This window comes from Pseudomonas fragariae (ex Marin et al. 2024), from assembly GCF_059621105.1.
Genome location: NZ_CM184369.1, coordinates 745,875 through 787,500 on the forward strand (window position 1 = coordinate 745,875; position 41,626 = coordinate 787,500).

Below are 41,626 nucleotides of genomic sequence, written 5' to 3' on the forward strand. Positions count from 1 at the left end.
AAGAGCGTCTCGACGCGATTCAGGAATTGCTCGATGAAATGCAGGGCGATCTGCAGGCCTGAGCCCGGATTGCGCTGTTCATTGCGCAGGGTAGCAGAGCGTCTGGAACGCCATGCCGACGCAGAGCATCGGCACGTCTGTCGCGGTTAGCGCGGTGGATACTGCTCCAGAATTTTCGCCACCGTAGTGCGCATGGCCTGATCGCGTTCGGACGGGCTGCCGGCGTTGTCATTGAGGATGCGCTCTGTGCTGCCACGCCAGACCAGCTTGCCGTCCTTGCCGTCGAACATATCGATCTGCACGGTGCCGACCTTGTAGTCGACGCTGCGGGTTTCGGTGTTCATCGGCCCGTTCCAGTAGCCATAACCGCCCCAGGGGCTCCAGCCCCCGCCATAGTTGGTGCTGACCGTCTGCTGACGGTTTTCGACGATCAGCCAGGCCTGCACTTTCAAATCCGGCCGGGCGCCGGCTGCGGCCATGCGTAATCCACGCTGGTCCAGTTGCTCGCCGATCGACTGGCGAAGGCGCTGCTCGGTCAGGTCGCTCTTGAGCCGTGGATCATTGTCGGGCTGATACTGAACGGCGGGCTCTTTCCAGGTCCAGCTGCGATAGCCGCCGAAATCCCGCTGGGCATCGAAGTCGCGATTGATCGAGTTGCTCTGACAGGCCGTCAGCAACACGGCACAGGTCAACAGAACGATACGGCGAAACATGGCAGTTCTCCGAAAGGGTTACGAAGGCGGGTAGGCCGCCAGAGCCTGTTGCACGGCCTGCCGCAATGCACTGCTGCGGTCGGCCAGATTGTTGCTGGCGCGCGCATCGGCACTGGCGCTCCATACCGGCTGGCCGCTGCGCGCGTCGATCAGGTTGATCTGCACCACCATGACCTTTTCCTGATAGGTGCGCACCACCGGCACACTGGCGTAGCCGCCATAACCGGGCCGGTAGCCATCGTAGCGGCCATAGCCCATGCCGCCCCCGTAGTAGGGATCGTAATCTTCCCGCACCTGGCGCAGCCGGGTTTCCTGCCGGGTCGTGGCAGCGACGTACAGGTCTGCCGGTTGATTGCCGCGAGCCGGTCGCAAGCCACGCTGGTCCAGGCCGTTGCTCACGGCTTCGACCACCTGCGCCGAATCCACCCATGCGGTACCGGGCGGCAGCTGACCGTTGAGCCAGCCCCAGGAGCGATAACGCCCATAGTCACGCGGCGGCGCAGGGTAGGCGCTCATGTCCAGCGTTCTTGCCGCCTGCGCGGGGGCGGGAGGCATGGGCAGAGAGCTGGCGACATACGGGTTGTCGCTCTGGCAGGCGCTGATCCCGAGCAGAGCGGTTCCCAGCAGCACGGCAAACAAGGCAGAACGGTGTTTCATGGTGGGCTCCGCAGTGATGTCAGACCGGACGGCACATCCAGTGAAGGTATCGACCCAGCCCGGCAAAGGCTGGATGACGCCGATGCGCCAGTTCCATTTCCAGCAGATCCGTCAGCTCGGCCCGAGCCTGGAATTCAACCGGCATGTAATCGTGAAATACCCGCACCCCGCTACGCGTTTCGACTTGCCACAGGCCTTCAAGTTGCGCCGCCAGTTCCCGGGGGTCGAGCGGTTGCTGGGGCGTCAGGCTCTGTTTTTCTCCGGCCATGTCATTTTTGCGCATCTTGCGGAAATGGCCCTTCAGCAGGTTGCGATAGACCAAGGCATCGCGGTTGTAAAACGCCAGCGACAGCCAGCCATCGTCCTTGGTCAGCCGGCGCAGCACCGGGAGGATGCTGTGCGGCTCGGCCAGCCATTCCAGCACGGCGTGGCACAGCACCAGATCATAAGTGTCGCTCAGTAACTCGGGCAGCGCCTGCCACGGGGCCTGAATGAAGGTTGCCGTCTGTCCGGCATCGGCGAAGCGCTGGCGTGCGCCTTCGAGCATCGGCTCGGCGGGTTCGGCCAGGGTCACCTGATGACCCTGTTCGGCCAGCCATAACGACATGTGGCCCAGCCCGGCGCCGATATCCAGTACACGAAGCGGTCGCGCGGGCAGGGTCTCGGTCAGGTCGGCCTGCAGTACTGCCAGACGAATGGCACCCTTGGCACCGCCATAGATCTTTTCTGCAAAACGGGTCGCCAGCTGGTCGAAATGCCGATCACTCACTTGGCAAATCTCCGCTCGCTGTCAGCCAGCTTGTTACGCACCACCGCGTCCATGTCCAGGCCCAGTTCGCTGCACAGCAGCAACAGGTAGAGGACAATGTCGCCGACTTCCTGGCCGGCGTGCTCCAACTGGTCGGCAGGCAGCTCGCGGGACTGGTCTTCGCGCAGCCACTGGAATATTTCCACCAGCTCGGCCATCTCCACACTGGCAGCCATAGCCAGGTTTTTCGGGCTGTGAAATTGTTTCCAGTCATTCTGGTCGCGGATGCGGTGCAGGCGTTGGGTCAACTCGTCGAGGTTCATCATGCTCTCCTGAAGACGCATAGCTTCAGGGGGAACGGGTCGCCAGGCAAGTGGGCGTTGAGGTTTGTTCAGCCGTTGATGGGAGCAGGGCTCCCGTCAGAGGTGTTCATCGGGCTGTGCGTCACTCGCTGACAGGCTGCCAGCTACCGACCATATGCACGATGCCTTCCTGGCCTTCGACACGGAACTGGCCCTGCGAGCCGGCGGCACTGGCCGACAGCGTCACGTCGGCAGGCAGGCGTACAGGCTTCTGGAACTGCACGCTGATCTCGACATTCGAGGCCGGCAAATGCTCGCCCAGCGCCGCGAGCGCCCGGGCCTTGAGCCACATGCCGTGGGCGATGGCGCGTGGAAAACCGAACAGCCTGGCGCTGGGGGCGCTGAGGTGGATCGGGTTGTAGTCGCCCGACACCTTGGCGTACTCGCGGCCTATCTGCGCCGTCGCCCGCCAGTGTTGCAGTTCGCTGAGCGGTAGCGGCTCGGCTTCCGGATAGCTTACCGGGCTGTCTTCCAGATGCACGGCGGTGCACAGCAGGGTGCTTTCTTCTTCCCACAACAGCCCCATGCCGTCTTCGGCCTGGGTGACCAGGGTGAACGTCGCCCCCTTGGCATGCGGGCGCAGATCGGTAGCCTGAACGCTGATGTACAACTGGCTCACACCGCCCAGTGGGCGATGCGTGCGGGTGCGATTGGCGAGGTGAATCAGCCCCAGCAGAGGAAACGGAAAGTCCTCGGAGGTCATCAATTGCATTTGCAGCGGAAATGCCAGCACGTGCGGATAGGTCGGAGGCAGCAGGCTGCTCTCTTCGAATCCGCACACTTTGCGGTACGCTTCAAGCTTGTCGGTATCGACCGCAATCCAGCTGCGCAAGCCCAGATCGGGTAGCTGCATCCCGGTGACCTTGCGCCTGAGCGCTGCCTGGATGAACAGGTTGGACAGGGGCTGCAGGGAATTGAGGTAGCGCCAGTGAGCCGTCATCATCCATCTCCTTGAATTCGATGCGGGTGCTTAAGCCCCGATCACGTTTTGACCACATACACGTAGAACCTGACCGCTCACCGCGCCGCTGCCCGGCTGGCTGAACCACGCCACCGCTTCGGCAACGTCCTGTGGCGAGCCGCCCTGACCCAGCGAACTCATGCGCCGCCCGGCTTCACGCAGGGTGAACGGCATGTGCGCGGTCATTTTCGTTTCGATGAAGCCCGGCGCGACGGCGTTGATGCTGATGCCGCGTGACTTGAGCCCGGGGGCCATGGCCCGTGCAAAACCGATCAGACCTGCCTTGCTGGTGGTGTAGTTGGTTTGCCCGCGGTTACCGGCGATACCGCTGATCGAGGCCATGAGCACGATCCGCGCGTTATCCTTCAAGGCTCCCGCGTCGAGCAGTACTTGAGTCAGCACTTGCGGCGCACTGAGGTTGACCGCCAGTACCGAGTCCCAGAAATCTTCCGGCATGTTGACCAGCGTCTTGTCGCGCGTGATGCCGGCGTTGTGCACCAGTATGTCGACGCCGTCGGGCAGGTGTTCGAGCAACTGCGCCGGGGCATCCGCCGCGCAGATATCCAGCGCCAGGGCCTGACCGCCAAGCCGTGAGGCGAGTGCTTCCAGCTCGTTCCTGGTTTGCGGCACATCCAGCAGGATGACCTGCGCGCCGTCACGGGTCAGGGTCTCGGCGATTGACGCGCCGATGCCGCGTGCCGCGCCCGTCACCACTGCCTTGCGCCCGGCCAGCGGGCGGGTCCAGTCCTGCACCTTGCTCGGGCAGGCACTGAGGTGGACGAACTGGCCGGAGATGAACGCAGCCTTGGGCGTGAGGAAGAAGCGCAGGGCGCCCTCCAGTTGATCCTGCGCGTCGTCATCCACCTGCAGCAACTTGACCGTTGCGCCATTGCGCACTTCCTTGGCCAGCGAGCGGCTGAAGCCTTCGATGGCCTGTTGAGTGCTGGCCGCCAGCGGATCAGTGAGTGTCTCGGGTGCCTTGCCGAGAATGACCACATGCGCGCAGTGATCGAGATTGCGCAGCAGCGGCTGAAAGAAGTCCCGCAACTGCCTGAGCTGATCGGTGCGCAGGATCTGGCTGGCGTCGAAAACCACTGCCTTAAGGCGCGGACCCTGGTTGGACACCCACGTCGTGGCACCGGGCATGTCGCTGCCGAAACTGTAAAGCGAGTCGGTCAGGCGGCTGGCGAACTGGCGGACCTGATCCCCCAGCGGTCCTGCGCTGATCAGCAAGGTCCCTTCGACGGGGCGCAGACGTCCGGCCTGCCAGCGCTCCAGGTGAGTGGGGGCGGGCAGACCGACGGCCTTCACCAGGCGCCGACCCATGTCGGAGTTGGCGAAATCAATATAGCGATCTGACGGCATGGAACACTCTCCTGAAGTCGGGGTTCAAAGGAATGGACCACGGTGGCATGACGTTTGTTCTTGCGATCGACACGGCTCATTCATTCGCTTGAAGAAAGGGAGTTTTCCATGACGCATCCTCGTCGGGTCGCCATCGTCGGCGGTAACCGCATTCCGTTCGCGCGCTCCAATGGCCCTTATGCCAAGGCCAGCAATCAGGACATGCTCACGGCTGCTCTGGAAGGGCTGATCGAGCGCTTCAATCTGCACGGGCTGCGCATGGGCGAGGTGGTGACGGGCGCGGTGCTCAAGCACTCCAGAGACTTCAACCTGACCCGCGAATGCGTGCTCGGCTCGCGGCTCTCGGCACAGACCCCGGCTTACGACATTCAGCAAGCGTGCGGTACGGGGCTGGAAGCGGCGTTGCTGGTGGCCAACAAGATCGCTCTGGGGCAGATCGAGTGCGGCATTGCCGGTGGCGTGGACACCACGTCCGATGCCCCGATCGGCGTCAACGAGGGGCTGCGCAAGATCCTGCTGCAGGTAAACCGCAGCAAGACGCCCGGTGACAAGCTCAAGGCTCTGATGCAGTTGCGTCCACACCACCTCAAACCGGAGCTGCCGCGTAACGGCGAGCCACGCACGCGCTTGTCGATGGGCCAGCATTGCGAGCTGATGGCGCAGACCTGGGGCATAGAGCGCGGGCCGCAGGATCAACTGGCGCTCGAGAGCCATCTGAAAATGGCCGCGGCCTACGCCGAGGGCTGGCAGGATGATTTGATGACGCCGTATCTGGGGCTGATCCGTGACAACAACCTGCGTCCGGACCTGACGCTTGAAAAGCTCGCCGGCCTCAAGCCCGCGTTCGAGCGCAGCGCCAAGGGCACCTTGTCGGCGGGCAATTCGACACCGCTGACCGATGGCGCATCGGTGGTGTTGCTGGCCAGCGAGGAATGGGCTCGCGAGCGGGGCCTGCCGGTGCTGGCCTACTGGCGTGATGGCGAGGCCGCAGCGGTGGATTTCGTCAACGGTGCAGAAGGGCTGCTGATGGCGCCGGTCTACGCCGTTCCGCGTCTGCTGGCCCGCAATGGCCTGACCCTTCAGGACTTCGATTACTACGAAATCCATGAAGCCTTCGCCGCGCAGGTGCTATGCACCCTCAAGGCCTGGGAAGACGCCGACTACTGCAAAACCCGTCTGGGCCTGGACGCGCCGCTGGGGTCGATTGATCGCAGCAAACTGAACGTCAAGGGCAGCTCGCTGGCTGCCGGCCACCCGTTCGCGGCGACCGGAGGCCGCATCGTCGCCAACCTGGCCAAGCTGCTGGATGCGGCAGGCAGCGGACGTGGATTGATTTCCATCTGTGCTGCAGGCGGCCAGGGCGTGACGGCGATTCTGGAGCGTTAGGCAAATGCTGGGGTCATGGGCATAATCCACAACTGACTTACGCAGAGCATGGGCACTATCGCGGTCTACCTGACGACTATCGTTCCTCACGCTCCGGCGTGGGAATGCATGTCGTGGCGCTCCGTGTCACACCCGTGCGTGGGATGATCAATCAGCATTATTGGCCTGTAACGTTGAGGTAAGGCATGGGGTTCATTATTGGCGTATCGGTACTGCTGATTCTGATCGGCACCGTGTTCTATCTGTTCGACAAAGGCGCGCGCACTCGCTGGCTGAGGCCTTATATCGGGCTGATGCTGATCGGTTTGCTGATCGGCGGGATGGGCTTGCTGGTGGGGCTGGTCTCCGATGAAATAGAGGTTTATTTCCTGCTGGTGGCCAAATGGGTCATCGCGGTGACCGGTATCATGTTCTGCCTGCGACTGATCGTACTGATCGCCAAGCGCTTCATCGCCAGCAATTGAGCGTGCAATCCGCCCATGTGTGACAGGACAACGTGGAAAATCATTTCAAGTTTCTGACCCTGCCCAAGACCTCGGGCGAGGTCGCCAACGTCTTCATTCACGGCTACTCGTCAGGGCATGATCTGGATGACCGACGCCTGTTGGCCAACAGCATCCCCGGCGCCTTGCGCCAGAGTGTGAACATTCTGGCGTTCTGGCCATCCAGCCATTTCACCCAGATGGACAACCGTTCCCGTGGCCTGCTGATGGCGGCTGCCCGTGTGCACCCGCTCGCGGGCGCGGCGGCGCTGGCGGGGGACCGGGTCGTTCACTTTGCGCGTATCCGCAACCGTGCCCGCGACATGGGCAAGGTGCTGTTGGCGCAGCTGGATCGCTACCTGTTCGAACATCATCCCGACGTCAGGCAGGTCAACCTGATCGGCCATTCACTGGGCGGCCGGCTGCTGGTCAGCGCGCTCAAGGAGCTGCAGCAGACACCCGAACACGGGCTGGTGGTGGGCGACGTATTGCTGATGGCCGCTGCCGTACGCATCGATGCTGCCGAGGCCGAGCGGCTCAAGCAGAAAATCAGCGGACGACTGATCAATGCGTACTCCACGGAAGATCATGTGCTGTTGCTGAATCTGGGCGAAAAGAGCCTGGGACGTACGCCGGTCGAGCACTTCGAGAATGTGCGCATGCGGGGTTATCGCCATCACCATTACTGGCAGCGCTTGCAGGAAGTGCTGATTGCCACTCGCTTCAGTGGCTGTGAAGGGCTGGAAACCGGCGTTGCGGTGCTACCGACAATGACTCGCGACCCGGTCCTGCAGGACGTCTGGCTGCACAGCGTTCTGGCCCGTTCGCCGGACTACGTGCTGGAGGCGGCCATCACGCATTTGCGTAGCAGCCGCTGGACGCGCCTCAAGGCCACTGAAGCGGACCGCACTTACGCCTTCGTGCGCGAATTCCAGCTGGTCGCCGGGCACTTTCTGATCAATGCCGCCCGGCGTCGTGGCGTGCCCTATACGCGAGTGCTGGGCATGCTGGCGCGGCAATACGGTCTGGGCGATGCGCTGCACCAGTGCGCGACAGTGGTCGAAGTGGAAGAGCTGCTGCTCAGAACGTTCTTTCGCCATGCGTTCAACAGCGCGCACCCGCTGGTGCAGATGCCGCGTGCCAGTGTCCGCGCGATGAGCTGGGATATCTATGCCGCGCATGTCGATGCACTGGCCGAGCGCCTGACCGTGGCGGCGTTTTTCAAGACCGCGCAGCCCGACGAGGCGCCCGTCGCGGTCAAGGGCTTGCTCGGTGCAATTCGCCAGGCCCCGGTGCAACGCTTGTTGACGCACTTCGGCACTGCGCTGCGACCGGGTTATTCCGCACTGATCCCCACCGTGGCGATCGTCTTCTACGCGCGCGTCACGCTGGATGATGACGCGCTGATGTAAGCCGCAATCACGCGGCGCGAGCTTCTTCCAGGGCGGCGGCCGAAAGCTGCTGGCGATGACGACTGGCGTAGCTCTCGGCGATGATCGAGCACACGATCAGCTGCATCGGGTGGTAGATCATGATCGGCAACAGAATCAGGCCAAGCCCCGGATTGCTGCCGAAAATCAGCGCAGCCATCGGCGCGCCTGCAGCAAGGGACTTCTTGGTGGCGCAGAACACCGCCGCGACCTTGTCGGCATGATCGAACTTGAGCACCCGCGCCGTGCGGGTGGTCATCAACAGGATCACCGCCAGCAGCAGCGCGGTGCCGATGAACGCGGTCAGGATCACGCTGTTGCCCTGGCTTTGCCACATGCCGGAGATCATCGAGTTGCAGAACGCCGCATACACCAGCAGCAGAATCACCAGCTTGTCGATCAGGTTGGTGTATTTCTTGTGACGGGCGAAGAACTTGCCCAGCAGCGGCCGCATTAACTGGCCAAGCACCAGTGGCAGCAGGAGCATGGCGCACAGGTCGAGCAGCGTATCGCCCAGATCGATCCCGCCAGCGCCGGTGCCGACCACCAGGCTGACCAGCCACGGGGTGATGAAAATCCCGATGACACTGGACATGCTGGCATTGAGAATCGCTGCCGGGACATTGCCGCCTGCGCTGCCGGTCAGCGCCACAGAGGAGGAAATGGTCGAGGGCAGGGCGCACAGGTAGAGGAAGCCCAGCATCAGCAGCGCTGGCACCTGCGAGCCCAGCAGCTTGTTGCACGCCAGCCAGATCAGCGGGAACACCACGAAGGTGAAGACCTGGATCATCACGTGCAGGCGCCAGTTGGTCAGGCCTTTCTTGATCTGCTCGCTGGACAGGTTCACGCCATGCAGAAAGAACACTACGAACACGCCGACCTTGATGACGTACTCAGCGTGCATGCTGCCGCCGGTAGCCCCGAAACGCGGGAAGAAGTAGGCGAGTACCGTCGCCAGCACCATGCCCCAGAGGAACCAGTCAGTGGCGACGCGCTTGAAGTGTTTGAGTGATTGCATACGGGGTCCGGAGAACTTTTGTAAACAGAGAGGCGTGCAGGCTACTCTGTTGCTCCATAGCCGTCTTGCGACATAAGGCCATAAGATGCCGAGTAACGGACAGATCAATCAGCGACAGCTCACAGGCGAACGGCAGATACCGGCCTTGTCCGGCCTGCCGCGCCCGCTGTATGCCCGTGCCGAAAGTCTCAGCGCCGGTTCCTGGACGCCGCCCCATCGCCACGACTGGGTGCAGTTTTCCTACGCGATCAGCGGGGTTCTGGGTGTGCATACCGCCGAGGGCAGTTTCTTTGCTCCGCCGCAGTGGGGCGTCTGGGTGCCTGCCGGGCTCGAGCATGAGGTGGTGACCTCGATGCGCGCCGAAATGCGCAGCCTGTACATTCGCACGGCAGATTCGGGGTGGGCACCGCAGCGCTGCAGGGTACTGGAAGTCACGCCACTGGCCCGCGAGCTGATCAAGAGCTTCTGCCTGTTGCCCGTGGATTATCCCGAGCAGGACAGCCATGAGGCGCGGCTGGTGCAGGTGCTGCTGGATCAACTGGCGCAACTGCCCGAAGTGGGTTTTTCACTGCCGTTGCCACGTCATCCGCGTTTGCTGGGGCTGTGCAATGAGTTGATCGAAGAGCCGGAGCGCTTGATCACCCTGCACGACTGGGCCGCCCGCCTCGGGACCTCCGAGAAGACCCTGATGCGCCTGTTTCAGCGCGAAACCGGATTGAGCTTTCGTGGCTGGCGGCAGCGGGCACGGCTGCTGTCTTCGCTGTCTGCACTGGAAGAGGGCGCCAGTGTGACGCAGACCGCGCTGGCCTGCGGTTATGACTCGACGTCAGCGTTCATCGCAGCGTTCAAGGGGTTGTTCGGCCATACCCCCGGTGACTTGTTCAAGTAAGGCGTGGATGCCTTGTGCACTAACGAGTGCATCCAACGCTGTTTTTTCTGCTTTTACATGTTTTGTCCCGGAATATCTTTCACCGGCTGTACGGCACGAAAGGTGCTTTAAACCGGGGGATTGCGTGGTTTTTTCTTAAAAAACCTTTCAATCCACAGGGGGTTACCCCTACTCGCTGGCGGAGGATTGCCGTATAACGGCAACAATCGCGTATCTGGCAACAAAGGACCCACAATAAAAGCTGATGAAAACTCCTAAACGCATTGAACCCCTGATCGAAGACGGTCTGGTCGACGAGGTGCTGCGCCCGCTCATGAGTGGTAAAGAGGCAGCTGTTTATGTGGTGCGTTGCGGCAATGAGCTGCGGTGTGCCAAGGTTTACAAGGAGGCTAACAAACGCAGTTTCCGTCAGGCGGCCGAGTATCAGGAAGGTCGCAAGGTACGCAACAGCCGTCAGGCCCGCGCCATGGCCAAGGGCTCGAAGTTCGGGCGCAAGGAAACCGAAGACGCTTGGCAGAATGCCGAAGTGGCTGCGCTGTTTCGTCTGGCCGGCGCAGGTGTCCGGGTGCCCAAGCCGTACGACTTCCTGGAAGGCGTGCTGCTCATGGAACTGGTAGCTGACGAGTATGGCGATGCAGCGCCGCGTCTGAACGACGTCGTGCTGGAGCCTGATCAGGCGCGCGAGTATCACGCGTTCCTGATCGAGCAGATCGTGCTGATGCTGTGTGCCGGTCTGGTGCACGGTGACCTGTCCGAGTTCAACGTGCTGCTGGCGCCGTCCGGCCCGGTCATCATCGACTTGCCGCAAGCGGTCGATGCCGCGGGTAATAACCACGCGTTCAGCATGCTGGAGCGCGACGTCGGCAACATGGCGCTGTACTTCGGCAGATTCGCGCCGGAGCTCAGAAAGACCAAATACGCCAAGGAGATGTGGTCGTACTACGAGGCAGGCACCTTGTCGCCCGCCACGGTGCTGACCGGTGAATTCGATGAGCCGGAGGACGAAGCCGATGTGGGCGGCGTACTGCGCGAAATCGAAGCCGCCCGCCTCGACGAAGCCCGCCGCCAGGCAGCTCGCGCGGCAGACGACGCGCCACCGAGCAAATCCACCGAAGAGCCACCGCCGCCGTGGATGCAGTAAGGCCCTTTCGCGAGCAAGCTCCCACAGGGAGTGCGTGTGGCAGGCGCTCCGTCGAGTGATGCAGTAAGTAAGACCACTGTGGGAGCGAGCTTGCTCGCGAAGACGATGTATCACGCGCGCTGTTTTCGGAGCCTGTACCGGCCCTTTCGCGAGCAAGCTCGCTCCCACAGGAAGTGCGTGTGGCAGTGATCTGGTCAACTGATTCCGGACACAGTTATAGAAGCTACGCCGCCATTTTTTCCTGATCCACTGGCGTGCGGTATTCGTTGTAGCTGTGCAGCCTGACCTGATTGTAGTGATGGATTACGTAACGAAGCACATCAGGGCGTGCTTCCTCCTCGTTCCGATAGCCCTTTTTCGGTATCCATTCGGACTTCAGGCTGCCGAAAAAGCGTTCCATCGGGGCATTGTCCCAGCAGTTTCCGCGACGGCTCATGCTCTGCTGCATACCGAGCGACTCAAGTTTAGTGCGGAACATCTCGCTACTGTACTGGCAGCCTTGGTCGGAGTGAAACATGACCTTGTGTGGCTTTCCTCGAGCTTCATGAGCCAATGCCAGCGCCTTGCAAGTCAACGTTGAGTCTGGTGTGCTGGAAATCGCCCAACCCACTATCCGCCTGGCGTACAGGTCAAGCACAGCCGCCAGATATACCCAGTGCGTACCAGCCCAGATATACGTTATATCTCCGCACCAGACCTGATTGGGGGCTGATACTTCAAATTGGCGTTCCAGCAAATTCTCGGCGAATCGGGATTGCACGACGCTATGCCGATAAGGCCTCGGTCGACGCTGACAGCTTTGCAAACCCGCCTCGGCCATCAGACGACCAGCCAAAAACCTGCCAACCTGCTCACCCCGGGCTTTCAAGGCCGCTGACAAACTGCGAGCTCCCATTGATCGGCGACTTTGAGTGTGCAATTGAATCGCCTCGACCTTGAGCCGTTCTCTGTCGGGATCAACTCGATCCCGCTGCTTCAGATAGTCGTAATACCGGCTGCGGTTCATTCCAAACACACGGCACAAGTCAGTCACAGTAAAACGCTCACTCAACTTCTCGATCAGAATCACCGATCGAGGGAATCGGACATCAAGAGAGCGGTAGCCTTTTTTAGGATTTCCTTCTCGATTTCAAGCTTGCGAATTTTGGCATGCAGAGCCTGGATCTGTTGTTGTTCAGCGGTCATGGCATTAGCCGTTTCAGGCGTTACTCCCCCGCGCTCCTGCCTTAACTGTTCAACCCAGCGGCGCAGTGCTGTTGCCCCGACACCCATAGCCTCGCAGGCCTGAGCGGTTGAATAATTGGCATCAAGAACAAGGCGGGCAGCCTCAAGTCTGAACTCGGTTGGAAACTGACGTTTTGACATCGGACACCTCATCGTTGAGCGGTAGGGTACCGCTCCTTTGGGTGTGTCCGGAATGATTAGGCCACATCACAGGCGCTCCGCCGATTGCATGCAGTAAGCCCCTTGTGGGAGCGAGCTTGCTCGCGAAGACGATGTATCAGGCGCACTGTTTTCGAAGCCTGTACGGGCCCTTTCGCGAGCAAGCTCGCTCCCACAGGGAGTGCGTGTGGCAGGCGCTCCGTCGAGTGATGCAGTAAGTAAGACCACTGTGGGAGCGAGCTTGCTCGCGAAGACGATGTATCACGCGCGCTGTTTTCGGAGCCTGTACCGGCCCTTTCGCGAGCAAGCTCGCTCCCACAGGAAGTGCGTGTGGCAGGCGCTCCGCCGATTGCATGCAGTAAGCCCCTTGTGGGAGCGAGCTTGCTCGCGAAGACGATGTATCAGGCGCACTGTTTTCGAAGGCTGTACCGGCCCTTTCGCTAGCAAGCTCGCTCCCACGGGAGTGCGTGCAGGCGCTCCATCGAGTGGATGCAGTGAGACCCTTGTGGAAGTGGCTAGCAACACCCGCCCGATGCCAGGTCCTTGAGGATCGGGCAGTCGGGGCGGTCGTCGCCGTGGCAGTGTTCCACCAGTTCCTGAAGCGTGTCGCGCAGGCTCGCCAGTTCGTCGATTTTGCGGTTCAGCTCGGCAATGTGCTGACGGGCCAGTGCCTTGACGTCGGCGCTGGCCCGTTGGCGGTCCTGCCAGAGGGTCAGCAGTCTGCCGACTTCTTCCAGCGAAAACCCCAAGTCCCTTGAGCGCTTGATGAACGCCAGCGTGTGCAGATCGTCCGCGCTGTACAGGCGATAGCCGCTGTCGCTGCGATGGGCCGCTTGCAGCAAACCGATGGACTCGTAATAGCGGATCATCTTCGCGCTCAAGCCACTGTTTTTCGCCGCCTGACCGATATTCATGGTGCGTCCTCCAGGTCGCGGGGTTTCCAGGTTTTCAGCAGCAGCGCATTGCTCACCACGCTGACGCTCGACAGCGCCATCGCCGCGCCCGCCAATACCGGATTGAGATAGCCCAGTGCCGCGAGGGGAATGCCGATCAGGTTGTAGACGAACGCCCAGAACAGGTTCTGGCGGATTTTCGCGTAGGTCCTCCGGCTGATGTCCAGGGCTGCCGGAACCAGTCGCGGGTCGCCGCGCATCAGGGTGATACCCGCTGCATGCATGGCGACATCGGTCCCGCCGCCCATCGCGATACCGACATCCGCTGCCGCCAGCGCCGGAGCATCGTTGATGCCGTCACCGACCATCGCCACCACATGCAGGCTTTTCAGTTGGGTGACGGTGGCTGCCTTGTCGGCAGGCAGCACTTCGGCATGCACATCGTGTATGCCCAATGCCCTGGCAACCACCTGAGCACTGCCCCGGTTATCGCCGGTCAGCAGATGGCTGCTGATGCCCCGCGCATTCAGCGCTTTGATCGCCTGATCGGTTCCAGGCTTGAGCGTGTCACCAAAGGCGAACATACCGATCACTTTCGGCTCCGGAGCCTGCTCGATCAGCCAGGACAGCGTGCGCCCCTCGGCTTCCCAGATGCGTGCGGACTCGGCCAGATCGCCCATCGGCAGGCCGCTGTCCTCCAGCAAGCGTCGATTGCCCAGCGCCAGTTCACGGCCCTCAACGGTGCCGGCGATGCCCCGACCGCTCAGGACGCGGCTGTTTTGCGCGGCATCAGGCTTGAGTTGCCATTCCTGACAGACATCCAGCACCGCTCTGGCCAAGGGGTGTTCACTGCCGCGTTGCAGCGCGCCCGCCAGTTGCAGAAGGTGTTCTTCATTGCCCAGCACCGCGCTCATGTTAGTGATACGCGGCGTGCCCGAAGTCAGCGTGCCGGTCTTGTCGAACACCACTGCATCGACCTCGTGAGCCCGTTCCAGCGCTTCGGCGTCCTTGATCAGAATGCCGTAACGCGCTGCCACGCCGGTCCCGGCCATGATCGCTGTCGGCGTCGCCAGGCCCAGGGAGCAAGGGCAGGCGATCACCAGTACGGCGACGGCATTGATCAGCGCGACTTCCAGCGAGGCACCGACCAGCAGCCAGCCGGCCAGTGTGAACAAGGCAATCACCAGCACGGTGGGCACGAACACCTGGCTGACTTTATCCACCAGCTTCTGGATCGGGGCCTTGCCTGCCTGAGCGTCTTCGACCAGACGAATGATGCGCGCCAGCACCGTTTCCGCGCCCAGCGCGGTGGTCCTGATCAACAATTGGCCTTCGCCATTGATTGCCCCGCCGGTGACCTTGTCGCCCGGTTGCTTGACCACCGGCAGGCTTTCACCGGTGATCAGCGCTTCGTCGGCATGGCTGCGGCCTTCGACCACTTCGCCGTCCACCGGAAAGCGCTCGCCGGGTTTGACCAGCACCCGATCATCGAGCTGCAGCGCGCTGATCGCGACGCCCTGTTCGAGGCCATCGACTACCCGCAGGGCGTGCTCCGGGCGCAGCGCTTCGAGGGCGCGGATGGCACTGGCGGTCTGGCGCTTGGCGCGGCTTTCCAGGTATTTGCCCAACAGCACCAGCGCGATAACCACCGCCGATGCTTCGAAATACAAGTGCGGCGTCGTTCCGGGCGCAGCGTGCAGCCATTGATAGACGCTCAGGCCGTAGCCGGCGCTGGTACCGATCGCGACCAGCAGGTCCATATTGCCGGCACCTGCGCGCACGGCTTTCCAGGCGGCTACGTAAAAACGTGCGCCAAGGATGAACTGCACCGGCGTCGCCAGCGCAAATTGCACCCACGCAGGCAGCATCCAGTGCACGCCCAGCGGTGACAACAACATCGGCAGGATCAACGGCAGCGCCAGCACGATGGCCAGCAGCAAGGCCCAGCGCTCGTGGTGCAGGTGACGGGCTTTCTGGTCGGCTTCGGCGTGACGATCCTGGTTCAGCGTGGCGCTATAACCGGCACGGCTGACGGCGTCGATCAGGGTTTGCGGATCGGTGTGCGCTGCGGTGTCTACGTGGGCGCGTTCATTGGCCAGGTTGACCGTCACGCTGTTGACCCCCGGCACTTTGGCCAGGGCACGCTCGACCCGACCTGCGCAACTGGCGCAGGTCATGCCGCTGATCGGCAGGTCGAAGGTGGTGGTGTCTTGCATGTGAATCACTCCCTGAGGCTGGCTACCTGCAAGGATCAACCTTGCCATACGGGCAAGGTCAAGCGCGAATCAATAGTTGAGGTCGGCTTTCTTGAGGTACATCCCGTTCAGGTCGGCGGCGATGCGGTACTTGAGAATATCCCCCGCACGCAGCTGGATCTTGGTGCTGCGCGGCGCTTCCATGCCGGGCTCACAGCCCACGACATTGCCGCGCAGGGTGCTCAGCCGCACCGAGACTTCACCGGCAGGCAGGTTGAAGGACACCGAGTCTTCCTGATACAGCCTGCCGGCCAGACGGTCCTGGACGTAGATGCCGATCTCGCAGGAAGTCGCGACTTCCAGGCGCTCTCGGGAAATGATCAGGATGCCGTAGTCCTGAGCCGCCTGAGTGGCAGGTGTGATAGCCAGGAAACCGAGAATGCTGAAGAGGCTGACTGCTGACCAGCGCATCGCTGATACTCCTGATGTAAATGTGGCTGACGGTATAGGTGTCGATCACTCAGCTTGGCTCACGATTACGCCGAATGCCAGCCCGGCAGCAATGGCAGAAACTTGACCTTGCCATGATGACAAGGTTGAAGATGCTCGCTGTTCATCACTGAAGGAGTGACAGCATGCAGTTATTCAACGTTCAAGGCATGACCTGCGGGCATTGTGTTCGCGCGGTGACCGAGGCCATCAAACATGACGACCCGAGTGCCGATGTTCAGGTCGAACTGGCCAGCAAGCAGGTCAAGGTGCAAAGCAGCCTGTCGCCCGAGCGGATTGTCAGTTTGATCAGCGAAGAGGGTTATCAGGCACAGCCGGCATGACCCTGCCCCGGGAGATCGATGCGGTCTCCCGGTCTGTAAACATTGAAAAGTTTTGAATTAATTCCCCCGTTCGTCGTTCTCTGCAAGGTAAGCCGGGTAAACTAGCCCGTTGCTCTGCATCTGTGAATGGACACCCGATGAATCTACGAACGATCCTTATCCTTGGCTCATTGAGCGCCTTCGGCCCTCTGGCCATCGACTTCTATCTTCCTGGCTTTCCGGCCATGGCCTCGTATTTCGGGACCGATGAAAAACACGTACAACTGACCCTGGCGGCCTACTTTCTGGGACTCTCCCTGGGGCAACTGGCCTATGGCCCGGTGGCTGACCGGTTCGGTCGGCGCATTCCGCTGCTGGTCGGCGTAACCCTGTTCATGCTTGCCTCGGTCGCCTGCGCCTTTGCGCCGAGTCTTGAATGGCTGATTGCCGCGCGCTTCGTGCAGGCGTTGGGCGGCTGTGCCGGGATGGTCTTGTCACGCGCCATCGTCAGCGACAAGTGCAATGCCGTCGAGTCGGCCAAGGTTTTCTCGCAACTGATGCTGGTCATGGGCCTGGCACCGATTCTGGCCCCGATGCTGGGTGGTGTGCTGGTCAGTACCTTTGGCTGGCAATCGATCTTCGTCAGCCTCGCCCTGTTCAGCGGTGCCTGCCTGGCGGCGGTTGCGCTGGGGTTGCCGGAAAGCATGCCGGCCACCACACCGCGTCAGCCATTGAGCGGCGCGCTGGGCCAGTACCTCAATCTGTTCAAGGACGGTGTGTTCATCGGTCACGCGCTGACCGGCGGCATCGCCATGGCCGGGATGTTCGCCTACGTCGCAGGCTCGCCGTTTGTGTTCATCAAACTGTATGGCGTGCCTGCCGAGCACTACGGCTGGCTGTTCGGGATGAATGCGGCGGGCTTCATTCTGGTGGCGCAGATCAATGCGCGTATCTTGCGCAAGACCGGCCCGGCGTTTTTGCTGTCGCGCACGGTCTGGATTTATCTGGCTGCCGGGCTGGTATTGCTGGCAATCAGCGGGCTGCGCACCGAGGCGCTGTGGCCGCTGCTGGTGCCGCTGTTCATCTGTGTGGCAAGCCTGGGCTGCATCATCCCCAATGCGTCGGCCTGCGCCATGAATGGCCAATGGGCACGCGCGGGCAGTGCCTCGGCGTTGCTGGGTTGTCTGCAATTCAGCGTTGCCGCCGTCGCTGCCAGTCTGGTGGGTTTGCTGCATGACGGCACGGCCACACCGATGGCGCTGGTCATCAGCCTGTGTGGCGTGCTGACCGTGGGCCTCTCGGTGCTGACGCGACGTGCGCAGGCCCGGCGCGACGCATCGCTCCAGACCGCCTGATCGCCAAAGCGAGGGTGTCAGTCGCGCCGGGCGTGACTGACACCCTCGACTTCAGACCGCTCAGAAACCTTCCAGTACGACCTTGCCCTTGGCCTTGCCGCTTTCCAGCAGGGCATGAGCGCGGCGCAGGTTTTCGGCATTGATGGTGCCGAAGTGCTCGCCAAAGGTGGTCTTCAGCGTCCCGGCGTCGATCAGCTCGGCAACCCGGTTGAGCAGGTTGTGCTGCTCGATCATGTCCTCGGTTTCGAACATCGACCGCGTGTACATGAATTCCCAGTGCAGCGACAGGCTCTTGCGCTTGAGCTTCGACACGTCCAGCGACTTGGGATCGTCGATCAGCGCCAGTTTGCCTTGTGGCTTGAGCGCTTCGACGAGCTGATCCAGATGCTGTTCGGTCTGGGTCAGGCTGGCGACATGAGTCACGTGGTTCAGGCCGACGCGTTTGAGTTCTTCGCTCAGCGGCTTGCTGTGATCCAGCACATGGTGCGCGCCCAGTTCGCTGACCCAGCTTTCGGTCTCGGGCCGCGAGGCGGTGCCGATGACCTTCAGCGATGTCAGTTTGCGCGCCAGCTGGGTCAGGATCGAACCCACGCCACCGGCGGCGCCGACGATCAGCAGGCTGTGTGCGCCTTCACCTTTTTGCTGCGGGATCTGCAATCGCTCGAACAGCAGTTCCCAGGCGGTGATGGCTGTCAACGGCAGCGCTGCGGCATGGGCGAAGCTCAGGGTCTTCGGCATGTGGCCGACGATGCGTTCGTCCACCACGTGCAGCTCGCTGTTGGCACCTGGCCGGGTCAGGGAACCGGCATAGAACACTTTGTCGCCCGGTTTGAACAGTGTGACCTGGCTGCCGACGGCTTTCACCACACCCGCCACGTCCCAGCCGAGCACCTTGCCTGCACCGTCTTCAGGCTGGACGTTCTGGCGGATCTTGGTGTCCACCGGGTTTACAGAGATGGCCTTGACCTCGACCAGCAAATCGCGATCGCCAGCCACCGGCTCGGGCAGCTCGATATCCTGCAATGATTTCACGTCGCTGATGGGCAGGGACTGGTAGTACGCAATGGCTTTCATGTCAGGGCCTCTCCAAAGAAAAAGTGATGAAGAGATCATTGGCTATTTCCAGTAAAGATAAAACCCGCTAAAACGGCAGGCTCTTTCAATTTTATTTTGATAATACGAGGGCATGATGCTGCGTTTTGATGACTTGCAGTTATTCGTACGTGCGGCGGATCTGGGCAGCCTTTCTGCCGCAGCGCGGGTCATGGACATGTCTGCGGCGGTTGCCAGCGCGGCGCTCAAGCGTATTGAACGGCAGTTGGGGACGCGCTTGCTGGCCCGTTCGACGCGCAGCCTGCGCCTGACCGCCGAAGGTGAGGGGTTTCTGGAATACGCCCGCGCTGCACTGGGCAGCCTCGAGGAGGGGCGGCGCTTGCTGGCCAGCAGCCAGGACCGTTGCGAGGGCGTGCTGCAACTCTCGGCGCCGTCGGACCTGGGGCGCAACGTGCTGTTGCCGTGGCTCGACGAATTTCAACAGCAGCATCCGCAACTGACCGTGCGTCTGCTGCTGGGTGATCGTATTGCCGATCTGTTCCGCCAGCCTGTCGACGTGGCGCTGCGCTACGGCGAGCCGGAAGATTCCAGCCTGGTCGCACTGCCAGTGTTGCCTGACAACCGCCGGGTATTGTGTGCGGCGCCGAGTTACCTGCAGCGTCATGGCGAGCCGCATCAGGTCGAGCAACTGGCGCAGCATAACTGCTTGCTGTTCATGCTCGGCGATCGCGTTCATGACCGTTGGACGCTGAACGACGGCAAGCGCGAAATCAGTCTGACGGTCAGCGGCAACCGGTTCAGCGACGATGCCGACGTCGTGCGCCGCTGGGCGGTTGCAGGTGAAGGTGTGGCGTACAAATCCTGGCTGGACGTGGCCGCAGATGTGCGGGCCGGGCACCTGAAAGTGTTGATGCCTGACCTGGTCGGGGAGCGGGCGCCGTTGAACCTGTTGTGCGCGCATCGGGCGCAACTCAGTAAGCCTGTCATTCTGTTACTGGAAATGCTCAGGTCACGGTGTAAGCAACATGCTGTAGGTCTGTCGTCCGCAAACTTGTTTTAATCGCCGCGTCCCGGTAGGAAATAGCCTTCGGAAGTGTCGGAAAATATAATTTTCAAAGGCATTTCAATAACGTGAAGTTTCACTGTCGGGACAAAGTTGAAACTGACTGTTGTTGAGTGGATTTGGCATTTTTGTCATAGCCATTACGCTTGTCTTTTTAATCCCCTTTTGAAGTGTCGCTGCAAACCCCTTGTATAGAGGGGTTGCGGCGTAGTCGCGGGTACAACTTGGTGTTGAAGGAGTGCGCCACAGTTGGGCGATTTTTTACGTCGTGGTGTGCCCGCAGTGTGTAGGAGGCGCTTTTCACCCAGCGGGCGCGCGGGGCATAGAGTTTATACTTGTCATTACATATAAGAGCCACGTTGAACTCTACCGAGGCGTGATTGCTTTCACCCAGTCATCACCATAGATGAATGTTTCAACAGGGAGTGAACACATGGAATACGGACCTTGCATCAGCCAGATCGCAACTTTGCTGGCCGACCCCAAGCGCAGCGCAATGATCTGGGCACTGATGGATGGTACTGCTCGCCCTGCCGACGAATTGGCAATCCTGGCGGGACTCTCGACTTCTTCTGCTGGCGCTCATCTGGCGCGGCTGACCAGCGGTGGTCTGTTGAAACAGGAGGTTCGCGGCCGCAAGCGTTTCTTTCGCCTCGCTGCGCCGGAAGTGGGGGCCGCGGTCGAGGCGCTGGCCTGTGCCTCGCTGGCCAGTACTGAACAGATCAATCGTCGCTTTGCCCAGCCTCGGCCGCCCTTGCCGCTGCGCCGTGCAAGAATCTGCTCCGATCATCTGGGTGGCGAAATGGCTGCCGAGCTTTATCAGCGCCTGCTGGAAGCCGGCTGGATAGAACAGCAGGAGAAGCGCGTCGAGGTCACCAGCAAGGGGGTGGCCAGATTTGCCGAACGCGGCATCTACATACCCGCACTGGCGCAACGCAAGCGTGAAACGGTGTGTGTCTGTCCGAAGTGGAACGATCGCAATCCGCATCTGGGCGGCGCGCTGGGGGCGGGGTTGTTGCAGCTGTTCATTCAGATGGGCTGGCTGCGCACCACTGAAGAGTCCAGCACCTTGCAGGTCTCATCCAGTGGGCAGCGGGAAATCAGCAAGATCGCAGCGGCGGCCTGACTGGAGCGGTGGGTGTTGCTCGCTCCACCAACATCGTGCCACCGCTCCGCGTAGGCATGCAGTTCCGGACGCTCCGCGTCCTCTTGCGACGCAGAGCGTCGCGAAAGGCATTGCCACGCGGAGCGTGAGGAACGATGGGGGTAGCCGCTCAATCACTCTCTAGGGCTTGACCAGTCGTGCATCCAGGCTGTTTTGCGCCAGGCGTTTGGCCTGATCTTCGGTCATGCCCAGGTGGGTGTACAGCGCGTGGAAGTTCTCGGTCACGTAGCCACCGAAGTAGGCCGGGTCGTCCGAATTGACGGTGACCTTCACGCCGCGCTCGAGCATGTCGAGGATGTTGTGCTGGGCCATGTCGTCGAACACGCAAAGCTTGGTGTTGGACAGCGGGCAGACGGTCAGCGGGATCTGTTCGTCGATGATGCGCTGCATCAGCCGCTCGTCTTCGATGGCGCGCACACCGTGGTCGATGCGCTGGATCTTCAGCAGGTCCAGTGCTTCCCAGATGTATTCCGGCGGACCTTCTTCTCCGGCGTGGGCCACGGTCAGGAAGCCCTCGTTGCGCGCGCGATCGAACACACGCTGGAACTTGCTTGGCGGGTGACCCATTTCCGAGCTGTCGAGGCCTACGGCGACGAACGCATCACGGAACGGCAGCGCCTGATCGAGGGTTTTTTCGGCCTCTTCCTGGGACAGGTGGCGCAGGAAGCTCAGGATCAGGCCGCTGTCGACGCCCAGCTTCGACTTGCCGTCTTTCAGCGCACCGGTAATCCCGGCCAGTACCACTTCGAACGGGATGCCACGGTCTGTGTGGGTTTGCGGATCGAAGAACGGTTCGGTGTGAATAACGTTCTGTGCCTTGCAGCGCAGCAGGTAGGCCCAGGTCAGGTCGTAGAAGTCCTGCTCGGTGCGCAATACGTCTGCGCCCCGGTAATACAGGTCGAGGAATTCCTGCAGGTTGTTGAAGGCATATGCCTTGCGCAGGGTTTCGACGTCATCCCACGGCAGGGCAATCCTGTTGCGCTCGGCCAGGGCGAACAGCAACTCGGGTTCCAGCGAGCCTTCGAGGTGCAAGTGCAGTTCTGCCTTGGGCAGGGCGTTCAACCAGTCGTACATATTCTTTTCTCATCAGGTGCAGATCCCGGGCATTCTACAGATGCACGTCGCTGCGCAGGGTAAAACCTGACCGAACGTTCAACTTGCCTCCTGTTCGCGGCGATAAGCGTAGGTATCCGCGAAGCGCGACAGCAGAAATTCGGCGCAGGTGGTCACCGGATAGCGGGCCGGATGATCGTCGCTCTGGCAACCGGGCAGGCATTCGATGCGCGTGTCGGGGTGCGGTTCGGCAAAGAACGGCATGGAGTAGCGATCAACCCCGAGCGGGCTGATGACCCGGTGCGGCGTGGACAGATAACGATCGTTGCTCCAACGCGCCATCATGTCGCCCAGATTGACCACGAAGGTACCGTCAAGCGGTGGCGCGTCGATCCATTCGCCACGCACATCACGCACCTGCAAGCCGCCCGCCGTGTCCTGATACAGCAGGGTGATGCAGCCGTAATCGGTATGCGCGCCTGCGCCTTGTTGCTCGGCTGAGGTCGCCGTACCACGCGGGGGGTAATGAATCATGCGCAGCACGCTGACCGGGTCCTTGAAGCGCTGATCGAAGAAATCGCGCTCGATGCCCAGTGCCAGGGTCATGGCGCGCAGCAGGGTTTGCGCCAGCGCCTGCATGTCCAGATAGTGTTGCTCCATCAGGGTTTCCCAGCCGGGAATGTCCGGATGCCGGTTTGGCCCACGCAGCGGTTTACCCGCCAGCACGTCGGGATGACGGGCATCCAGGTGCAGGCCCATGTCGAAGGTTTCCTTGAGGTCGCTCGGCAGGCTGGGGTCCAGTTGTTCGGTGGCGATGGCGCCGTAGCCGCGATGGTGCGTGCTTTGGGTGATGTCGATCAGGAGCTTTTCAGCTGCAGGCCGGCCGAAGAAGTCCTTTGCCGCCGCTTGCACCTGTTCGATGCGTTGCGCGCTGATCGGGTGGCCCTTGATGTAAAAGAAGCCCCACGCCCGACAGGCACTGTCGATTTGCCGGGCGACATCCTGCCAGGCCTGAGTGTCCGTACCGTAGAGCGGGGCGATGTCGATGACGGGAAGCTGGTCCATTAACCGGTCCTGAAAGGGAAGTGTCGATGATCGTGCCTGGCGCGGCAGGCACGATGGTCAGGCAGCTGGCGGGCTGATTACTTCGGCAGCTCGGCCTTGATGCCTTCGACGTAGTAGTTCATCGACGCCAGCTCGGCGTTGGTCGCGACCACGCCGTCAGCAATTTTCACCGTGCCGTTCTGGTCCTTGATCGGGCCGGTGAACGGGTGGAATTCGCCGCTTTCGATGCTGGCGATGATCTTCTGCGCCTCGGCCTTCACGTCAGCAGGCACCACGTCGCTGATCGGCAATTCGACCGTTCCTTCCTTCAGGCCGCCCCAGTAATCCTGTGGTTTCCAGGTGCCCGCGATGGCGCCTTCGGCCGCCTGGATATAGTGCGGGCCCCAGTTGTTGACGATGGAGGTCAGCACTGCTTTTGGTCCGAAGTGAGCCATGTCCGAGGCATAACCGACGGCATACACGCCACGACGCTCGGCGGTCTGGATCGGCGCAGGACTATCAGTGTGCTGGAATACCACGTCCACGCCCTGATCGATCAACGCGTTGGCCGCATCGGCTTCTTTGCCCGGATCGAACCAGGAGTTGACCCACACCACCTTGATCTCGGTGCCCGGGTTGTATTTGTTCAGCGCCAGCTGGATGGCGTCGATGTCGCGCAGTACTTCAGGAATCGGGAACGAGGCGACATAACCGATCTTCTTGGTCTTGGTCATCTTCGCGGCGATGTAACCGCTCACGTAGCGACCTTCATAGGTGCGGGCCAGGTAAGTGCCCATGTTCTTGTCCTGCTTGTAGCCGGTCGCGTGCTCGAACTTCACCTTGGGGAACTGCTTGGCGACTTTCAGGGTGGGGTTCATGTAACCGAACGAGGTACTGAAGATCAGGTCGTAACCGCCCTTGGCCATGTTGCGGATGACCCGCTCGGCGTCTGCACCTTCCGGCACGTTTTCCACGTAGCTGCTGGTGACCTTGTCACCCAGCGCCTTGACCATCGCCTGGCGCCCCTGCTCGTGCTGATAGGTCCAGCCGTGGTCGCCGATAGGGCCGATGTAGACGAAGCCGACTTTCAGCGGATCGGCTGCCGAGGCGAGCAGGCTGGAGCCGATGCCGACAACGGCGGCGACGGCGCACAGCAGTTTTTTCAGGGGACGACGTGGGTTGGTCAGGTGCATCGGGTCTAGCTCCTTGCGGTCTTGTTGGAATGCCTACCCGAGCAATGCAATTAACTGACCAACAGGACAACTTACGATGCTGGCTTGCTTCCCTGCGCAGCGCGCCTATTGTTGTACATAGGTTTCGATGAGCCTGGAATATGTGACTTTCAGGTTTCTGCCCGCAGGGCGTGGGAGCGACCGGGGCCTTCCGCCAGAATCTAAAACAGACTTGTGTGTAACGCGTAGTGCAGCGCGAAGGTGCAGGCGCTGTGGGCTGCGCCGCTAACTGGTGCAGCGCGTGCTGCGCTCGACGATGCACATCGGTGTGCCTGCCACGGGTTCGCGCATGATCTGCACTTGCACATCGAACACCTGGCAGACCAGCTCGGCCGTCAGCACATCGCCCGGTGCGCCGCAGGTCACCAGACGCCCGGCCTGCATGACCGCCAGATGGTCTGCGTAGCGGCAGGCCTGATTGATGTCATGCAGCACGGTAATCACCGTCTTGCCTTCGGCGCTGAGTTCACGCATTAGGTCCAGCAGTTCGACCTGATGGCTGATGTCCAGATAGGTGGTCGGCTCGTCGAGCAGGACGATGGCCGCGTCCTGCGCAAGGATCATCGCCAGCCAGGCGCGTTGTCGTTGCCCGCCGGACAGATCGGACAGCGGGCGCTCGGCCAGTGTGTCCAGCTCCATGCGCTGCAAGGCTTGATCGACACTGTGCTGATCGGCGCCACTCAGACGTCCCCACAGGCTGTTGTGCGGACTGCGGCCGTACGCCACCAGCTGGCGTACGCTGACGCCTTCCGGAATCGGCAGTACTTGCGGCAGAAAAGCCACCTTGCGCGCCAGCTCGTTGGCCGACAGCTTGCCGTAGGCGGTGCCATCCAGGCTGAGACTGCCCGCTTGCGGGGTGAGAATTCGGGCGAAGGCCTTGAGCAGAGTGGATTTGCCGCAACCATTGGGGCCGATCAGCGCAGTGACCTGCGCAGGCGGCGGGCTGAACGACAGGTCTTGCACGATGCGCGTCGCGCCGTAGCCGATGTCGAGTTGCTGCGCCTTCAGAATAGTCATGGGATCAACCTTTGAATCGGGCCAGCAGCCAGAGGAAATACGGAGCGCCGATCACCGCCGTGAGAATCCCGGCCGGAACTTCGCTGGGGGCGATCAGCGTGCGGCCTAGCGTATCGGCCAGCACCAGCAATAACGCACCCAGCACCATCGAGGCGGGCAGCAGGTACTGATGATGACCGCCGACCAGACGGCGGGCCATGTGTGGTGCGACCAGGCCGACGAAGCTCACCGGGCCGATAATGCCCACCCCCAGGCTGGTCAACAGCACGGCACTGCCCATCGCCAGCCAGCGCGTACGCGTGAGGCCGGTGCCCAGGCTCTGCGCGGCCTCATCGCCAAGGCCGATCAGGTTCAGCGGTTTGGCCAGCAGCAGGCTGAGCGGGATCAGCAGCAGAAGCGGCAAAGCCAGCAAAACGTGGTGCCAGTTGCGGCTCCACAAACTGCCGGTCAGCGCCAGCAGGGCGGTGTTGATATCCAGCGGGTTGGACAGGATCAGGAACTCGGTGATGCTCGACAACGTCACTGCAATCGCGACCCCGGACAACGCGAAACGCACGCCGGAAAACTGCACGCCGGTGTTGTACAACGCCAGCAGCAGCGCTCCCGCCGCACCGCCCAGACACGCCACAAACGGCAGCGCCGACACCGGTAACTGCGGCAGGCCGATAATCGCGATGGTCAGCGCCAGCCCGGCGCCCTGAGTGACGCCGAGGATTTCCGGCGAGGCCAGCGGGTTGCGAATCACGCCTTGCACGATGGCGCCAGCCAGGCCGAACGCGCAGCCGGTCATGATCGCGATCAGGCCGCGTGGCAGGCGGTGATTCCAGACTTCGAAGTCCTTGCTGTCGTGGGCGATCAGGTGATCGAGTACGGCACCGGGTGTCAGCCACACGGTGCCAGCGCTGAGGCCCAGCAGCAGGGCGAGTGCCAGCAACGCCACCAACAGCAACAGCCTTGCGCGCGGGTGGTTCATAGCGCACGCCTCGCCAGAAACAGAAAGAACGGCGCGCCGATCAATGCCGTCACCACCCCGGCCGGTGTTTCCACCGGGAAGGCCACGGCGCGGCTGATCAGGTCCGAGGCCAGCACGATGGCCGCGCCCAGGCCGGCGCTGATCGGAATCAGCCAGCGGTAGTCATTGCCCAGCCATTGGCGAGCGATGTTCGGCGCGATCAGGCCGACAAAGCCGATCGGCCCGACTGCGCAGACACTGGCACCGACCAGCAGCAGGCTGACCACGAATACCAGCAGGCGCAACGCGCCGATACGCACGCCCAGCGAACGCGCGGCGTCTTCGCCGAGGTTGATCAGGTTAAGGCGTGGCGCACAGGCCACCGCCAGCACCACGCCTATCAGCGTGCACGGCCAGAGCAATTGCAATTGTGCGGCACCGACATTGGCCAGCGACCCAGCCAGCCAGTTGAGGACACTTTGCGCCTGCGCCTCGACGAGAATTACCGTGAGGCGGGTCAATGCGGCGCACAGGGCGGCTACCGCGACACCTGCCAGCACCAGTCGGCCTTGAGCCGTGGCGGGTGACCAGGCACCGCCAAGACTGAATACGGTGATCCACGCCAGCGCACCGCCAAGGCAGGTCATCAGCAGTGCGCCACCGGGGAAGGGCAGGGCGACCAGACCGGTGGAAAACAGCGCGAGCCCCAATGCGGCGCCTGCGGTAACGCCAAACAATGAAGGAGACGCCAGACGGTTGCGGGTGATGCCCTGCATCAACGCGCCGGCCACGCCCAGGCAGGCACCGACCAATGCCGCGCACAAGGCACGTGGCACGCGCAGTTGCGCGACGATGTAAGCGATATTGCCGCCCTCGCGGCCCTGTGTGATCAGTCCGTTCCAGGCATCCACCTGGCGAATGCTGAACGACGACAGGGCAAACAGCGACACCCAGAACAATCCCAGGCAGGCCGCGATGATCACGCCCGCCATCAGCCAGCGGCGCATTTACGGGTTCAGCACGGCCTTGCCGCCCTTGAGCACGGCAAGCGCATCGTCGGCGATCTGCTCGGAGGCCATGATCCCGCGATTGCGCGCCCAGCTGTCGCCATCCACTTCGGCCACCTGCTTGTTACGCACCGCGCCCAGCACCTGCCACAGCGGCTGCTTGCTCCAGCTGTCGACGATGCTCGGACGGCGGTAATGACCGACCAGCAACCAGCCCGGGTCCAGGGCCAGCAGTTGCTCCAGGCTGACGAATTCGGTTGGCGCGGCGTTTTTGCGTACTTCCGGGACCTTCAGACCAATCGCCTGCAACACGCTGCCGGCGTAAGAGTGTGGGCCATGCACAGAGAAGCTGTCTTCGCGGGCGACGCCGAACAGCACGTTGCTGTTGGCCGGAATCTGCTCGGCGACGGTCTTCAGGTGCTGGCGGTTTTCCGCGATGCGCGCCTGCATCTGTGGCCCTTTGCCCAGCGCGACGCCGATCAGCTCGGCAGACTTCAGGCTGCCCTGATAATCCTCACCGCGTGACGGCAGCATCAGCGTCGGCGCCAGGCTGGCCAGGTCGTTGTACAGCGCCTGATGGCGACCGAGGTCAGCGATGATCAGGTCCGGCTTGAGCCGCGCGATCACTTCTATATTGGGTTGCGAACGCAGACCTACAGACTGCCATTCGCCGACGGCCTTGCGCACCTTGGGCAGCACGCGGTTGGCATCGCCATCGTCCGCCGCGCCAACGGGTGTCACGCCGACCGAGGCCAGCCCGTCGAGAAACGAAAACTCCAGCACCACCACGCGCTTGGGGGTATCAGGCAGGTGGACTTTGTGTTGGCCGTCATCGATGTCGATAGGCGCGGCCTGGGCGACGCTCGCGATCAGGGTCAGCAGGCCGCAAGCCAGCAGATGCGGAAGTCGAAAAGCACGCATGGCAAAGGTCCTTTCTAACAAAGCGGAATCATGAAAAACAGGCGCGCCCTGAAGGCCGCGAAGAAAACGGCGGGCACTATGGTTGAAAACGGCGGGCACTATTTCACATCGCGGCGACGGGATCAAAAGTCATTTACGCGTGAGTGCCGTTCTCATTCGGGCTATTTTATGAAACCTTTTGTCACACACGCTACTCTGACAGCCTTCACTGTTGGCCACCTTCACGTACATCCGCGGCGATGTCGCAAGGTTTGGGGAATAAAAATGGGCGCATTGCTCAAGCAAGAAAAGTTTCTGTTGCTGGCAATCATTGCCATGTTCGTCGCTTATCCACTGGAGCATGTGCTGGTAGGCAATGGTCAGGTCGTTGCGCTGGTGTCGGGGCTGGCGCTGGTCGCTTTCATCATCTGCGCCTCGATGCGCGTTGCGCATCACGCCGAGATGCTCGCGGAAAAGGTCGGAGATCCTTACGGCACGATGATCCTCACGCTCTCGGCGGTAACGGTCGAAGTGGTGATCCTGGCGATCATGATGAGCAACGAGCCGTCGCCGACGCTGGTGCGCGATACGATTTATTCGGCGGTGATGCTCGACATCAACGGCATCCTCGGTCTTGCGGCGCTGATGGGCGGTATCAAGCACGGCGAGCAGTCGTACAACGACGATTCGGCGCGCACCTACAGCGTGATGATCCTCACCGCGATGGGTGTGTCGATGGTCGTACCCGAGTTCATTCCCAAGGGTGACTGGAAGATCTATTCGGCGTTTACCATTGGCGCGATGATCCTCCTCTACACCCTGTTCCTGCGCATGCAGGTCGGGCCGCACAGTTACTTTTTCAGCTACAGCTACCCGGAAAAGAAGAAGCGTCAGAGCCAGGGCTCCAATCCGGCTGAAGAGCATGCGGAACCGGTCAATCTGACCCGCTCAATTGCCACGCTGGTTGTCGGCGTGGTGGTGATCGGTGCGCTGGCTGAAGTGATGTCGAAGACGGTTGACCTGGGCCTGGAAGGCACCGGTGCACCGCCGGTGATGACCGCTATCCTGGTAGCCGCCATCTCCGCCGCGCCGGAGATCCTCACAGCCCTGCGTGCTGCGCTGGCCAACCGCATGCAGTCGGTGGTCAACATCGCCCTAGGTGCATCGCTGTCGACCGTGATCCTGACCGTTCCGGTGATGGAAGCCATGGCGCTATACAGCGGCCAGCCTTTCCAGATGGCCATGACCCCGGTGCAGACCGTGATGATCTTCATCACCCTGCTGGTGTCCGCCATCAACCTCAACGACGGCGAAACCAACGCCATCGAAGGCATGACCCACTTCGTGCTGTTCGCGACGTTCATCATGCTGTCGTGTCTGGGGCTGTAGCGCTTATTGCCTATCGCTCATACGCTCTGCGTCGCAAGAGGACGCAGAGCGTCCTGAACGGCATGCTGACGCGGAGCGTCGCACGATAGTCGAGAGTATCGCTCCGCATGCTCAACCCTGAATCAATTCCCGCGCGGCCTGGCGGTGATCGGCAATCAGTTGCTTGATGTCCAGGCCTTCGACCTGGCCGTCGATCACTCGCCATTGCCCTGCAATCATCACCCGGTCGGCACGGTCAGCGCCGCACAGCAGCAGCGCTGACAGCGGATCATGGCTGCCGGAAAAGCGCAGTTCGTCCAGCTTGAACAACGCCAGATCAGCCTGTTTGCCCACCGCCAGTTCGCCGAGATCAGTGCGTCCCAGCAACTGCGCCGAGCCCTTGGTGGCCCAGCCCAGCACCAGATGCGGGGTGATTTTTTCGGCGCCGTAGCGCAGGCGTTGCAGGTAAAGCGCCTGGCGGGTTTCGAGGATCATGTTCGATGCGTCGTTGGACGCCGAGCCATCGACCCCAAGCCCCACCGGCGCGCCAGCAGCGAGCAGATCCAGGGTTGGGCAGATGCCGGAGGCCAGGCGCATGTTCGAGCTCGGGCAGTGGCAGACACCGGTACCTGCTGCGCCAAGACGGGCGATTTCGTCGGGGTTGAAGTGGATGCCATGGGCCAGCCAGGTACGCGGACCCAGCCAGCCGACGCTGTCCAGATAATCCACGGTACGCAGGCCGAAGCGTTGCAGGCAGAAGTCTTCTTCGTCGAGGGTTTCAGCCAGGTGGGTGTGCAGGCGCACGTCGAGTTTTTCGGCCATGGCCGCGCTCTCGGCCATGATCTGCGGCGTGACCGAAAACGGTGAGCAGGGCGCCAGGGCGATCTGGATCTGTGCGCCGTCGCCACGCTGATGGTAGGTCTCGATCAAGCGCTGGCTGTCGGCCAGAATCACCTCGCCCTGCTGCACGGTTTGCTGCGGCGGCAAGCCTCCATCCGCTTCGCCCAGGCTCATCGAACCGCGCGTCAGCATCGCGCGCATGCCCAGCTCCCGGACGCTCTGCACCTGAACATCGATAGCCTGTTCCAGCCTGTCGGGAAACAGATAGTGATGGTCGGCAGCGGTCGTGCACCCGGACAGCAACAACTCGGCCAGCGCCACCTTGCTGGCGACCGCGAGCTTCTCCGGCGTCAGGCGCGCCCATACCGGGTACAGGGTTTTCAGCCACGGGAACAACGGCTGATTGACCACCGGTGCCCAGGCCCGCGTGAGGGTTTGATAGAAGTGATGGTGCGTGTTGATCAACCCCGGCAGCAATACATGCTCACGGGCATCGAACGTTTGATTGCAGGGCTTTGACGGGAGCTGCCCGGCGGCCAGCACTTCAGTGATGACGCCGCCTTCGATCACCAGACCGCCACGGGCGTCCAGGTCATTGGCAGTGAACACGGCAAGGGGATTTTTCAACCAGATACGGATCGCAGGCATGGGCCGGCTCCTCTGAAAGACAGGTTCAGGTTAGCCAGCTCAGTGATGCCCTGTCTGCTGATCCAGGGTTGCCGGGGTCAGGTACGCCCCGGCGAAGGACGGCGATTCTAGTCGAGCGGCCGGTTACCAGGCAATCGTCTTGCCCTGGTAATCGATGAAGTGATGGCCGCCTTTGCCAGCGTAGGCATTGAGCTGTTCGACAAGCCCGGTGGTGCTGGTCATGACGTCGATGGCAGCATTTTCGCCGCCCATGTCGGTCTTGACCCAGCCCGGATGCATCGACAGCACGGTGGGACGGTTTTCGCCCAGCTCGGTGACAAAGGTATTGGTCATCGAATTGAGCGCGGCCTTGCTGGCCTTGTACAGTGCAAGGTTGGCGCCATCCGGGCAAGTGACGCTGCCCAGCCACGAACTCATGAACGCCAGGACGCCCGTGCCGGGACGAAGTTGATCGACGAAGCGCTCGGCCAGACGAATCGGTGCCACCGCGTTGGTCAGGAACAACTGCCCCAGCTCGGCAGCGGTCGACTTCGCAGCGCTCTGGTGTTCCGCACCGGTGATGCCGGCATTGACGAACAGCACGTCGAACACCTCGCCGCGCAGCTTCTGAACCAGCACTTCAAGCGAGGCGGTTTCGTCCAGATCCACCGCTTCGATGCGCACACCCTCGACTGCTTTCAGGTTTTCGGCATTTTGCGGATCACGTACGGTGGCGGTGACGTGCCAGCCCTGTTCGGTCAAGCGCTGCACCAGCCCTAGCCCCAGGCCACGCGAAGCACCGATGATCAGAGCGGTTTTCTTGGTAGTGGTCATGAATGATTCCTTGGCAGATTGAGAGACAGACTCCATGGCAGTGCCAGCAAGGCCTCTCGAAAGTTTCGACCTTGCAGCGTACTCCTGCCCATGACCTGTTGGAATCTTCGCGAGCCGAAAACGTTCAAGGTAGATGCCTGACGCGGAGCATTGGCACGATAGTCGGGATTATCGTTCCGCACGCTCCGGCGTGGGAATGCACTGCGTGACGCTCTGCGTCACAGATCTACGCCGCGCCGCGCATTCAGGATCGGACGCAGAGCGTCGCACGATAATCCATCAGGTATGTGTAAGCCCATCAATGCCCCGCCCGCCATGGCTGGCCCAGCGATACCGGCGCATACAGCCGGGTGCGCAGGGCGTCGCGGGAGAGCAGAACGAGGACGATGATGGTGGCCACATATGGCAGCATCGCCAGCAGGTTGGACGGGATCGCCAGGCCGATGCCCTGCGCGACCAGGTGCAGAATGCTGGCCAGACCGAATAGGTAGGCACCCAGCAGCAGGCGCCACACGCGCCAGCTGGCGAACACCACCAGTGCCAGGGCAATCCAGCCGCGTCCGGCGCTCATGTTTTCTGCCCACATCGGCGTGTAGGCCAGTGACAAATAAGCCCCGGCCAGCCCAGCCATTGCGCCGCCGAACAGCACCGCCAGGGTGCGCACGCGCAACACCGGCAAGCCCATGGCGCTGGCGGCATCTGGGTTTTCACCGACGGCCTGGATGATCAGCCCGACGCGGCTTTTCAGCAGCGCCCAGGCGACCAGCGCGAACAAGGCAAAGGACAGGTAGACCAGCAAGTCCTGGGCAAACAGCATGCGGCCGATCAGCGGAATGTCGCTGAGCAGCGGGATGGCGACCGGTTCGAAACCGCTCAACGGTTTGCCGACCCAGGCGGCCCCGACGAAGCTGGAAAGGCCGACGCCGAAGATGGTCAGCGCCAGCCCGGTCGCGACCTGATTGGCGTTGAACACCAGCGCCACCAGGGCAAACAATGCCGACAGCAGCATGCCTGCAAGCATCGCCAGCAGCACGCCCAGCCACAGGTTGCCGGTGTTCAGGGCGACGATGAAACCGATCACTGCGCCAAACAGCATCATGCCTTCCTGACCGAGGTTGATGACGCCGCTTTTTTCACAAATCAGCTCGCCCAGCGCTACCAGCAGCAAGGGTGTTCCGCAACGGACCATGGCGTAGAAAATGTTGCTCAGCAGGTCGATATCCATCATGCGGCTCCTGTGACAGGTGTCATCTGGCGCTTGGCCCAGTGCAGTTTCAGACGTGGGCGGTAGAGAATCAGCACATCACAGGCCAGCAGGAAAAACAGCATCATCCCCTGAAACAACTGCGTGATTGCCAACGGCAGGTTCAAGGTCATTTGCGCGCTTTCCCCGCCCAGATACAGGAGGGCGATCAACAGGCTGGAGAACAGAATGCCGATGGGGTTGAGGCGGCCGAGAAAGGCCACGGTGATCGCGGCATAGCCATAACCGGGCGAGACCTGCGGCACCAGCTGGCCGATCGGCCCGGTCACTTCCGATACGCCCGCCAGCCCGGCCAGCGCGCCACTGATCAACAGCGCCAGCCAGACCAGGCGTTTTTCGCGGAAGCCGACAAACCCGGCAGCACGCTTGTCCAGGCCCAGCACCTTGATCTGAAAGCCGACGAAACTGCGTTGCAGCAACACCCAGACCGCGACCAGCGCCAACAGGGCGAAATACACGCCGATGTGCGCGCGGCCATCCTCCATCAGCAGCGGCAGACGGCTGGCGTCGCCGAAGGTCGCCGACTCCGGGAAGTTCATGCCGGCAGGGTCCTTGAGCGGCCCGTGGACGAAGTACAGCAGCAAGTTGAGGGCGATGTAGTTGAGCATGATGCTGGTGAGGATTTCATTGGCGTTGAAGTGCGTGCGCAGCCAGGCGGTCACGCCCGCCCAGGCCGCGCCGGCGAGGGTGCCGGCCAGCAGCACCATGACCAGCGCCCAACGACTCTCCATCTCGATGATGTTCACCGCCACGGCACTGCCGGCCAATGCGCCGAGCAGCAACTGGCCTTCCGCACCGATGTTCCAGATACGCGCCTGATAGGCGACCGCCAGACCCAGCGCGCAGAGCAGAATCGGCAGAGTCTTGACCATCAATTCCGACAGGCCGTACCAGTCACTGACCGGTGCGATCAGCAAGGTGTGCAGCGTCACCCAGGGGTTCAGCCCCAGGCCGATGAACAGCAGCGAGCCGCAGACCAGGGTCAGCACCGCAGCCAGCAAAGGGGAGCACCACAGCATCGCGCGCGATTGCTGGCCGCGCGGTTCCAGAGAAAGCAGCATGTTTTGCTCCGTTAACCAGGCACGTGGGCCTGGGTTTGAGAATGATCGAACTGTCCGGCCATCCAGCCGCCGATTTGCACGGTGCTGGTCTGTTCAGTGGGGATCAGCTCGGAAAGCTGACCGCCGCTCAGGGCGGCGAGTCGGTCGCTGATCTGGAACAATTCGTCCAGGTCTTCGGAGATCACCAGAATCGCGGCCCCCGCGTCGCGTAAGGCAATCAGCGCCCGATGGATCGCCGCCGCCGCGCCGACATCCACGCCCCAGGTAGGGTGCGCGGCAATCAACAGTTTCGGCTTTTGCAGGATTTCCCGACCAAGAATGAATTTCTGCAGGTTGCCGCCCGACAGACTGCGCGCCGGGGCCTGTGCATCCGGCGTCTTGACTGCAAAGCGCCGAATGATTTCGTCGGCCAGTGCGCGCACCTTGCTGCGCTGGATCAGGCCATTGCTCACCAGCCCTTGCTGGAAGGCGGTAAGCAGCGCGTTGTCGGCGAGACTGAGTTCCGGCACTGCGCCATGTCCCAGACGCTCGGCCGGGACGAATGCCAGGCCACGCTTGCGCCGCGCATCGGGGCGCAGGTTGCCGACCGGGGCATCCTCAAAACGCAGGGTCGCCGCCTGGGCGTGCGGCAAGGTCTGTTCGCCGCTGAGCAGCGCCAGCAATTCATCCTGACCATTACCGGCCACGCCTGCGATACCGACGATTTCGCCGCTGCGTACTTCCAGGCTGAGGTCTTTGAGTGAGCAGCCGAACGGGTCCGGGTTGTGCCAGGACAGCTTGTCGATGCGCAAAAAGGCTGTGCTGCCGCTGACTTTTTCATAGTGCGCGGTCAGCCCTTCGGCATCGCCGACCATCAAGCGCGCCAGTTCCAGATCGGAGCAGTCAGCGGGAATGCAGTGCCCGGAGACCTTGCCGTTGCGCAGCACGGTTGCGCTGTGACACAGCGCGCGCACCTCACCCAGCTTGTGACTGATAAACAGAATGCTGCAGCCTTCCCGGGCCAGATGCCGAAGGGTCACGAACAGCTCCTCGGCTTCCTGGGGCGTCAACACCGACGTCGGTTCGTCGAGGATCAACAGGCGAATGTCCTGCATCAGGCAGCGAATGATCTCGACTTTCTGCCGCTCGCCAATCGACAGGCTGTGCACCAGTCGTTGGGGTTCCAGCGCCATGCCGTAGCGTTGTGAGACCTCGCGGATGCGCGGCTCCAGTTGTTTGGGCGTGCCTGCTGCTGCGCCCATCGCCAGCGCGATGTTTTGCGCGACGCTGAGGGTTTCGAACAGCGAAAAATGCTGGAACACCATGCCGATGCCCAGGCTTCTGGCCTGTGCCGGATTGCGCATGGTCTGCGCCTGGCCTTGCCAGATGATCGTCCCGGCGTCGGGCTGCGTCACGCCGTAGATGATCTTCATCAGCGTGCTTTTGCCCGCACCGTTTTCACCCAGCAGGGCGTGAATCTCTCCGGGCTGAATCGTCAGGTCGACAGCGTCGTTGGCCAGGCAGCCGGGATACCGTTTGGTGATATGGCGCAGTTGCAGGCGCGCAGGTATCGCGTGGTTTGACATGAAAGGCTCTGAGGCAGAAGTGGGTCGCGTGTGGATAAAGCAAAATCCTGGCCAAGGAGTCAGGATTCGCGTCCGGTGCGCTGAATCAAGGCTGGGCACGGAGTTTTCGGCTTTGTCGCCGGCCTTCTTCCATCGCACGCACGCGTTTCAGCACCAGTTCGGGGCGTGCTGACCGGGCGCGGGCCAATGTGGCCCTTTGATTTGAACAAAAAATGTACAGCGGACGTGGAGGGCGGCGCACTGAACCAATGCGCGACCCTTGCACCTGTTATCCACAGGCTCTTCCACAGATACTGTGCGCAAGCGGGTTGAGTGAGAATAATGCGGCGGCGGTTAACATCCAAAGGCACTAAGAAGCGCTAACAGGCTGTTTTTGCGCTCTTTATGGATCCACGAACGGCAATTGCTCAAAAAACGATCATTCGCCTGAAACGCAAGCCCGGCAAGGCTCGTGGTGGAGTGTGCTCAGCTTATCCACAGCCGGATGCACAGTAGATGTGGGCAATTGTTACATGTGCCGCAGAGGCTCCGGCTATTGCTCCGGCGCTGCGTGCAGAAGGATTCTGCCGCGACTCAGATCGGCCAGTTGGCGCTGCAGGGTATCGGTGTGTTCGGGGCCGATGGCGATGGACATCTGCACACCGTTGGCCATGAAGTTTTCGTTTTCCACCAGCCCGTTCAATTCGCCGAGACGCAGCTTGACCAGCGCCAGCTCACTGAAGCTGCATTCAAGGTGGAACGAGGCACGCTGGATCAGCGGCAGACGCTCGGCCTGCTGCAGACATTTGTTGGCACCGCCACCATAGGCGCGGGCCAGGCCGCCGGTTCCCAGTTGAATGCCGCCGTACCAGCGGATCACCAGCACCACGACCTGATCGAACGCCTGCGCTTCGATGGCGGCCAGAATCGGCCTGCCTGCGGTGCCGCCCGGTTCGCCGTCATCGTTGCTGCGGTACTGGCCGCCGAGCTTCCAGGCCCAGCAATTGTGGGTGGCGTTGAGGTCACTGTGCTGCTCGATGAACGCCTGTGCGTCGGCCGGGCTGGCGATGGGGGCGGCGAGGGTGATGAAGCGGCTCTTGCGGATTTCTTCACGAAACTCGCAAGGGCCGACCAGGGTAAAAGGCATGCGTGTGTCCAGCTGACGTCAAGGCGACGATTCTACAAGGCTGGCGGCGTGAGCCCACAACCTTTGAGGATGATCCGAATGAGATTGTTGCTGGCCTGATCCATGTCCTGGCGCGTCAGTCGGGAGCGACCGGTGACGCGACAGATCTGCGAGGCGAAGTCAGCATAGTGCTGGGTGCTGCCCCATAGCAGGAAGATCAGGTGCACCGGGTCGACGGGGTCCATCTTGCCGGCGTCGATCCAGGCTTGAAAGACCGCGGCCCGGCCCTGAAACCACAGGCGGTAATCCTGACTGAAATACTCACTCATGCATTCGCCGCCGCTGATGATCTCCATGGCGAAGATCCGCGAGGCCTGTGGCTGGCGGCGCGAGAACTCCATCTTGGCGCGAATGTAGCGGGCCAGCGCCTCTGCGGGATCGTCTTCGACGCTGAGGTGGTTGAAGGTGCTGTCCCACAAATCGATGATGTTGCTCAGCACCGCGACATACAGGCCGAGTTTATTGGTGAAGTAGTAATGCAGATTGGCCTTTGGCAGCCCGGCCTTGATCGCGATGGTGTTCATGCTGGTGCCCTTGAAACCGTGGCGGGCGAATTCATCTTCGGCTGCCTGGATGATCGCTTCTTCGTTCTTCTGACGAATACGGCTTGCAGGCTTGGTGACGTGAGCGCTGTGTGCGGGGACTTCAAGGGTCATGGGCAATTCCGGACAGGTCGTAGGGCGCGACGGATGAACAGATAGCGCACCGGCGAGCATCTCGCAAGCGTCGGTGCGGGCGCGGCATGCAAAGTTATCGTGGTTGCTCCACAGGTTCGGGTTCCGTTACGGCGTCGGTCGTAGCGGCGGTGACTTTGCCTTCCGGAATCAGCAGGCACATGACAATGGCCGTGATGCCGCCGCTGGTGATCGCCGAATCGAACAGGTTCTGCACCAGTTTCGGCAATTGGTGCAGCAGCGCAGGCTGCGCCGCAATGCCCAGACCGACACCCAAGGACGTCGCAATGATCAGCATGCTGCGTCGGTCCAGCGGCGACTGGGCCAGAATGCGCACCCCGGCGGCGGCGACGCTGCCGAACATGACCAGCGTTGCGCCGCCGAGCACCGGCTTGGGGATCTGCTGGACGATGGCGCCGATGTGCGGAAACAGCCCGAGTACGAACAGCACCGCGCTGATGTACAGCCCGACGTAGCGACTGGCAACGCCGGTCAACTGGATCACGCCGTTGTTTTGCGCAAAGGTGGTATTGGGAAATGCGCTGAAGGTCGCGGCGATCATGCAGCTCACGCCATCGCCGAGCACGCCGCCCTTGAGGCGTGCCAGGTAGCTCGGGCCGCTGATGGGCTGGCGCGCGAGCATGCAATTGGCGGTCAGGTCGCCGACTGTTTCGATGCTGCTGATCAGATAAATCAGCGCGACTGGCAGGAAAGCGCTCCAGTCGAAATTGAAGCCGAAGCGGAAGGGCACCGGTACGCTGATCAACGGCAGGTCGTGAAGGGCTTGCGGCACCAGCTTGCCGCTGAACCAGGCGGCCAGACTGCCGACCGCCAGGCCGATGATGATGGCTGACAAACGTACCCAGGGCGTATTCGAGCGATTGAGCACAATGATCACGGCCAGAACGAACGCGCCCAGCGCCAGGTTCACCGGGGCGCCGAAGTCCGGCGCATTGAAACCGCCGCCCAGGTCTGTCACGCCCACCTTGATCAGGCTCACACCAATCAACGTGATGACAATACCGGTCACCAGCGGCGTGATGACCCTTCGCAGCTGGCTAATGCAGCGACTCAGCGCGATCTGCACCAGCGCACCGAAAAAGCACACGCCGAAGATCATCGCCATGATGTCCTCCGGGCTGCCGCCGCGCTGTTTGACCAGAAAGCCTGCGGACAACACGGCGCCCAGGAACGCGAAGCTGGTGCCTTGCAGACAGATCATGCCCGCGCCGATGCCGAACGGGCGGCGCGCCTGGATGAACGTACCGGTGCCCGAGACCATCAAGGCCATGCTGATCAGGTACGGCATGTATGGGGTCAGGCCGAGGGTCGAGCCGATGATCAGGGGCGGGGTGATGATCCCGACGAAGCTGGCGAGAACGTGCTGGAACGCTGCCAAAATGGCCGTCCAGGGTTTGGGGCGATCGTTCAGGCCGTAGATCAGGTCATCGTTGTCGAGTGTTTCAGGCTGCATGGCAAGTTCTCGGACGGGGAAATGCCATGTGCTGGCGTGTCGTTGTCCGGGACTACTGCAAAAAACTGTCCAGTTGCTCAGGTTATTTTTATTTGAGTCCAGTTATTTCAATAAATATCAGCCTGATAGCGCTTTCAACGCGCTCTGCAGCGTCGGCGAACCGGCCAGGTGCCGGGCATAAATGTGTCATCGGGTAGCGGCAAGTGTTTCCAGAAAGCTCTCCAGCACCAAATGAGGGCGTCGGCCTTTGCGGGTAACGGTCACCAGATTGAGGTCGTAAAACTTCGAATCCGGTTTCAATGCGCGCAGCCTGCCTTCCTGCACCCAGGTGTTGGCGTAATGATCGGGCAAGTAGCCTATGTAGCGGCCGGTCAGAATCAGGAAGGCGATGCCCTCCCGGTCCGACGCGCTGGCCGTGCAGGTCAGCGCCTGATAGTGGTCCTGAACATCGTTGGGCAGGCGAAAGGTCGGAGCGATGGCTTCCTGTTGTGCGAGGCGTGCGTCATCCAGCGTCGCATTGTCGACGTAAAACAGGGGATGCCCGACCGCGCAATAGAGCAGCGAACGCTCGCTGTACAACGAATGATACTCAAGCCCCGGCAAGGCGCTGGCCTGTGGCACGACACCGACATGCAGACCGCCGTCGAGTACACCGCGCTCGACTTCGGCGGGGGCGATCATGCGGATGTTGATGTGCACGCCCGGCCCGCGCTCTTTCAGCCGGGCCAGGGCATGGGTGATGCGCATATGGGGGAGGGTGACCAGATTGTCGGTCAGGCCGATGTTCAGCTCGCCGCGCAGGTTCTGGTGCAGGCCGTTGACCTCTGTCCTGAAACTTTCCAGCGCGCTGAGCAGTTGCAACGACGACTGATAAACCTCGCGCCCTTCGTCGGTCAGTGAAAAACCGGCGCGGCCTCGCTGGCACAGGCGCAGGCCGAGGCGTTGTTCCAGATCACTCATCTGCTGGCTTATCGCTGATCGGCCAATGCCGAGCACGCTTTCAGCCGCAGAAAAGCCACCCGCCTCGACAACGCTTTTGAATAGGCGCAGCAAGCGGATATCAAAATCACTGACCTGCGACACGGGATCGGAGCGACGGATATTCATTGTTTAGTGATTACCAAACCAAAGATCGTAAAAGTCGGGTTTTATGAACTTTAGCCGCGTGGCACCTTGGCTGCAATGACCGATCGTTTAGCGCCTGCGAGGCCTGCTCCCATGAATATGTTCGAAGTGTCCGATGTGCCTGTCACCCGTCAGTTGAAGCTCGATGCTCACTGGATGCCCTACACCGCGAACCGAAATTTCCAGCGCGACCCGCGCATGGTCGTGGCCGCGCATGGCAGCTATCTGACAGACGACAAGGGACGCAAGATCTACGATGCACTCTCAGGTCTATGGACATGCGGTGCCGGGCACACGCGCAAGGAAATTCAGGAAGCCGTGTCCCGGCAACTGGGTGTGCTGGATTACTCGCCGGGCTTTCAGTTCGGGCACCCCCTGTCGTTCCAGCTGGCAGAACAGATTACCGACCTGACGCCGGGCAATCTCAACCATGTCTTCTATACCAACTCGGGTTCCGAGTGCGCGGATACGGCGGTGAAGATGGTGCGCGCCTACTGGCGGCTGAAAGGCCAGGCGACCAAGACCAAGATGATCGGCCGGGCACGCGGCTATCACGGCGTGAATGTGGCGGGCACCAGCCTGGGCGGAGTGAATGGCAACCGCAAGATGTTCGGCCAGTTGATGGACGTCGACCACTTGCCGCACACCCTGCTGGCCAGCAATGCGTATTCGAAGGGCATGCCCGAGGCGGGCGGTATCGCGCTGGCTGACGAGATGCTCAAGCTGATCGAGTTGCATGATGCGTCGAACATCGCTGCAGTGATCGTCGAACCCATGTCGGGCTCGGCCGGTGTGATCGTTCCGCCGCAAGGCTATCTCAAGCGCCTGCGGGAGATTTGTGATCAGCACAATATCCTGCTGATCTTCGATGAAGTCATCACCGGTTTCGGCCGTACGGGCTCGATGTTTGGCGCGGACAGTTTCGGTGTCACGCCTGACCTGATGTGCATTGCCAAGCAGATCACCAATGGTGCTATCCCCATGGGCGCGGTAATCGCCAGCAGCGAGATCTATCACACGTTCATGAACCAGCCGACGCCGGAGTACGCTGTCGAATTCCCTCACGGCTACACCTATTCCGCTCACCCTGTAGCGTGTGCGGCCGGGCTGGCGGCGCTTGAACTGCTGCAACGGGAGAATCTGGTGCAGCAGGCCGCAGCCGTCGCGCCGCATTTTGAACGTGCGCTGCACGGTATCAAGGGCGCGAAAAACGTGGTCGATATCCGCAATTACGGTCTGGCAGGTGCCATCCAGCTCGCCCCGCGTGACGGCGATGCCATCGTGCGGCCCTTCGAGGCGGGCATGAAACTGTGGAAAGCCGGTTTCTATGTGCGCTTTGGCGGTGACACCCTG

The 41,626-nt window shown here is 61.7% G+C and carries 40 protein-coding genes (2 of these 40 only partly in view); 12 read left to right on the top strand and 28 right to left on the bottom strand.

The features are described 5' to 3' along the window. Nucleotides 1-62 carry the 3' end of an LON peptidase substrate-binding domain-containing protein gene (locus AC54XV_RS03275; protein WP_004407958.1) on the top strand. The gene continues 529 nt to the left of window position 1, outside the view, so 62 of the gene's 591 nt are visible here — the last part of the coding sequence; its start codon lies beyond the left edge, outside the window; the stop codon is at nt 60-62. Nucleotides 63-146: 84 nt separating this feature from the next. On the opposite strand, the gene AC54XV_RS03280 is transcribed toward AC54XV_RS03275, so the two are convergent. From AC54XV_RS03280 to AC54XV_RS03305, 6 genes are all read right to left on the bottom strand, one after another. Next, a complete protein-coding gene (locus AC54XV_RS03280; RefSeq protein ID WP_110392665.1) occupies nt 147-713 on the bottom strand; it encodes a DUF4136 domain-containing protein in 567 nt (188 codons plus the stop codon). A gap of 18 nt (nt 714-731) precedes the next feature. Continuing rightward, nucleotides 732-1,370: a DUF4136 domain-containing protein gene (locus AC54XV_RS03285; protein ID WP_011266533.1), complete on the bottom strand. Its 639-nt coding sequence runs from the start codon at nt 1,368-1,370 to the stop codon at nt 732-734. A 19-nt stretch (nt 1,371-1,389) separates the two neighbouring features. Further along, nucleotides 1,390-2,139 (bottom strand): methyltransferase domain-containing protein, encoded by a 750-nt coding sequence (locus tag AC54XV_RS03290; protein WP_024638254.1) that lies wholly within the window; start codon nt 2,137-2,139, stop codon nt 1,390-1,392. Further along, nucleotides 2,136-2,441 carry a MazG-like family protein gene (locus AC54XV_RS03295; RefSeq protein WP_004407969.1) on the bottom strand — a complete coding sequence of 102 codons (306 nt, stop codon included), beginning with the start codon at nt 2,439-2,441 and terminating at the stop codon, nt 2,136-2,138. The genes AC54XV_RS03290 and AC54XV_RS03295 overlap by 4 nt, the downstream gene beginning before the upstream one ends. Before the next feature lie 121 nt (nt 2,442-2,562). Further along, a complete protein-coding gene (locus tag AC54XV_RS03300) occupies nt 2,563-3,420 on the bottom strand; it encodes a MaoC family dehydratase (RefSeq protein ID WP_024638253.1) in 858 nt (285 codons plus the stop codon). Between the two features lie 30 nt (nt 3,421-3,450). Further along, the gene (locus AC54XV_RS03305; RefSeq protein WP_004407971.1) at nt 3,451-4,806 is read right to left on the bottom strand and encodes a 3-oxoacyl-ACP reductase; all 1,356 of its coding nucleotides are present in this window, start codon (nt 4,804-4,806) and stop codon (nt 3,451-3,453) included. 108 nt (nt 4,807-4,914) lie between these two features. On the opposite strand from AC54XV_RS03305, the gene AC54XV_RS03310 reads away from it, so the two are divergent. The 3 genes from AC54XV_RS03310 (at nt 4,915) to AC54XV_RS03320 (ending at nt 8,086) form a co-directional block, all read left to right on the top strand. After that, entirely contained in the window at nt 4,915-6,192 is a 1,278-nt protein-coding gene (locus tag AC54XV_RS03310) for an acetyl-CoA C-acetyltransferase (protein WP_004407972.1), read from the top strand. 185 nt (nt 6,193-6,377) lie between these two features. Then, entirely contained in the window at nt 6,378-6,656 is a 279-nt protein-coding gene (locus AC54XV_RS03315; protein WP_011266537.1) for a hypothetical protein, read from the top strand. 32 nt (nt 6,657-6,688) lie between these two features. Continuing rightward, a complete protein-coding gene (locus AC54XV_RS03320; RefSeq protein ID WP_152091831.1) occupies nt 6,689-8,086 on the top strand; it encodes a DUF726 domain-containing protein in 1,398 nt (465 codons plus the stop codon). 7 nt (nt 8,087-8,093) lie between these two features. On the opposite strand, the gene AC54XV_RS03325 is transcribed toward AC54XV_RS03320, so the two are convergent. Further along, the gene (locus tag AC54XV_RS03325; protein ID WP_024650884.1) at nt 8,094-9,122 is read right to left on the bottom strand and encodes a bile acid:sodium symporter family protein; all 1,029 of its coding nucleotides are present in this window, start codon (nt 9,120-9,122) and stop codon (nt 8,094-8,096) included. A gap of 85 nt (nt 9,123-9,207) precedes the next feature. Here AC54XV_RS03325 and AC54XV_RS03330 point away from each other — a divergent pair, with 85 nt between their 5' ends. Both AC54XV_RS03330 and AC54XV_RS03335 read left to right on the top strand, forming a co-directional pair. After that, complete coding sequence (locus AC54XV_RS03330; protein WP_496717864.1) at nt 9,208-10,011, top strand: AraC family transcriptional regulator; 804 nt, start codon at nt 9,208-9,210, stop codon at nt 10,009-10,011. A 244-nt stretch (nt 10,012-10,255) separates the two neighbouring features. Then, nucleotides 10,256-11,152, top strand: a complete 897-nt coding sequence (locus tag AC54XV_RS03335; RefSeq protein ID WP_003318655.1) for a PA4780 family RIO1-like protein kinase — start codon at nt 10,256-10,258, stop codon at nt 11,150-11,152. A gap of 223 nt (nt 11,153-11,375) precedes the next feature. On the opposite strand, the gene AC54XV_RS03340 is transcribed toward AC54XV_RS03335, so the two are convergent. The 4 genes from AC54XV_RS03340 to AC54XV_RS03355 form a co-directional block, all read right to left on the bottom strand. Beyond that, a protein-coding gene (locus tag AC54XV_RS03340) for an IS3 family transposase (RefSeq protein WP_239987110.1) occupies nt 11,376-12,517 on the bottom strand; the annotation gives its coding sequence in 2 pieces (ribosomal slippage) (nt 11,376-12,265 and nt 12,265-12,517; 1,143 coding nt in all). Nucleotides 12,518-13,050: 533 nt separating this feature from the next. Beyond that, on the bottom strand, nt 13,051-13,449 hold the full coding sequence (gene cueR, locus AC54XV_RS03345) for a Cu(I)-responsive transcriptional regulator (RefSeq protein WP_004407977.1): 399 nt from the start codon (nt 13,447-13,449) through the stop codon (nt 13,051-13,053). Continuing rightward, nucleotides 13,446-15,644, bottom strand: coding sequence for a heavy metal translocating P-type ATPase (locus AC54XV_RS03350; RefSeq protein WP_496717867.1), 2,199 nt, complete (start codon nt 15,642-15,644; stop codon nt 13,446-13,448). Before AC54XV_RS03350 ends, cueR begins: the two co-directional genes overlap by 4 nt. A gap of 69 nt (nt 15,645-15,713) precedes the next feature. Next, on the bottom strand, nt 15,714-16,094 hold the full coding sequence (locus tag AC54XV_RS03355; protein WP_003318651.1) for a hypothetical protein: 381 nt from the start codon (nt 16,092-16,094) through the stop codon (nt 15,714-15,716). 164 nt (nt 16,095-16,258) lie between these two features. On the opposite strand from AC54XV_RS03355, the gene AC54XV_RS03360 reads away from it, so the two are divergent. Both AC54XV_RS03360 and AC54XV_RS03365 read left to right on the top strand, forming a co-directional pair. After that, complete coding sequence (locus AC54XV_RS03360; protein ID WP_003366461.1) at nt 16,259-16,456, top strand: heavy-metal-associated domain-containing protein; 198 nt, start codon at nt 16,259-16,261, stop codon at nt 16,454-16,456. A gap of 137 nt (nt 16,457-16,593) precedes the next feature. Beyond that, entirely contained in the window at nt 16,594-17,790 is a 1,197-nt protein-coding gene (locus AC54XV_RS03365) for a multidrug effflux MFS transporter (RefSeq protein ID WP_058823107.1), read from the top strand. A gap of 60 nt (nt 17,791-17,850) precedes the next feature. Here AC54XV_RS03365 and AC54XV_RS03370 read toward each other — a convergent pair whose 3' ends face one another. Continuing rightward, nucleotides 17,851-18,864 (bottom strand): zinc-binding alcohol dehydrogenase family protein, encoded by a 1,014-nt coding sequence (locus tag AC54XV_RS03370; protein ID WP_003431856.1) that lies wholly within the window; start codon nt 18,862-18,864, stop codon nt 17,851-17,853. Between the two features lie 115 nt (nt 18,865-18,979). Here AC54XV_RS03370 and vimR point away from each other — a divergent pair, with 115 nt between their 5' ends. Then, the gene (gene vimR, locus AC54XV_RS03375) at nt 18,980-19,903 is read left to right on the top strand and encodes a transcription regulator VimR (RefSeq protein ID WP_004407991.1); all 924 of its coding nucleotides are present in this window, start codon (nt 18,980-18,982) and stop codon (nt 19,901-19,903) included. A gap of 436 nt (nt 19,904-20,339) precedes the next feature. After that, nucleotides 20,340-21,032 (top strand): ArsR/SmtB family transcription factor, encoded by a 693-nt coding sequence (locus AC54XV_RS03380; RefSeq protein WP_004407992.1) that lies wholly within the window; start codon nt 20,340-20,342, stop codon nt 21,030-21,032. A gap of 159 nt (nt 21,033-21,191) precedes the next feature. Here AC54XV_RS03380 and AC54XV_RS03385 read toward each other — a convergent pair whose 3' ends face one another. The 7 genes from AC54XV_RS03385 to AC54XV_RS03415 form a co-directional block, all read right to left on the bottom strand. Next, nucleotides 21,192-22,145: an adenosine deaminase gene (locus AC54XV_RS03385; RefSeq protein ID WP_024641771.1), complete on the bottom strand. Its 954-nt coding sequence runs from the start codon at nt 22,143-22,145 to the stop codon at nt 21,192-21,194. 78 nt (nt 22,146-22,223) lie between these two features. After that, on the bottom strand, nt 22,224-23,189 hold the full coding sequence (locus AC54XV_RS03390) for a 2-oxoglutarate and iron-dependent oxygenase domain-containing protein (RefSeq protein ID WP_096127003.1): 966 nt from the start codon (nt 23,187-23,189) through the stop codon (nt 22,224-22,226). A gap of 77 nt (nt 23,190-23,266) precedes the next feature. Beyond that, nucleotides 23,267-24,361: a BMP family ABC transporter substrate-binding protein gene (locus AC54XV_RS03395; RefSeq protein ID WP_004407996.1), complete on the bottom strand. Its 1,095-nt coding sequence runs from the start codon at nt 24,359-24,361 to the stop codon at nt 23,267-23,269. A 264-nt stretch (nt 24,362-24,625) separates the two neighbouring features. Then, the gene (gene fecE, locus AC54XV_RS03400) at nt 24,626-25,417 is read right to left on the bottom strand and encodes a Fe(3+) dicitrate ABC transporter ATP-binding protein FecE (RefSeq protein WP_096127004.1); all 792 of its coding nucleotides are present in this window, start codon (nt 25,415-25,417) and stop codon (nt 24,626-24,628) included. Nucleotides 25,418-25,421: 4 nt separating this feature from the next. Continuing rightward, complete coding sequence (locus AC54XV_RS03405) at nt 25,422-26,390, bottom strand: iron chelate uptake ABC transporter family permease subunit (RefSeq protein ID WP_496717874.1); 969 nt, start codon at nt 26,388-26,390, stop codon at nt 25,422-25,424. Then, nucleotides 26,387-27,376 (bottom strand): iron-dicitrate ABC transporter permease FecC, encoded by a 990-nt coding sequence (gene fecC / locus AC54XV_RS03410; RefSeq protein WP_003393413.1) that lies wholly within the window; start codon nt 27,374-27,376, stop codon nt 26,387-26,389. Before fecC ends, AC54XV_RS03405 begins: the two co-directional genes overlap by 4 nt. After that, a complete protein-coding gene (locus AC54XV_RS03415; protein WP_011266552.1) occupies nt 27,377-28,297 on the bottom strand; it encodes a Fe(3+) dicitrate ABC transporter substrate-binding protein FecB in 921 nt (306 codons plus the stop codon). It abuts the gene before it with no gap. Between the two features lie 264 nt (nt 28,298-28,561). On the opposite strand from AC54XV_RS03415, the gene AC54XV_RS03420 reads away from it, so the two are divergent. Further along, nucleotides 28,562-29,665 carry a calcium:cation antiporter gene (locus tag AC54XV_RS03420; RefSeq protein ID WP_004408004.1) on the top strand — a complete coding sequence of 368 codons (1,104 nt, stop codon included), beginning with the start codon at nt 28,562-28,564 and terminating at the stop codon, nt 29,663-29,665. Nucleotides 29,666-29,776: 111 nt separating this feature from the next. On the opposite strand, the gene AC54XV_RS03425 is transcribed toward AC54XV_RS03420, so the two are convergent. The 9 genes from AC54XV_RS03425 to AC54XV_RS03465 form a co-directional block, all read right to left on the bottom strand. Further along, nucleotides 29,777-31,132 (bottom strand): 8-oxoguanine deaminase, encoded by a 1,356-nt coding sequence (locus AC54XV_RS03425; protein WP_496717876.1) that lies wholly within the window; start codon nt 31,130-31,132, stop codon nt 29,777-29,779. Between the two features lie 123 nt (nt 31,133-31,255). After that, on the bottom strand, nt 31,256-31,945 hold the full coding sequence (locus AC54XV_RS03430; RefSeq protein ID WP_004408007.1) for an SDR family oxidoreductase: 690 nt from the start codon (nt 31,943-31,945) through the stop codon (nt 31,256-31,258). A 298-nt stretch (nt 31,946-32,243) separates the two neighbouring features. After that, nucleotides 32,244-33,170, bottom strand: a complete 927-nt coding sequence (locus tag AC54XV_RS03435; protein WP_003414641.1) for an ABC transporter permease — start codon at nt 33,168-33,170, stop codon at nt 32,244-32,246. After that, nucleotides 33,170-34,270, bottom strand: a complete 1,101-nt coding sequence (locus AC54XV_RS03440; protein WP_011266556.1) for an ABC transporter permease — start codon at nt 34,268-34,270, stop codon at nt 33,170-33,172. Before AC54XV_RS03440 ends, AC54XV_RS03435 begins: the two co-directional genes overlap by 1 nt. A gap of 11 nt (nt 34,271-34,281) precedes the next feature. After that, nucleotides 34,282-35,835 (bottom strand): ABC transporter ATP-binding protein, encoded by a 1,554-nt coding sequence (locus AC54XV_RS03445; protein WP_024659758.1) that lies wholly within the window; start codon nt 35,833-35,835, stop codon nt 34,282-34,284. Nucleotides 35,836-36,367: 532 nt separating this feature from the next. Beyond that, complete coding sequence (locus AC54XV_RS03450) at nt 36,368-36,961, bottom strand: IMPACT family protein (protein ID WP_058399231.1); 594 nt, start codon at nt 36,959-36,961, stop codon at nt 36,368-36,370. A 32-nt stretch (nt 36,962-36,993) separates the two neighbouring features. Beyond that, the gene (locus tag AC54XV_RS03455) at nt 36,994-37,656 is read right to left on the bottom strand and encodes a TetR/AcrR family transcriptional regulator (RefSeq protein ID WP_003318629.1); all 663 of its coding nucleotides are present in this window, start codon (nt 37,654-37,656) and stop codon (nt 36,994-36,996) included. Between the two features lie 94 nt (nt 37,657-37,750). Then, a complete protein-coding gene (locus AC54XV_RS03460) occupies nt 37,751-39,148 on the bottom strand; it encodes a uracil-xanthine permease family protein (protein WP_496717880.1) in 1,398 nt (465 codons plus the stop codon). Nucleotides 39,149-39,334: 186 nt separating this feature from the next. Beyond that, nucleotides 39,335-40,255 carry a LysR family transcriptional regulator gene (locus AC54XV_RS03465; protein WP_011266560.1) on the bottom strand — a complete coding sequence of 307 codons (921 nt, stop codon included), beginning with the start codon at nt 40,253-40,255 and terminating at the stop codon, nt 39,335-39,337. A 111-nt stretch (nt 40,256-40,366) separates the two neighbouring features. Between AC54XV_RS03465 and aptA the strand changes: the two genes are divergently transcribed. Beyond that, nucleotides 40,367-41,626, top strand: the 5' portion of a protein-coding gene (aptA, locus tag AC54XV_RS03470; RefSeq protein WP_011266561.1) for an omega-aminotransferase AptA. It continues 87 nt past the right edge of the window; only the first 1,260 of its 1,347 coding nucleotides appear in the window; the start codon lies at nt 40,367-40,369; the stop codon falls past the right edge of the window.

Bases quoted from the DNA above. Each gene is read 5' to 3' on its own strand.
- AC54XV_RS03335 (WP_003318655.1), top strand. From the start codon at position 10,256: ATGAAAACTCCTAAACGCATTGAACCCCTGATCGAAGACGGTCTGGTC.
- AC54XV_RS03420 (WP_004408004.1), top strand. From the start codon at position 28,562: ATGGGCGCATTGCTCAAGCAAGAAAAGTTTCTGTTGCTGGCAATCATT.
- AC54XV_RS03380 (WP_004407992.1), top strand. From the start codon at position 20,340: ATGGAATACGGACCTTGCATCAGCCAGATCGCAACTTTGCTGGCCGAC.
- AC54XV_RS03330 (WP_496717864.1), top strand. From the start codon at position 9,208: ATGCCGAGTAACGGACAGATCAATCAGCGACAGCTCACAGGCGAACGG.
- cueR (WP_004407977.1), bottom strand. From the start codon at position 13,449: ATGAATATCGGTCAGGCGGCGAAAAACAGTGGCTTGAGCGCGAAGATG.
- AC54XV_RS03365 (WP_058823107.1), top strand. From the start codon at position 16,594: ATGAATCTACGAACGATCCTTATCCTTGGCTCATTGAGCGCCTTCGGC.
- AC54XV_RS03305 (WP_004407971.1), bottom strand. From the start codon at position 4,806: ATGCCGTCAGATCGCTATATTGATTTCGCCAACTCCGACATGGGTCGG.
- AC54XV_RS03300 (WP_024638253.1), bottom strand. From the start codon at position 3,420: ATGACGGCTCACTGGCGCTACCTCAATTCCCTGCAGCCCCTGTCCAAC.
- AC54XV_RS03370 (WP_003431856.1), bottom strand. From the start codon at position 18,864: ATGAAAGCCATTGCGTACTACCAGTCCCTGCCCATCAGCGACGTGAAA.
- AC54XV_RS03315 (WP_011266537.1), top strand. From the start codon at position 6,378: ATGGGGTTCATTATTGGCGTATCGGTACTGCTGATTCTGATCGGCACC.
- AC54XV_RS03355 (WP_003318651.1), bottom strand. From the start codon at position 16,094: ATGCGCTGGTCAGCAGTCAGCCTCTTCAGCATTCTCGGTTTCCTGGCT.
- AC54XV_RS03390 (WP_096127003.1), bottom strand. From the start codon at position 23,189: ATGGACCAGCTTCCCGTCATCGACATCGCCCCGCTCTACGGTACGGAC.
- AC54XV_RS03360 (WP_003366461.1), top strand. From the start codon at position 16,259: ATGCAGTTATTCAACGTTCAAGGCATGACCTGCGGGCATTGTGTTCGC.
- AC54XV_RS03435 (WP_003414641.1), bottom strand. From the start codon at position 33,170: ATGGATATCGACCTGCTGAGCAACATTTTCTACGCCATGGTCCGTTGC.
- AC54XV_RS03310 (WP_004407972.1), top strand. From the start codon at position 4,915: ATGACGCATCCTCGTCGGGTCGCCATCGTCGGCGGTAACCGCATTCCG.
- AC54XV_RS03295 (WP_004407969.1), bottom strand. From the start codon at position 2,441: ATGAACCTCGACGAGTTGACCCAACGCCTGCACCGCATCCGCGACCAG.
- AC54XV_RS03395 (WP_004407996.1), bottom strand. From the start codon at position 24,361: ATGCACCTGACCAACCCACGTCGTCCCCTGAAAAAACTGCTGTGCGCC.
- AC54XV_RS03445 (WP_024659758.1), bottom strand. From the start codon at position 35,835: ATGTCAAACCACGCGATACCTGCGCGCCTGCAACTGCGCCATATCACC.
- AC54XV_RS03280 (WP_110392665.1), bottom strand. From the start codon at position 713: ATGTTTCGCCGTATCGTTCTGTTGACCTGTGCCGTGTTGCTGACGGCC.
- AC54XV_RS03430 (WP_004408007.1), bottom strand. From the start codon at position 31,945: ATGACCACTACCAAGAAAACCGCTCTGATCATCGGTGCTTCGCGTGGC.
- AC54XV_RS03450 (WP_058399231.1), bottom strand. From the start codon at position 36,961: ATGCCTTTTACCCTGGTCGGCCCTTGCGAGTTTCGTGAAGAAATCCGC.
- fecC (WP_003393413.1), bottom strand. From the start codon at position 27,376: ATGCGCCGCTGGCTGATGGCGGGCGTGATCATCGCGGCCTGCCTGGGA.
- AC54XV_RS03440 (WP_011266556.1), bottom strand. From the start codon at position 34,270: ATGCTGCTTTCTCTGGAACCGCGCGGCCAGCAATCGCGCGCGATGCTG.
- AC54XV_RS03385 (WP_024641771.1), bottom strand. From the start codon at position 22,145: ATGTACGACTGGTTGAACGCCCTGCCCAAGGCAGAACTGCACTTGCAC.
- AC54XV_RS03325 (WP_024650884.1), bottom strand. From the start codon at position 9,122: ATGCAATCACTCAAACACTTCAAGCGCGTCGCCACTGACTGGTTCCTC.
- AC54XV_RS03460 (WP_496717880.1), bottom strand. From the start codon at position 39,148: ATGCAGCCTGAAACACTCGACAACGATGACCTGATCTACGGCCTGAAC.
- AC54XV_RS03415 (WP_011266552.1), bottom strand. From the start codon at position 28,297: ATGCGTGCTTTTCGACTTCCGCATCTGCTGGCTTGCGGCCTGCTGACC.
- AC54XV_RS03425 (WP_496717876.1), bottom strand. From the start codon at position 31,132: ATGCCTGCGATCCGTATCTGGTTGAAAAATCCCCTTGCCGTGTTCACT.
- fecE (WP_096127004.1), bottom strand. From the start codon at position 25,417: ATGACTATTCTGAAGGCGCAGCAACTCGACATCGGCTACGGCGCGACG.
- AC54XV_RS03350 (WP_496717867.1), bottom strand. From the start codon at position 15,644: ATGCAAGACACCACCACCTTCGACCTGCCGATCAGCGGCATGACCTGC.
- vimR (WP_004407991.1), top strand. From the start codon at position 18,980: ATGCTGCGTTTTGATGACTTGCAGTTATTCGTACGTGCGGCGGATCTG.
- AC54XV_RS03285 (WP_011266533.1), bottom strand. From the start codon at position 1,370: ATGAAACACCGTTCTGCCTTGTTTGCCGTGCTGCTGGGAACCGCTCTG.
- AC54XV_RS03405 (WP_496717874.1), bottom strand. From the start codon at position 26,390: ATGAACCACCCGCGCGCAAGGCTGTTGCTGTTGGTGGCGTTGCTGGCA.
- AC54XV_RS03455 (WP_003318629.1), bottom strand. From the start codon at position 37,656: ATGACCCTTGAAGTCCCCGCACACAGCGCTCACGTCACCAAGCCTGCA.
- AC54XV_RS03465 (WP_011266560.1), bottom strand. From the start codon at position 40,255: ATGAATATCCGTCGCTCCGATCCCGTGTCGCAGGTCAGTGATTTTGAT.